General features: G+C 60.6%; 61 protein-coding genes and 1 pseudogene (1 of these 62 cut by a window edge). 44 read left to right on the top strand and 18 right to left on the bottom strand.

From position 1 onward, the window contains the following. The 5 genes from lpdA to VL202_RS16695 form a co-directional block, all read left to right on the top strand. A protein-coding gene (lpdA, locus tag VL202_RS16715; protein ID WP_325465212.1) for a dihydrolipoyl dehydrogenase crosses the window boundary here: on the top strand, positions 1-671 show its 3' portion. 721 nt of this gene lie to the left of the window's left edge; 671 of the gene's 1,392 nt are visible here — the last part of the coding sequence; its start codon lies off the left edge, out of view; its stop codon occupies positions 669-671. Next, positions 655-1,764 carry an enoyl-CoA hydratase/isomerase family protein gene (locus VL202_RS16710; protein ID WP_325465211.1) on the top strand — a complete coding sequence of 370 codons (1,110 nt, stop codon included), beginning with the start codon at positions 655-657 and terminating at the stop codon, positions 1,762-1,764. The genes lpdA and VL202_RS16710 overlap by 17 nt, the downstream gene beginning before the upstream one ends. After that, positions 1,761-2,651, top strand: coding sequence for a 3-hydroxyisobutyrate dehydrogenase (mmsB, locus tag VL202_RS16705; protein ID WP_325465210.1), 891 nt, complete (start codon positions 1,761-1,763; stop codon positions 2,649-2,651). Before VL202_RS16710 ends, mmsB begins: the two co-directional genes overlap by 4 nt. A gap of 32 nt (positions 2,652-2,683) precedes the next feature. Next, entirely contained in the window at positions 2,684-3,454 is a 771-nt protein-coding gene (locus VL202_RS16700; RefSeq protein WP_325465209.1) for an enoyl-CoA hydratase, read from the top strand. An 81-nt stretch (positions 3,455-3,535) separates the two neighbouring features. Further along, positions 3,536-4,318: an SDR family NAD(P)-dependent oxidoreductase gene (locus VL202_RS16695; RefSeq protein ID WP_325465208.1), complete on the top strand. Its 783-nt coding sequence runs from the start codon at positions 3,536-3,538 to the stop codon at positions 4,316-4,318. Between the two features lie 98 nt (positions 4,319-4,416). Here VL202_RS16695 and VL202_RS16690 read toward each other — a convergent pair whose 3' ends face one another. From VL202_RS16690 to VL202_RS16680, 3 genes are read right to left on the bottom strand one after another with little or no spacing between them, the layout of a single operon-like run. Further along, positions 4,417-5,061, bottom strand: coding sequence for an Isoquinoline 1-oxidoreductase subunit (locus VL202_RS16690; RefSeq protein ID WP_325465207.1), 645 nt, complete (start codon positions 5,059-5,061; stop codon positions 4,417-4,419). Between the two features lie 10 nt (positions 5,062-5,071). After that, on the bottom strand, positions 5,072-7,231 hold the full coding sequence (locus VL202_RS16685) for a xanthine dehydrogenase family protein molybdopterin-binding subunit (RefSeq protein ID WP_325465206.1): 2,160 nt from the start codon (positions 7,229-7,231) through the stop codon (positions 5,072-5,074). 3 nt (positions 7,232-7,234) lie between these two features. After that, the gene (locus VL202_RS16680) at positions 7,235-7,693 is read right to left on the bottom strand and encodes a (2Fe-2S)-binding protein (protein WP_325465205.1); all 459 of its coding nucleotides are present in this window, start codon (positions 7,691-7,693) and stop codon (positions 7,235-7,237) included. 305 nt (positions 7,694-7,998) lie between these two features. On the opposite strand from VL202_RS16680, the gene recX reads away from it, so the two are divergent. Both recX and VL202_RS16670 read left to right on the top strand, forming a co-directional pair. Beyond that, the gene (gene recX / locus VL202_RS16675) at positions 7,999-8,577 is read left to right on the top strand and encodes a recombination regulator RecX (RefSeq protein ID WP_325465204.1); all 579 of its coding nucleotides are present in this window, start codon (positions 7,999-8,001) and stop codon (positions 8,575-8,577) included. A 65-nt stretch (positions 8,578-8,642) separates the two neighbouring features. Next, positions 8,643-8,846 (top strand): hypothetical protein, encoded by a 204-nt coding sequence (locus tag VL202_RS16670; RefSeq protein WP_325465203.1) that lies wholly within the window; start codon positions 8,643-8,645, stop codon positions 8,844-8,846. A 14-nt stretch (positions 8,847-8,860) separates the two neighbouring features. On the opposite strand, the gene VL202_RS16665 is transcribed toward VL202_RS16670, so the two are convergent. The 3 genes from VL202_RS16665 to VL202_RS16655 all read right to left on the bottom strand — a co-directional run bounded on the left by VL202_RS16665 (position 8,861) and on the right by VL202_RS16655 (position 11,966). Then, on the bottom strand, positions 8,861-9,391 hold the full coding sequence (locus tag VL202_RS16665) for a hypothetical protein (protein ID WP_325465202.1): 531 nt from the start codon (positions 9,389-9,391) through the stop codon (positions 8,861-8,863). A 132-nt stretch (positions 9,392-9,523) separates the two neighbouring features. Beyond that, positions 9,524-10,693 carry an adenylate/guanylate cyclase domain-containing protein gene (locus tag VL202_RS16660; protein WP_325465237.1) on the bottom strand — a complete coding sequence of 390 codons (1,170 nt, stop codon included), beginning with the start codon at positions 10,691-10,693 and terminating at the stop codon, positions 9,524-9,526. A 232-nt stretch (positions 10,694-10,925) separates the two neighbouring features. Then, a complete protein-coding gene (locus tag VL202_RS16655) occupies positions 10,926-11,966 on the bottom strand; it encodes a glutamine synthetase beta-grasp domain-containing protein (protein WP_325465201.1) in 1,041 nt (346 codons plus the stop codon). Between the two features lie 495 nt (positions 11,967-12,461). Here VL202_RS16655 and VL202_RS16650 point away from each other — a divergent pair, with 495 nt between their 5' ends. After that, complete coding sequence (locus VL202_RS16650) at positions 12,462-12,653, top strand: DUF2735 domain-containing protein (RefSeq protein ID WP_325465200.1); 192 nt, start codon at positions 12,462-12,464, stop codon at positions 12,651-12,653. Between the two features lie 373 nt (positions 12,654-13,026). Next, positions 13,027-13,161, top strand: a complete 135-nt coding sequence (locus VL202_RS16645; protein ID WP_325465199.1) for a hypothetical protein — start codon at positions 13,027-13,029, stop codon at positions 13,159-13,161. A gap of 196 nt (positions 13,162-13,357) precedes the next feature. Here VL202_RS16645 and VL202_RS16640 read toward each other — a convergent pair whose 3' ends face one another. From VL202_RS16640 to VL202_RS16615, 6 genes are all read right to left on the bottom strand, one after another. Beyond that, positions 13,358-13,747 carry a DUF930 domain-containing protein gene (locus VL202_RS16640; protein ID WP_325465198.1) on the bottom strand — a complete coding sequence of 130 codons (390 nt, stop codon included), beginning with the start codon at positions 13,745-13,747 and terminating at the stop codon, positions 13,358-13,360. Between the two features lie 132 nt (positions 13,748-13,879). Beyond that, positions 13,880-14,341, bottom strand: a complete 462-nt coding sequence (locus tag VL202_RS16635; protein ID WP_325465197.1) for a YbaK/EbsC family protein — start codon at positions 14,339-14,341, stop codon at positions 13,880-13,882. 40 nt (positions 14,342-14,381) lie between these two features. Continuing rightward, entirely contained in the window at positions 14,382-14,570 is a 189-nt protein-coding gene (locus VL202_RS16630; RefSeq protein WP_325465196.1) for a hypothetical protein, read from the bottom strand. A gap of 166 nt (positions 14,571-14,736) precedes the next feature. Further along, on the bottom strand, positions 14,737-14,991 hold the full coding sequence (locus VL202_RS16625; RefSeq protein WP_325465195.1) for a GlsB/YeaQ/YmgE family stress response membrane protein: 255 nt from the start codon (positions 14,989-14,991) through the stop codon (positions 14,737-14,739). 328 nt (positions 14,992-15,319) lie between these two features. Next, positions 15,320-16,612 carry an L-rhamnose catabolism isomerase gene (gene rhaI, locus VL202_RS16620; RefSeq protein ID WP_325465194.1) on the bottom strand — a complete coding sequence of 431 codons (1,293 nt, stop codon included), beginning with the start codon at positions 16,610-16,612 and terminating at the stop codon, positions 15,320-15,322. Between the two features lie 12 nt (positions 16,613-16,624). Further along, a complete protein-coding gene (locus tag VL202_RS16615) occupies positions 16,625-18,724 on the bottom strand; it encodes a bifunctional rhamnulose-1-phosphate aldolase/short-chain dehydrogenase (RefSeq protein ID WP_325465193.1) in 2,100 nt (699 codons plus the stop codon). 203 nt (positions 18,725-18,927) lie between these two features. On the opposite strand from VL202_RS16615, the gene VL202_RS16610 reads away from it, so the two are divergent. The 20 genes from VL202_RS16610 (at position 18,928) to visR (ending at position 39,980) form a co-directional block, all read left to right on the top strand. Then, entirely contained in the window at positions 18,928-19,740 is an 813-nt protein-coding gene (locus VL202_RS16610; RefSeq protein WP_325465192.1) for a DeoR/GlpR family DNA-binding transcription regulator, read from the top strand. Positions 19,741-19,874: 134 nt separating this feature from the next. Then, complete coding sequence (gene rhaS / locus VL202_RS16605) at positions 19,875-20,864, top strand: rhamnose ABC transporter substrate-binding protein (RefSeq protein WP_325465191.1); 990 nt, start codon at positions 19,875-19,877, stop codon at positions 20,862-20,864. Between the two features lie 119 nt (positions 20,865-20,983). Further along, positions 20,984-22,531, top strand: a complete 1,548-nt coding sequence (locus tag VL202_RS16600; RefSeq protein ID WP_325465190.1) for a sugar ABC transporter ATP-binding protein — start codon at positions 20,984-20,986, stop codon at positions 22,529-22,531. After that, positions 22,528-23,508, top strand: coding sequence for an ABC transporter permease (locus VL202_RS16595; protein ID WP_325465189.1), 981 nt, complete (start codon positions 22,528-22,530; stop codon positions 23,506-23,508). Before VL202_RS16600 ends, VL202_RS16595 begins: the two co-directional genes overlap by 4 nt. Continuing rightward, a complete protein-coding gene (locus VL202_RS16590; protein WP_325465188.1) occupies positions 23,505-24,509 on the top strand; it encodes an ABC transporter permease in 1,005 nt (334 codons plus the stop codon). The genes VL202_RS16595 and VL202_RS16590 overlap by 4 nt, the downstream gene beginning before the upstream one ends. Positions 24,510-24,522: 13 nt before the next feature. Further along, positions 24,523-24,837, top strand: coding sequence for an L-rhamnose mutarotase (gene rhaM / locus VL202_RS16585; RefSeq protein ID WP_325465187.1), 315 nt, complete (start codon positions 24,523-24,525; stop codon positions 24,835-24,837). Between the two features lie 4 nt (positions 24,838-24,841). After that, positions 24,842-26,218 carry an FGGY-family carbohydrate kinase gene (locus tag VL202_RS16580; protein ID WP_325465186.1) on the top strand — a complete coding sequence of 459 codons (1,377 nt, stop codon included), beginning with the start codon at positions 24,842-24,844 and terminating at the stop codon, positions 26,216-26,218. Between the two features lie 775 nt (positions 26,219-26,993). Further along, a complete protein-coding gene (locus VL202_RS16575) occupies positions 26,994-28,613 on the top strand; it encodes a globin-coupled sensor protein (RefSeq protein WP_325465185.1) in 1,620 nt (539 codons plus the stop codon). Positions 28,614-28,746: 133 nt separating this feature from the next. Next, positions 28,747-29,040: an STAS domain-containing protein gene (locus VL202_RS16570; RefSeq protein ID WP_325465184.1), complete on the top strand. Its 294-nt coding sequence runs from the start codon at positions 28,747-28,749 to the stop codon at positions 29,038-29,040. A 3-nt stretch (positions 29,041-29,043) separates the two neighbouring features. Then, positions 29,044-29,409, top strand: coding sequence for a chemotaxis response regulator CheY1 (gene cheY1 / locus VL202_RS16565; protein ID WP_056329642.1), 366 nt, complete (start codon positions 29,044-29,046; stop codon positions 29,407-29,409). Positions 29,410-29,425: 16 nt separating this feature from the next. Next, positions 29,426-31,672: a chemotaxis protein CheA gene (locus VL202_RS16560; protein WP_325465183.1), complete on the top strand. Its 2,247-nt coding sequence runs from the start codon at positions 29,426-29,428 to the stop codon at positions 31,670-31,672. A gap of 4 nt (positions 31,673-31,676) precedes the next feature. Further along, positions 31,677-32,144: a chemotaxis protein CheW gene (locus VL202_RS16555; protein ID WP_325465182.1), complete on the top strand. Its 468-nt coding sequence runs from the start codon at positions 31,677-31,679 to the stop codon at positions 32,142-32,144. Beyond that, entirely contained in the window at positions 32,141-33,040 is a 900-nt protein-coding gene (cheR, locus tag VL202_RS16550; protein ID WP_325465181.1) for a protein-glutamate O-methyltransferase CheR, read from the top strand. The genes VL202_RS16555 and cheR overlap by 4 nt, the downstream gene beginning before the upstream one ends. Continuing rightward, positions 33,037-34,098, top strand: coding sequence for a chemotaxis response regulator protein-glutamate methylesterase (locus VL202_RS16545; protein ID WP_325465180.1), 1,062 nt, complete (start codon positions 33,037-33,039; stop codon positions 34,096-34,098). Before cheR ends, VL202_RS16545 begins: the two co-directional genes overlap by 4 nt. Beyond that, positions 34,099-34,488, top strand: coding sequence for a response regulator (locus VL202_RS16540; RefSeq protein WP_325465179.1), 390 nt, complete (start codon positions 34,099-34,101; stop codon positions 34,486-34,488). Beyond that, entirely contained in the window at positions 34,485-35,039 is a 555-nt protein-coding gene (cheD, locus tag VL202_RS16535) for a chemoreceptor glutamine deamidase CheD (RefSeq protein WP_325465178.1), read from the top strand. Before VL202_RS16540 ends, cheD begins: the two co-directional genes overlap by 4 nt. Positions 35,040-35,154: 115 nt before the next feature. Beyond that, positions 35,155-35,547: a chemotaxis protein CheT gene (gene cheT, locus VL202_RS16530; protein WP_325465177.1), complete on the top strand. Its 393-nt coding sequence runs from the start codon at positions 35,155-35,157 to the stop codon at positions 35,545-35,547. Between the two features lie 312 nt (positions 35,548-35,859). Beyond that, positions 35,860-37,551, top strand: coding sequence for a flagellar basal-body MS-ring/collar protein FliF (gene fliF, locus VL202_RS16525; RefSeq protein WP_325465176.1), 1,692 nt, complete (start codon positions 35,860-35,862; stop codon positions 37,549-37,551). Positions 37,552-38,478: 927 nt separating this feature from the next. Beyond that, entirely contained in the window at positions 38,479-39,219 is a 741-nt protein-coding gene (gene visN, locus VL202_RS16520; RefSeq protein WP_325465175.1) for a transcriptional regulator VisN, read from the top strand. An 11-nt stretch (positions 39,220-39,230) separates the two neighbouring features. Continuing rightward, on the top strand, positions 39,231-39,980 hold the full coding sequence (visR, locus tag VL202_RS16515; RefSeq protein WP_325465174.1) for a transcriptional regulator VisR: 750 nt from the start codon (positions 39,231-39,233) through the stop codon (positions 39,978-39,980). A 36-nt stretch (positions 39,981-40,016) separates the two neighbouring features. Here visR and VL202_RS16510 read toward each other — a convergent pair whose 3' ends face one another. The 6 genes from VL202_RS16510 to motA form a co-directional block, all read right to left on the bottom strand. Beyond that, entirely contained in the window at positions 40,017-40,463 is a 447-nt protein-coding gene (locus VL202_RS16510) for a hypothetical protein (RefSeq protein WP_325465236.1), read from the bottom strand. Then, complete coding sequence (gene flhB, locus VL202_RS16505; protein ID WP_325465173.1) at positions 40,463-41,545, bottom strand: flagellar biosynthesis protein FlhB; 1,083 nt, start codon at positions 41,543-41,545, stop codon at positions 40,463-40,465. The genes VL202_RS16510 and flhB overlap by 1 nt, the downstream gene beginning before the upstream one ends. Positions 41,546-41,749: 204 nt before the next feature. Next, positions 41,750-42,781: a flagellar motor switch protein FliG gene (gene fliG / locus VL202_RS16500; RefSeq protein WP_325465172.1), complete on the bottom strand. Its 1,032-nt coding sequence runs from the start codon at positions 42,779-42,781 to the stop codon at positions 41,750-41,752. Between the two features lie 28 nt (positions 42,782-42,809). Beyond that, positions 42,810-43,418: a flagellar motor switch protein FliN gene (gene fliN, locus VL202_RS16495; RefSeq protein ID WP_325465171.1), complete on the bottom strand. Its 609-nt coding sequence runs from the start codon at positions 43,416-43,418 to the stop codon at positions 42,810-42,812. 59 nt (positions 43,419-43,477) lie between these two features. Then, positions 43,478-44,425, bottom strand: coding sequence for a FliM/FliN family flagellar motor switch protein (locus VL202_RS16490; protein ID WP_325465170.1), 948 nt, complete (start codon positions 44,423-44,425; stop codon positions 43,478-43,480). 4 nt (positions 44,426-44,429) lie between these two features. After that, complete coding sequence (gene motA / locus VL202_RS16485) at positions 44,430-45,308, bottom strand: flagellar motor stator protein MotA (protein WP_325465169.1); 879 nt, start codon at positions 45,306-45,308, stop codon at positions 44,430-44,432. Positions 45,309-45,492: 184 nt separating this feature from the next. Between motA and VL202_RS16480 the strand changes: the two genes are divergently transcribed. The 15 genes and pseudogenes from VL202_RS16480 to VL202_RS16410 form a co-directional block, all read left to right on the top strand. Further along, complete coding sequence (locus tag VL202_RS16480; RefSeq protein WP_325465168.1) at positions 45,493-46,272, top strand: DUF1217 domain-containing protein; 780 nt, start codon at positions 45,493-45,495, stop codon at positions 46,270-46,272. Position 46,273: 1 nt separating this feature from the next. After that, a complete protein-coding gene (flgF, locus tag VL202_RS16475; RefSeq protein WP_325465167.1) occupies positions 46,274-46,999 on the top strand; it encodes a flagellar basal-body rod protein FlgF in 726 nt (241 codons plus the stop codon). A gap of 81 nt (positions 47,000-47,080) precedes the next feature. Then, positions 47,081-48,487 (top strand): flagellar protein export ATPase FliI, encoded by a 1,407-nt coding sequence (fliI, locus tag VL202_RS16470; protein ID WP_325465166.1) that lies wholly within the window; start codon positions 47,081-47,083, stop codon positions 48,485-48,487. Next, entirely contained in the window at positions 48,484-49,017 is a 534-nt protein-coding gene (locus tag VL202_RS16465) for a flagellar protein (RefSeq protein ID WP_325465235.1), read from the top strand. The genes fliI and VL202_RS16465 overlap by 4 nt, the downstream gene beginning before the upstream one ends. A gap of 244 nt (positions 49,018-49,261) precedes the next feature. Then, positions 49,262-49,642, top strand: a complete 381-nt coding sequence (gene flgB, locus VL202_RS16460; RefSeq protein ID WP_325465234.1) for a flagellar basal body rod protein FlgB — start codon at positions 49,262-49,264, stop codon at positions 49,640-49,642. 5 nt (positions 49,643-49,647) lie between these two features. Beyond that, positions 49,648-50,067, top strand: coding sequence for a flagellar basal body rod protein FlgC (gene flgC, locus VL202_RS16455; RefSeq protein ID WP_325465165.1), 420 nt, complete (start codon positions 49,648-49,650; stop codon positions 50,065-50,067). Next, positions 50,067-50,402: a flagellar hook-basal body complex protein FliE gene (locus tag VL202_RS16450; protein ID WP_325465164.1), complete on the top strand. Its 336-nt coding sequence runs from the start codon at positions 50,067-50,069 to the stop codon at positions 50,400-50,402. The genes flgC and VL202_RS16450 overlap by 1 nt, the downstream gene beginning before the upstream one ends. A gap of 12 nt (positions 50,403-50,414) precedes the next feature. Further along, on the top strand, positions 50,415-51,203 hold the full coding sequence (gene flgG, locus VL202_RS16445; protein ID WP_325465163.1) for a flagellar basal-body rod protein FlgG: 789 nt from the start codon (positions 50,415-50,417) through the stop codon (positions 51,201-51,203). 17 nt (positions 51,204-51,220) lie between these two features. Beyond that, entirely contained in the window at positions 51,221-51,742 is a 522-nt protein-coding gene (flgA, locus tag VL202_RS16440) for a flagellar basal body P-ring formation chaperone FlgA (protein ID WP_414692880.1), read from the top strand. Then, on the top strand, positions 51,739-52,854 hold the full coding sequence (locus VL202_RS16435; protein WP_325465162.1) for a flagellar basal body P-ring protein FlgI: 1,116 nt from the start codon (positions 51,739-51,741) through the stop codon (positions 52,852-52,854). The genes flgA and VL202_RS16435 overlap by 4 nt, the downstream gene beginning before the upstream one ends. Further along, positions 52,851-53,396, top strand: a complete 546-nt coding sequence (locus VL202_RS16430; protein WP_325465161.1) for a MotE family protein — start codon at positions 52,851-52,853, stop codon at positions 53,394-53,396. Before VL202_RS16435 ends, VL202_RS16430 begins: the two co-directional genes overlap by 4 nt. Then, positions 53,393-54,103: a flagellar basal body L-ring protein FlgH gene (flgH, locus tag VL202_RS16425; protein ID WP_325465160.1), complete on the top strand. Its 711-nt coding sequence runs from the start codon at positions 53,393-53,395 to the stop codon at positions 54,101-54,103. Before VL202_RS16430 ends, flgH begins: the two co-directional genes overlap by 4 nt. A gap of 51 nt (positions 54,104-54,154) precedes the next feature. Further along, a complete protein-coding gene (locus tag VL202_RS16420; RefSeq protein WP_325465159.1) occupies positions 54,155-54,697 on the top strand; it encodes a flagellar basal body-associated FliL family protein in 543 nt (180 codons plus the stop codon). A gap of 7 nt (positions 54,698-54,704) precedes the next feature. Then, on the top strand, positions 54,705-55,442 hold the full coding sequence (fliP, locus tag VL202_RS16415) for a flagellar type III secretion system pore protein FliP (protein ID WP_325465158.1): 738 nt from the start codon (positions 54,705-54,707) through the stop codon (positions 55,440-55,442). A gap of 320 nt (positions 55,443-55,762) precedes the next feature. Then, positions 55,763-56,299 (top strand): annotated as a pseudogene (locus VL202_RS16410) (flagellin); the annotation flags it as partial.

The raw sequence follows: 56,299 nt of genomic DNA, 5'->3' as shown, positions 1-56,299 counted from the left end.
AGGGGCTCTCCGGCGATGCACTGCTGGTCGAGACGGCGGAGAAGACGGAAGAACAGCTTGCCGCCGACAAGATCCTCGTCACCGTTGGCCGGAAACCGCGCACGGAAGGCTGGGGGCTGGCCGAACTGGACCTCGACCGCGCCGGCAAATTCCTGCGCGTCGACGACCGCTGCCGGACATCGATGCGCGGCATCTATGCGATCGGCGATATTACCGGCGAACCGATGCTGGCCCACCGCGCCATGGCGCAGGGCGAGATGGTCGCCGAAATCGTCGCGGCCAGGAAGCGCAGCTGGGACAAGCGCTGCATTCCGGCCGTCTGCTTCACCGATCCGGAAATCGTCACCGCCGGCCTGTCGCCAGACGAGGCGCGGGCTCAAGGATACGAGGTCCGCGTCGGGCAATTCCCCTTCAATGCCAATGGGCGCGCCATGACCATGTTGTCCGAAGAGGGCTTCGTGCGGATTGTCGCGCGCGCCGACAGCAATCTCGTCCTCGGTGTGCAGGCAGTCGGTGCCGGCGTTTCCGAACTGTCCAGCGCCTTTGCCCTGGCGATCGAGATGGGCGCCCGGCTCGAGGATGTCGCAGCCACCATCCATGCCCACCCGACCCGCGGTGAAGGCTTCCAGGAAGCCGCCATGAAGGCACTCGGCCATGCCCTCCATGTCTGATCCGCACCCCGCAGATTTCACGCCCGAAACTCTCATCGAGCGTCAGGGCGCGCTCGGCCGCATCCGGCTCAATCGCCCGAAAGCGCTGAACAGCCTGACTTTGGGCATGGTGCGCGATATCGAGACGGCGCTCGATGACTTCGAATACGACCCCACCATCACAGCTGTTCTCGTCACGGGCGAGGGGGAGCGCGGGCTTTGCGCCGGCGGCGATATCCGCGCCATCCATGACGGCGGAAAAGTCGGCTCCGACGCACCGGAAACCTTCTGGCGCGAGGAATACAGGCTCAACGCCCGGATCGGCCGCTATCCGAAGCCGTATATCGCCATCATGGATGGCATCGTCATGGGCGGCGGCGTCGGCATTTCCGTCTATGGCAGCCACCGGATCGTTACCGAACGCACCCGCTTCGCCATGCCGGAAACGGGCATCGGCTTCTTTCCCGATGTCGGTGCCTCCTGGTTCCTGACCCGGCAGGACAATGAGCTTGGCACCTATATCGCGCTGACCGGCGAGCCGCTTTCTGCGGCGGACACCATCCTCGCCGGTCTTGCTGACAGTTTCGTGCCGTCGGATCACCTGCCGGTTTTTATCAAGGCACTATCCGACCTTTCGTCGGGGAGTTCCACTGATGCCGTATCGGCGATGATCGCGGCCCATTCGGTGGCACCTGAAGAGGGCAAGCTGGCGCAGAACCGGCAGGCCATCGATCGCCTGTTTGCCTTCGATACCGTCGAGCAGATCCTTGAAGCCCTGCGAGAGGACGGCGGCGCCTTCGCTCGGCACTGCCTTGCCGTCCTGTCGGCCAAGTCGCCCCTCAGCCTCACTGTCACATTGCGCCTGCTGCGGCTTGGCCGGCAGTCCCCGAGTCTCAAGGCATGCCTGGAGCGCGAATTCGCGGCGACAGCGGCGGTTCTCGCCAGCCATGATTTCTACGAGGGCGTTCGGGCCGCCGTGATCGACAAGGATCGCAATCCGCAATGGCGCCCAGTGCGGCTTGCCGATGTGACGGAGAACGACGTCGCGGCCTATTTCCAGCCGGTCGCCCGGCCGATCTTCGCCGAAACCAGCAAGCAAGGAGCCATCCCATGACATCCATCGGTTTCATCGGCCTTGGCCATATGGGCGGCCCAATGGCGGCCAATCTGGTCAAGGCCGGGCATGCGGTGACGGGGTTCGATCTCGCCGAACCGTTGCTGGATCAGGCTCGCGAAAACGGGGTTGGTGCCTGCGCGTCATTGGCCGAAGCCGTCGCGGGTGTCGATATCGTCATCACCATGCTGCCCGCCGGCAAACATGTCCTGTCGGTCTGGCAGGAACTGGTCGCTACCGTGCCGTCGGGCACGCTGCTCATCGATTGTTCGACCATTGATATCGACAGCGCCCGCAAGGCGCATGAGATGGCAACCGCAAAGGGGTGCCCGTCGCTTGATGCGCCGGTCTCCGGCGGCACCGGCGGTGCTGCGGCGGGAACGCTGACCTTCATGATCGGTGGGGAGGAACAGGTCTTTACCGATGCCGCGCCGATCTTCCAGGCGATGGGCAAGAAGATCATTCACTGCGGCGGTGCAGCGGCGGGGCAGGCGGCGAAGATCTGCAACAACATGATCCTCGGCATCAGCATGATTGCCGTCGGCGAGGCGTTCGTTCTGGGCGAAAAGCTCGGGCTTTCGCACCAGGCGCTGTTCGACGTCGCCTCGGTGTCGTCGGGCCAGTGCTGGTCGCTCACCACCTATTGCCCGGTTCCCGGACCCGTTGCCACATCGCCGGCCAACAATGATTACAGACCGGGCTTTGCTGGTGCGCTGATGTTGAAAGACCTGAAGCTTTCGCAGGAAGCGGCCCAATCCGCTGGCGCGACCACGCCGCTCGGCGCCAGGGCGGCGGAGCTCTACCAACTGTTCAACGACCTCGGCCATGCCGACACCGATTTTTCCGGTATCATCCATCTCCTCAGGGAAAAATCCGCCGATCGCTGATTGTCCGTTCACTCTTCGCCAAGGACCAAGTCATGGAAAAACCAATCATCGTCGAACAGCAGGACCGCGTCGTCATCGTCACGCTAAACCGCCCTGCCGCTCGCAACGCGCTGAATTCCGAGATCATGAATGCGCTTGCCACTGAACTCGCGCCGCTCGACCGTGATCCCGGCGTCGGTTGCTTCGTGCTGACGGGGTCTGAAAAGGCATTTGCAGCGGGTGCCGATATCAAGGAAATGGCCGACAAGGGATTTACCGACATGTTCAGCGAAGACTTCTTCGCGGCATGGGATAAATTCGCCGCCTTCCGCACGCCAAAAATCGCTGCCGTGTCGGGCTATGCGCTGGGCGGCGGCTGCGAGCTGGCGATGATGTGCGATATGATCTTCGCATCGCAGACCGCGATGTTCGGCCAGCCCGAGATCAAGCTCGGCGTCATGCCCGGCATGGGCGGGTCGCAGCGGCTGACCAAGCTGGTCGGCAAGGCGAAGGCGATGGACATGATCCTGACCGGCCGGATGATGGACGCGACGGAGGCCGAGCGCTGCGGCCTCGTCGCCCGCATCCTGCCCGCCGACACGCTGATGGAGGAAACGCTGGCCGCCGCCCGGACCGTCGCCGGCTATGGCAAGCTCGCGACCATGGCGGCGCGCGAGGCGGTCGACCGGGCGCTGGAAAGCGGCTTGCGCGAGGGCATCCTGTTCGAGCGCCGGATTTTCCACGGCCTGTTTGCGACCGAAGACCAGAAGGAGGGCATGGCTGCTTTCGTCGAGAAGCGGCCGCCGCAATTCCGGGGTAAATAAGCGCGCCCATTTTCGAGTTGCCGGGAATGAACTTTTTGCCGCCTGATGAATTCCGCTTCCTCACAGGGAGAGCGGGATATCATGGAGTTTTCACAAAAAGTGGCACTGGTTACCGGCGGCGGTTCCGGCATCGGCAAAGCGTCCGCGCTTGCGCTGGCGCGAAAGGGTGCTGTTGTCGGCGTGCTCGGGCGGACGAAAGATGAGCTTGGCGAAACGGCAGACGAGATCATCGCCGCCGGCGGCAAGGCGATGACGCTCCTCGCTGATATTTCGCAGGCGGACCAGATGCGCCAGGCCGTCGATCGCCTGATCGGCGCGCATGGACGGCTTGATATCGTCGTCGCCAATGCCGGCATCAATGGTGTCTGGGCGCCGATCGATGACTTGAAGCCGGCGGAATGGGATGAGACGATCGCGGTCAACCTGCGCGGCACTTACCTGACGATCCATCTGACGGTGCCACATCTCAAGGCCGCCGGTGGCGGGTCGATCGTCGTCGTCTCGTCGATCAACGGAACCCGCACATTCACCACGCCGGGCGCGACCGCCTATTCTGCCACAAAGGCGGCGCAGGTGGCGATGGTCCAGCAGCTCGCGCTGGAACTGGCGCGGCATCATATCCGGGTGAATGCCGTCTGCCCCGGCGAGATCGAAACCAATATCGACGCCAATACCCAATTGCGCGGCGAAGAGGAAACCGCCATTCCCGTCGAATGGCCGGCGGGGCAGGTGCCGATTTCCGACGGCAAACCCGGCAAGGGCGCCGACGTGGCCGATGTCGTGGTCTTCCTCACTTCGGATCTTTCGCGTCATGTCACGGGAACGCCGATCTGGGTGGATGGCGGGCAGGGCCTGCTGCGCTGATGGCGCGACATGCCCGCAGCCAGCGGTGACGGTTCATTTGATGACGAAGGGCGCGGCCAATGCCGCGCCCTTCGCATGATGGTCGGATGATATTTCGGTCACTCGCAGGCAGCACCACTTTCGACCCAGGCGGCGATCAGTTCACCGAAAACCGCCTGCGAACCGGGAACGGGTTCGCGCCCGGCGCCCGGTTGCCAGCCCCAGCCGACGAGGCTGTCATGCGCCATGTGCTCGGTGATCTCGGCCAGCGTCTTGCCGCCGTTGCGTTCGGGATCCTTGATCTGACGACAGATTTCTCCGAGCGATTTGCCTTCCCATGCCATCTCGATCGGCGCCAGATGCCAGGCCGGGTCGCCGGGAATGCTTTTCAGCGTTTCGGCCTGGCCGATCACTTCGACATTCTCCTGCCCATGACAGGTGTTGCAGGTCATGCCCGGCATGCCCATGCCGCCATCGCCGCGCGTCACCGGCGGCTGGTGCTTGTGCATAGCCATGGTCTGCAGCGGTCGGTCCGTTGCCGGATGACAGTTGACGCAGCGTGGATGCTGGATGACCTTGCCGGCCTCCTCGAACAGCGCCCAGGAGCGCTGTTTTGCATCAGTGATCGACTGGAACTCCGCCGCCGGCTTCAGCGGTGCGGATTTTTCAGTTTCGGTGTCCTGCGCAACCGAGAACGTGGCCGCGAGGAGCGAGGCGGCGACACCAAGGCTGGCGACGCCGAGAGCGATGATACGGTTCTTCATGATGCAGCCCTCACGATGTCACGACACTGACGATCGGCAAGTGCCGGACCGGACTGCCGGTCAGACGCCGCCAGGCATTGGCGACGGCTGGCCCGACGGGCGGTACCCCCGGTTCCCCCACCCCGCTCGGCTTTTCCGTCGATGTGACGATGGCGACCTCGACCGCCGGCATCTCGTTGATGCGCAGCGAGCGGTAGTCGTGGAAGTTGGACTGCATGATCTTGCCACCCTTGCCGAGCGTCACAGCATCGAAGAGGACGGCGCCGAGGCCATAGCCGATGCCGCCTTCCATCTGCGCCTTGATGACGTTTGGATTGACCGCGATGCCGCAATCCACCGCGCACCAGACCTTGTGCACGCGCGGTGCTCCGTCGTCGCCAAGCGAGAGTTCGACGATCTGGGCGACATAGGTGCCGAAGCTCTTGACAACCGCGACACCGCGTGACCGCCCGTCGGGAACCTTCGATCCCCAATCGGCGATTTCCGCCACCTTCTTCAGGGTGCCGGTATGCCGGGGTTCGTTGGTCAGCAGCGCGAGGCGGCCCTCGACCGGATCCTTGCCAACCTTCTGCAGGAGTTCGTCGACGAAAGTCTCGACGGCAAACCCGGTATGGGTATGGCCGACCGAGCGCCACCAGAGCGGCGGGATGGCCAGTTTGGTATTGTGCGCGGTCACGCGCAGGTTGGGTATCGTATAGGGAAGGTTCGACGCGCCTTCGACCGAGGTCTCGTCGAGATCGGCCTTGCCCATGATCGACTGGCCGACGATGACCTGTTCCCAGGCTGTGATCTTGCCGTCCGCGTCGATCGCGCCGCGCATCTTGTGGGCATACATCGGGCGGTAGAAGCCGCCGCGAATGTCGTCCTCGCGCGTCCACATATGCTTCAGCGGCCGGCTGCCGTCGGTCGCCGCGAACACATCGGCGGCTTCCTGCATGTAGGGTGAGCCAAACTGCGCCTTGCGGCCGAAGCTGCCGCCGGTCAGCTGCGTGTTGACCCGCACCTTGGAGGGATCGAGCCCGACGGCCTTGGCGGCCGTCATCAGGTCCATGGCCGGGAATTGCGCGCCGTTGTAGATATCGAGCGACCCGTCCTCCGCCTTGATGAAGACCGCATCGAGAGGCTCCATCGGGGCATGGGCGAGGAAGGGAAAGACGAGTTCCGCCTCCAGCGTCTGCAAGCCTTCCTGCTTGAAGGCACTGTCGGTGTCCCCATTGTTGGTCGCCTCAAGGCCCTTTTCGGAAAACTGCTTGGCGTAATCCGCCGCCAATTCTTCGCTCGATCTTGTCTCGGCGTTGGACAGATCCCACTCGACCTTCAGGTTGGCCCGACCGCGCAAGGCCGCAAACGTGTTGTCGGCATAGACAGCGACGCCCTGCGGCACCTGCTTGACATCGACCACGCCTATGACCTTGCGTGTTTCGGCGTCGTCGAAGGATTTGACCGTCGCGCCGAAATGATCGGGATGGGCGACGACGGCGACCAGCATGTTGTCGGGAGTGATATCGAGCGTGTAGATCGCCGTGCCATTGGTCTTGCCGACCGTATCGAGCTTCGGCAGTTCCTGTCCGATCAGCACGAATTTCGACGGGTCCTTGAGCGCCGGATTTTCCGGCGGGGTCTGCGCCGCCGCCTTGACGGTCAAGGCGCCGAAGCCGCTCTCCTTGCCGGAACCGGCATGCTTGACGCGGCCCTTCTCGACGGTTATCTCGCCGGCCGGCACGCCCCACTCCTCGGCGGCGGCGGCCACCAGCATGGCACGCGCGGTGGCACCCGCCTTGCGCAATTGCTCGTAGGAATTGGCGATCGAGGTGGAGCCGCCGGTCCCCTGCAGGCCAAAGGCAAGATTGGCATAGACCTTGTCATCGGCGGGGGAATGGACCGCACGCATCTGCGCCCAGTCGGCGTCGAGTTCCTCGGCGACGAGCGTCGCCAGTCCCGTGAATGGTCCCTGGCCCATCTCGATATGCTTGGAGAGCACGGTGACGGTGTCGTCGGTGCCGATCTTGACGAAAGTGTTGAGCGCTGTCAGCGCATCTTCGCCGCCGGCCTTGATGCCGCTCGGAGCGGCAAGCGCGGCCATGTTGCGCGGGACAAGTGCCAGTCCAATGATAAGGCCGCTACCGGCGAGAAACGCACGGCGGGTGCTGGACATCTGTTGCAGTGTCATGGCTCAACCCTCCATCGCATCGGCGGCATTGTGGATCGCCTGCCGGATTCGATGGTAGGTCGCGCATCGACAGAGATTTCCGGTCATGGCGCCGTCGATATCGGCATCGCTCGGCTTCGGCGTGACCTGCAGAAGGGCGACCGCCGACATGATCTGCCCGGATTGACAGTAACCGCATTGCGGCACGTCGATTGCGACCCAGGCCGCCTGGACCGCCTTTGCCTCCGGCCCGTCAATACCCTCGATGGTAATGACCTCGGAACCATCGATCGTCGAGATCGGTGTGATGCAGGAGCGGCGCGTCATGCCATCCAGATGCACGGTGCAGGCGCCGCACTGGGCAACCCCGCAGCCATATTTGGTCCCGGTGAGTTTTTCGAAATCGCGGATCACCCAGAGCAGCGGCGTATCAGGATCTCCGTCGAAAGTGCGTTCTTTTCCATTCAATGTGAAAGTAACCACGATGCGCCCTCACGATTTTCCCGGCGCCGTATGCGGCCGCAGGGGATTTGAAAATTGGATTTCAACTGGATACCGATCAGAAACAGGTAGTTTCGCGGCGTGGTTTTTCCAGTGCCTGGCGGAGATAAATAAGCTGTTCCCCGGAAAGTGGCCGGTAACTTGGTTGGCGGCAGCGAAGGTTGTGTTCGTGTGTGCCTGTGGGCTTCTCGGATGCCGGCGTTTACAGATTGCGCTTGATCTGACGGGGCAGAGCGGTAGGACGGGATATGGTCCATAACCCACAAACCAGAGCATGATGTCAAACCATGACGGCTGATGGAGACAAGCCCGTATTTGCGGATGAGGAGGTGCGATCCGACGTCCCGACCAAGCGCATGATGTCCTGGGCGCGCAACTCGACGATCTATCGTCTGGGGCGCAGGATGATGACCGAAAAGGAACTCTTTGATGCGATCGCCCGCAAGGCGAAGGAGAAGTTCGAAGATATCACCCCGGCACAGGTGAAGGCGACCGCCACCTTTGCCGTCACGTTCGCGCATGAGGTTGGCGGTCTGGACGATGCCGCCTATGCCGGCATCAGGACGCGCAGTGCCGTGCGCAGCGGCAAGTCGAAGCGCGTCATCGCGCAGAAATTGGCGGTCAAGGGTATTGATGCCGAAATCGCGGCCGTCGCGCTGGAGGAAAGCAACGACCTGTTCGCCGCCGTCGTCTTTGCCCGCAAGCGCGGCTTCGGTCCGTTCCGGCGCGGCGATCTCGACGAAAAGCGGAAGATGAAGGAACTCTCGAGTTTTGCCCGGCAGGGATTTTCCTTCGAGACCGGCAAACGGGTCTTTGGCATGAGCCGCGACGAGGCCGAGCAACTAGTCCTGTCAGGACCCGATTAGCCGTTGCTCTTTTGGGAACATAGTCCGGACGTCCGTGTTTTGAAAAAGACACATGGAGATTCGACATGACCATACCTGCTGATCCAATCCCCGGCCCGGATATGCCCGGGGGCATTCCTGCCGTTCCGCCGCTGGAGCGACCGGTGCCGCCGATCGAGGAGCCGGAGCCCGACCGGCTGCCCGACGAAGCACCAATGCCCAATCCCGACGAAAACCCGGACCCGCCGCAGCATGTCGGTCCATTCGACGCAATGCGCGATCTGAGCTAGGTCGGCCGGCGAGGTCAGTGAGGACCGTACCAGATGCAGGTGCCGTCGGAGCCGGAGGCATCGTGCTGGGCGTGGCGGCGCATGTCGCGCCTTGCGGCCAAACGCATCGACGCCTCGAAAAGGCTGCCAAGCTGCGTGAGATCGGGGCCGATAAGACTGTAGGCAGCATCGAACCTGTCCAGATAGGCCTGTTGTTCCCGGGCGTTCATTTCGGGATCCGCGTGCGGCGAAGCGTCATCCGGGCGGATCGGGATCAACGACATGCGTGGACCGACATCCCGGTGAAACCGGGCAAGCATCAAGCCAGCCTTGGCCAGTTGCCGGCGGTAATCCGGACGCGACTCGGTGGCGATGACGAGGCGGAAGGCATTGACGAGCGTGCTCTTGGAGGCGGGCAGGATGTTGACGTCGAGAATATCGTTCCAGATTTCCTCGCGGCGGATGAAGGCAAGGAATTCATCGACGAGGACTTCAGCCTGGTCGAGAACCTCCGCGTCCGAAAGCGAGGCGTTGCTGGAAGTATCGAATGGATGGGCTTGCGCCATGCGGTCTGTCTCCGATGAACTCCTTCAACGCGTGTGATTCCATAAAGTTCAATGCGGCCGATGCGGCGTTTAAAGGATGCAGGCGGAAGGCTGTGAATTCAGCCGCGGCCATTATCGCAGGCCGCACCCGCTTCAGAATGCCAGCACTTCGATCGGTTCGCCCAGTCCGCGCAAGGGATGCAGGCCAAGATGCTCCATACCGGCCTGGCAGCCCGCCATTTCAACGAAAGCGCGCGACAGAAGAACCGGGCGCTTCAGTTCCTTGGTCAGGCTTTCAAGCCGCGAGGCGACGTTGACGGCCGGGCCGATGACCGTGAAGTCGAGACGGTTGCGCGAGCCGATATTGCCGTACATCACATCGCCGACATGGACGCCGATGCCATAGCCGAGCGGCTTGTGGCCCTTCTTGATATTGGCAGCGTTCAGCGCGGTCATCGCGACCTGCGCCTCGCGGATCGCATGGAGCAGATCGGCGCAGGCGGAGGGATTGTTGAGCGGGAAGATCGCCAGCAGGCCGTCGCCCATGAATTTCAGGATCTCTCCGCCATGCTTCTCGATCGGCTCCGACATGGCGTCGAAATAGCCGTTCAGCAGTTCGATGACATCGTCGCGCGGCCAGAGATCGGAAATTCCGGTAAAGTCGCGCAGGTCGCAGATCATGATGGCGGCGCCGACGGTGACGCCGCTGCCGCGCGTGGTGGCACCGGCCAGGATCTGTTCGCTGGCATGCGGGCCGACATAGGTCTCAAGCAAAGTGCGGGCGAGCCGGTTTTTCAGGCGGATTTCGCTGACAAGCGCGAAGGCCGGCAAGAGATCGGCGAGAAACCGCAGGTCATCATCGCTGAAGCCGCCGGGACGGTCGCTGGCAAACGTAATGATGTGCTTCTTGCCCAGCGTGTGCTTGAGTGGCCAGGCGATATAGTCGGTATGCCCTTCAAGGCGCAACTCATCGTAGAGCGGGTAGGCGGGCGACGGTCCGAAAACCGGTTCCAGGTGCTGGCGCACGACAGCGGCACCGCCATGAATATCGCTCGCCGGGCTGTGGCGGAATTGGGCCGTATCCTCGACGCCGTAACCGAACGTGCTGATTTCCGCCTGACGCAAGCCCTTCTTCCAGAGGATTTTGGCGCCCAGCCATTGCGGATGCAGCGTGCGGAAATGCAGCGTCCCGCGCGAGACAGGAACGCCGGCCTGCAGAAGCTTGCCGCACATCTCCACGAAGATATTGTCGATGAAGCGCTCGTCGTTGGTTTCCGTCATCAGCCAGTCGACCAGGCTGCTGCTGCTGTCGACCGACAGCATGTCGGGATCACGGAGGAGGCTGGAAGTGGTGTGGGGGGGAAATTGCATGGCTACACCGCGTTCTCTTCATCTGTCTGCGAGCCGTAAATCTAGTGACGGCGAGACCGGATTACCAGAGTGCAGTGAGCGGAAGTGAAGGCCGAAGGCGACTTTCGTGCACGACGACCGGGGCTGCTGTGCGTGGATAGAATCAGGGCGTCGATCGGGAGCAATCGACGCCATGAGATTTGACTTAAGCGGCGGCGGAAACGCTGCCTGCCGTCGGCACTTCGGCGATCGTCTTCAGGATCTGCGAAGCGATCTGGTAGGGGCAGCCCTGGCTGTTCGGGCGGCGATCTTCCAGGTAACCCTTGTAGTCGTTGCGGACGAACGAGTGCGGAACGCGGATCGAGGCGCCACGGTCGGCAACGCCGTAAGAGAACTTGTTCCACGGAGCGGTTTCGTGCTTGCCGGTCAGGCGCTTGTCATTGTCCGGGCCGTAAACGCCGATGTGGTCCATCAGGTTCTTGTCGAAGGCAGCCATCAGGGCTTCGAAATATTCCTTGCCGCCGACTTCGCGCATGTACCTGGTCGAGAAGTTGGCGTGCATGCCCGAGCCGTTCCAGTCGGTGTCGCCGAGCGGCTTGCAGTGATATTCGATGTCGATGCCGTACTTTTCCGTCAGGCGCTGCAAGAGGTAGCGAGCCATCCAGATTTCGTCGGCGGCGCGCTTCGAGCCCTTGCCGAAAATCTGGAATTCCCACTGGCCCTTGGCCACTTCGGCGTTGATGCCTTCATGGTTGATGCCGGCGGCGAGGCAGAGGTCGAGATGCTCTTCAACGATCTTGCGGGCGACATCGCCAACGTTCGAATAGCCGACGCCGGTGTAGTACGGGCCCTGCGGAGCGGGGTAGCCGGTTTCCGGGAAGCCGAGCGGACGGCCGTTCTTGTAGAAGAAGTATTCCTGTTCGAAGCCGAACCAGGTGCCTTCGTCGTCGAGGATAGTCGCGCGAGCATTGCTGGCGTGCGGCGTGACGCCATCGGGCATCATGACTTCGCACATCACGAGTACACCGTTCGTACGGGCCGGGTCGGGATAGACGGCGACCGGCTTCAGGACGCAATCGGACGAGCGGCCTTCGGCCTGCATCGTCGACGAACCGTCGAAACCCCACAGTGGAAGCTGTTCGAGCGTCGGGAACGCTTCGAATTCCTTGACCTGCGTCTTGCCGCGAAGATTCGGGACCGGGGTGTAACCGTCGAGCCAAATATACTCGAGCTTGAATTTCGTCATTTCTAACCTCTCATGGGTTGATGATGCGGGCCACCGAAAATCCGTATCGTGTCCCGCCGCCAACGGCTGCCATCTTCCATGCATGCGGCGTGCCAGTTTTTACATCCGCGAAGAAACGAGCGATTTTTCAGCCGTTGTGAGCGTGTTTCAGTCTGTGTGTGCGACGCAGGACAAGCTGATGGGGTGGAGATGCGAAGTCACTGGCAAATCTGGAGTTTTTTGGCCGCTTCGCTTCGTTTTTCTTCAATTTCGAAGTCATTTTTTGAAGAAAGGATGCCGTTTTGCGCAAATTTTGCGCAAAATCCGAGACAATGTGACCTGAGTGCAGGCGCACAAAATTTATCGCAAAAATCCCGTTTGCAAGCTCATGCCTAAAAAATAGCCTACTTTTTAGGCGTTGTGATTTTTTTTTAATCAATCCGCGTATTTCTCGCGCAAGTCTGCTATAGTCAAAAAATCGACCCGGTTGGGATCGATCTATAAGGAAAATGGCATATGGCAGTGACTTCAACTGGCGAGACCGCCACGATCTTTCAATTTCCCGCTGGTGGGCGGAAACTGGGCGGCCGTCGTTTCGAGAAGGCAGCAACGGTGTCCGACTTCCAGCCAAAGCCTGTCATGGTCGTTGACTATCACAGCTGGTACCACGACGAAGCCGTTCGCGAAGAACAGAAGCCCAAATCCTGATCTGACCGGCCGGACGGGTTGCTTCGTTGCAGCCTTGTCCATGGCATTTATAACGCATCTGCGCGTTGACTTTTTGTCTGCGCATTGCTGAGGTCGGCACCACGACTTCGGCGCCTGCAGTCAGGCTGCCCAGCCGTTCATGAGCGGCGTTTCCCCTCGACAATCTTCGATCCAAGCGTTCGCCGCCGCCACTGCATAATTCCTTAAATCGAAATTGATTTAAGGAATTATGCAGCAGATCTTAAGTGTTATAGCGACCTTTGCGCGTCATGCTTGACGCGCGGCGCTGTAACGATCTGCGTTGCGATCGCGTCGGTCCCACGCAAGCCAGCGGGCTCATCATCGTTAATGGAGCTTTAACGATGCGCGCGTCATGGGTGACGCATTCTTAATCAATCAGGCGCAAATTAGAGCAGAATCATCCATGCAAGGATCAAAAATCACCATTGGTCCGTTGTGTCATGGGAGGTTTGGCGCAATCGGCAAGGGTGTTGCCGAAGCGGGTTAAATTCACCGCCAGGCAGGTGGCGGAGCCGGATGGCTAAGGGTGTTTCTGTCGGAGCTAAGGATGTTCGACATGACTGACCATATCATGAAGACGCTCTTGAATATCATGGCCGCGCTTTCGCTCGGCTCAGCCATGATCCTGTTCGTCATTCTGTAACAGGGTAAGATAGAAGGCTCTCAGGCCCCAAGCGCCGGTATTACGGATAAAGATAGTGCGCGTCCCATTCCTTATGGGGAATCAGGTCGCCGATCTTGTACTTGAATGACAGCACCTCGATATGGTCCGGACCGGTGCTGCATTTGTATTTCAGCTTGTACCATTCTCCCTTGCTGCGAAAGACCGCGCCGGGCGCCCTGATCTGGTCAGCCTCGACGATAGGGTCCGCAAATGTGTAGGCGATCACCTTGTCCGGCTTGTAAGCCGTCTTGTCCGCGTTGATTTTCCACATGGCTTCGGTATCGCATCGCTGTTCGAGGCGGGTTTGCGGGTCCAGCTTTTTGAATTGCCGCACCAGCGACTGATCCATGGCCGCTGCCGAACCCGCAATCGCGGTCGCCAGCGCGGCCAAGTACACAAGCCTGTTCATTGCGTCGTAAACTCCTTCGTCATGACAGGATGGGAAGAGGCGAGGAATGACCGGTCAGAGGCGCCGCCACCATTTGACGTTAACTTCAAGGCAACCTTTGTGTTCATTAAAAGGCAGGCCCGCCCCTTGTCGCTAAATCTCGGAAACGTCGATCCATTCCGCCGAGGCGAGTGTGGCCATCCGCTCCGGATTGATCCTGACGGCCGCATGCGGCGCGCCGGCGGCCGGCACGACCTCGTCGAAGGCCCTGAGCGAAATGTCGCAATAAATCCTGTGCGGCTTGACCAACCCGAACGGACAGACCCCGCCGACCGGGTGACCCGTCTCTGCCTCGACCTCGTCAAAGCCGAGCATACGCGCCTTCGTGGCGAAGCGCGCCTTGTATTTCTTGTTGTCGAGGCGGGCATCGCCGCGCGTGACGATCAGGATGACATCGTCGGCGACCCGCAGCGCCAGCGTCTTGGCGATCTGCGCCGGTTCGACGCCATGGCCTTCCGCCGCAAGTGCAACCGTCGCGGTGCTTTGCGTGAGTTCGATCACATCGATATCGGGCGCGTGTTCGGCAAAGAAAGTCTTGACGGAAGAAAGGCTCATGAGGTCTCGCGGAATCGGGATGTGGTTGACCGGATTTGTCTCAGTCGTCGTTCGACGCGTCAAGGTTTTCCGGGCGGATCCCTTCCTGATCATGCGGCAGGTAGCCGTGGCTGGTAAACCAGTTGACCAGAATGGCGGCGATCGCCTGTTCGCGCGTGTCTATTTCCGGGTGATCGTTGATGAAGGAATTGAGGGCTTGCTCGATCCGCGGATCGTGGAGGTCAGTCATGATATCTCCCATGAAAAGCAGGGGTGCCCGCCTGTTGAGCGGGCGACAGCGCCGTGCGTCCCATATGACGCATTCAGGTTCGCTGTCGCACTTTATACCTGCTGCATCATTCATCCTTAAACCGATTCCGGTTTAGGCAACGATGCAGCAGTCTGGATGATCTGCGTCAGGCGCGTTTGACGATCCTGATCAGCACCAGCAGGATGACGGCGCCAAGCGTGGCGTGGATGATCGCCCAGAGAATGCCGCCGCCGACGCCGAAGCCGAGACGGGGAAAGAGCGCGCCGGCGATGAAGGCGCCGATGATGCCGATGACGATATTGCCCAGCAGGCCGAAGCCGAAGCCGGAAACGATGACACCGGCAAGCCAGCCGGCAATGGCGCCGATGAGAATAAAGACGAGAATGCTTTCGATACCCATGGATGGTTCCTTTCCGTTGTATCTCCAAGCAAGATAGAGCGGGAAAGTGAAACCGTCAGGGGGTGTTTTTTGCCGAGGACGAAATTTCGTAATGAAATGATGAAAACTTCGCGAGGTATGCCGGACATCTCTGGCAGTCGTCCGCAAATCTGTCTTTCGCCATGGTCGGGCTCGACCCGACCATCCATCAGCCTCTCCGTTCGCTGAAGAGCCCATGGATCCTCGGCTTGAAGGCCGAGGATGACGTGGAGTATGGGGCTGCATTGCCAAAACCAAAGGCCCGTGATCGCTCGCAGGGCCTTTTCCGAAGCTGGCTTGGACGGTGACCTCAGACGATACCGCCGCCGCCGCTCTTCGATGCCGGGCGTTCGCCCGAGACCTTGCCGCGGTACCCGCTCGCCCGGTAAGCCGCGATCGGTGCTATCGCGCCGCCGGCCTCGAAGCGCGACATCGCGAGGATGGGCTCGACATGGGTGCGGAACGCGGCTTTGAGCGTTTCCGTCGCCATCAGGGCGTCATTGCCATCCTGATATTGTTCCAGCGCCTTGCGATCGACCAGCAGGGCCTGCGCATAGGCGCGGCTGACTTCGGTTGCCGAGTTCATCAGGCTTTCGATCGGGTCGGTGACATTGTGGCTCTGGTCGAGCATGTGCATCGGCGCGAAACCGTCCGCTTGCCGTGTCTCCGCATCGACCAGTTCATTGAAGACGAGGAACAGGCGGTAGGGATCGATGGAGCCCGTATCCAGATCGTCGTCGCCATATTTGGAATCGTTGAAATGGAAGCCGCCGAGCTTCTTGAACTGGATCAAGCGGGCAACGATCATCTCGATATTGACGTTCGGCGCATGATGGCCGAGATCGACGAGGCAATGCGCCTTGGGACCGAGTTCCTGGGCGATCAGATAGTTGGTTCCCCAGTCCTGTACCACGGTCGAATAGAAGGCCGGCTCGAACATCTTGTGCTCGGAAAAGATCTTCCAGTCGTCCGGCAGGCCCTTGTAGATCGCCTTCATCGCATCGAGGTATCGCTCGAAGCTCCTGGTGAAATTGCTCTGGCCGGGAAAGTTGGAGCCGTCGCCGATCCAGACGGTGAGCGCGTTGGAGCCCAGAACCTTGCCGATCTCGATACATTCGAGATTGTGGTCGATAGCCTGCTGGCGCGTTGCAGCATTCGCATGGCTGAGCGAGCCGAACTTATAGGAATGCGCCTGATCCGGTGCATCCGAGAAGGTGTTGGAGTTCATCGTGTCGAAGCCGAGACCAAGCGCGTTGCCTTTTTCCCTCAGGCCCTTGAGGTCATCGACCTTGTCCCACGGGATATGCAGCGAGACGGTCGGCGTCGCCTTGGTCAGCTGTTGGATGACCGAGCAATCCTCGATCTTGTCGAAAATGTTGCGCGGCTCGCCGGTGCCGGGAAAACGGGCAAAACGCGTGCCGCCGGTGCCGACGCCCCAGGATGGAACGGCGACACCGTAAGCCGATACTTTTGCCTTGACGGCAGCGATATCGATGCCCCGGCGCGCAAGTTGCGCGCCAAGATGGTCGTAGTCGACCTTGAGGTCAGCAATGCGCTTGGCATTGTCTGCGTCGATGACGTCTCGTGTGATCATCAGTGTCATGTCAGCCTCCTATCAGCGCGTGAACGACTGGGCATTGCCCGCGTCGACATTGATGATATTGCCGGTCGATTTGGCCGACATGTCGGAGGCGAGGAAGTAGATCGCCTCGGCAATGTCTTCCGGGAAGACGCTGAGCTTCAGCATCGAGCGCTCGCGGTACATCGCCTCCAGCCCTTCCATGTCGGTCTTGTAGACGGCAGCACGCTGTTCCTTCCACTCGCCGGACCAGATTTTCGAGCCGCGCAGGACGGCATCCGGGTTGACGACGTTGACGCGGATCTGGGCGCTGGCGCCTTCGAGCGCCAGGCAACGGGCAAGATGGATCTCGGCAGCCTTGGCGGTGCAATAGGCCGATGCGCCCGGCGAGGCGGCAAGGCCGTTCTTGGAGGCGACGAAGACGACGTTGCCGCCGGCCTTCTGGTTGCGGAAAATGCGGAAGGCTTCGCGCGAAACAAGGAAGTAGCCCGTCGCCAGGATGTCCATGTTCTTGTTCCACAGCGCCAGCGACGTGTCTTCGATCGGCGCGGAGGAGGCAAGGCCGGCGTTTGAGACGAGAATGTCGAGCCCGCCGAATTCGAGCAGCGTATCGGCAAAGCTCTTCTCGACGGCAACTTCGTCGGTGACGTTCATGGCGACGGCGCGAACGAAGTCATTGCCGTAGCGGCCGCCGAGTTCACTGAGTGCCGAGGCCAAAGCTGTCTCGTCGATATCGGCGAGAACCACGCAGGCACCGTCCTGCATCAGACGGTGGGCGGTTGCCTTGCCGATACCGCCGGCGCCGCCGGTGACGAGTGCGATCTTGCCAGCCAGCATCTTCGGCTTGGGCATGCGCTGCAGCTTGGCTTCCTCGAGCAGCCAGTATTCGATGTCGAAGGCTTCCTGTTCCGGCAGTCCGACATAGGTCGAGACGCCGGACGCGCCGCGCATGACGTTGATGGCGTTGACGTAGAACTCGCCGGAAATGCGGGCGGTGGCCTTGTCCTTGGCAAAGGTGATCATGCCGACGCCGGGGATGAGGTAAACAACCGCATTCGGGTCGCGCATCGCCGGGCTGTTGTCATGGCTGCAGCGCTCGTAATAGGCGGCGTAACCGGCACGGTATTCGGCAATCGCGGCTTCAAGGCCGGCCAGCGTCTTGTCGATATCCGGGTTGGCCGGGTCGAAATCGATCACCAGCGGGCGGATCTTGGTGCGCAGGAAATGGTCGGGGCACGAGGTGCCGAGTGCGGCCAGCGGCTCAAGGTTCTTCGAGGTGACGAAGTCGAGCACGGCCTGGCTGTCGTCGAAATGGCCGAGCTTGCGTTCGTCGGCGCTGATCATGCCGCGAATGACTGGCATCAGTTTTTGCGCGACCGCGCGGCGTTCTTCCGGCGCCAGAACCGGCTTCACCGCGCCACCGAAGGCCGGCGCCGTATTCGTCTCTTCAAACCAGGCAATCGCCTTGTTGATGATCTCGATCGTCGTCTCGTAGGCTTGTCTGGCCGTGTCGCCCCAGGTGAACAGGCCGTGGCTTTCCAGGATCAGGCCGCGCGCATTCGGGTTTTCAGCGCAGAATTTCGACAGCCACAGGCCAAGCTCGAAACCGGGACGCTTCCAGGGCAGCCAGCCAATATCATCTCCGAAGATCTGCTGGGTCAACTCGCGGCTGTTCTTGGAGGCTGCAATGGCGATGATCGCATCGGGATGCATGTGGTCGACATGCTTCTTCGGCACATAAGCATGAAGCGGCGTGTCGATGGATGCGGCGCGTGGGTTGAGGTTGAAGGTGCAATGGGGCAGGTAGCCGACCATTTCATCTTCGTGTTCGAGACCACGATAGAGACCCTTCAGCGCTTCCAGCTTCTCCATATAGAGTGTCGAAAAGCCGTCCATCTTGATTGTGCCGACGTCGCCGCCGGAACCCTTGACCCACAAAACCTCGACCGTGCCGCCGCCGAGCGGGTCTTTTTCCATCACCTTGGCGGAGGTGTTGCCGCCGCCATAGTTGGTGATGCGCTTGTCGGAACCGAGCAGGTTGGAGCGGTACAGGAGCCGCTCCGGTTCGCTCATTGTGGCCGCCTTGCTGTCATCCCACAGATTGGCAAGGCGCGAGCCTTGTTGCTTGTCGAGCATCTGCATTTCCTCCCGGTCATTTCTGCGCGGCCCCATGACGGCGTGAGCGCATTCGTTGCCGTCAGATCACATAAAATCCGCGCCGGTGTCAATCATAAACGATCAAATTCAATCATACTGCACTGCACAATGGAAAAACATGACTGAATGTGATTGACAATGCGTGGTCGTGATGGAAGCATAGACCTCGTTGGAGGAGCGCAATGCACGAGAAAGAGCGACACAGGATCATTCTGTCAGCTGTCCAGGACAAGCCGGTCATCACCGTGCCCGAACTGGTCGATCTGACGGATAGTTCCGAAGCGACGATCCGCAGGGATATCGCGGCGCTGCACGTGCAGAAGCGTCTCCGCCGGGTGCGTGGCGGAGCCGAAGCGATCAATCCGCCGCAATTCGTCGGCCTGGCCGGCCGCCCCTTCAGTGTCAATGAAGGCCTGCATGCCCGCCAGAAGCAGGCGATCGCCAAGGAGGCCGTTGCGCTCTGTCAGGACGGCGAGCCGATCATCATCAATGGCGGCACGACGACATTCCAGATGGTGCATTTCCTCGCCAATCGCCGCATGCAGGTGTTCACCAATTCCTTCCCGATCGCCGAGCACCTGCTCAAGCATTCGAAGAACACGGTGATGCTGTCCGGCGGCACGATCTACCGCGAGCAGAACATCATCCTGAGCCCGTTCGACAATGACGTGACGCGCAATTTCTATGCGCGCCGCATGTTCATGGGCGCGCAGGGGCTTGGACCGCTCGGCCTGATGGAGGGTGATCCACTGCTCATCCAGGCCGAACAGAAGCTGATCGACCAGGCCGACGAGCTGGTCGTGCTGATCGACTCGTCGAAATTTCACAAGCGCTCCAGCCTCATTCTGTGCGGGCTGAAGCGCATCACCACAGTGATCACGGATTCAGGCATCGAGGACAGGCACGTCCAGATGCTCGAAGATGCAGGCGTCGGTTTGGTCATCGCCAATACGAAGCCGGACATCATGAGGGAAAATGCTTCCTCATCGGCTTGATGCCGACGGGGAAGGGGGAGTTCAACGGCTGTTTCCGACGGCGCTTGGCCAAAGGGGCACCAATGAAATTGACGGACAGAGCCGGACAAGGCGGGCCATCGTGGCGCGCGCGGCTCGATTGGGAGGAGAACGTAATGAAATTTCTGAAGACTTTGGCCCTGACAACCGCTCTGGCGGCAACCATGATGGCCGCGCCGGCAATGGCGCAGGAAAAGATCGCCCTCGTGGTGAAATCGCTCGGCAACGGCTTCTTCGATGCCGCCGCCAAGGGCGCTGAAAATGCCGCCAAGGAAATCGGCGGCGTGGAAGTCATCTATACCGGCCCGACCTCGGCAACCGCCGAAGGCCAGATCGAGATCATCAACTCGCTGATCGCCCAGAACGTCAACGCCATCGCCATCTCATCCAATGATCCGGACGCTCTCGTTCCGGTTCTGAAAAAGGCCATGGATCGCGGTATCAAGGTCATCTCCTGGGATTCCGGCGTTGCTGCGGAAGGCCGTCAGATGCACCTCAACCCGTCCGACACCAACCTGATCGGCGAAACCATCATCAAGCTCGCCGCTGACTACCTGCCGGAAGGCGGCGACGTTGCCATTCTGTCGGCGTCCTCGACGGCGACCAACCAGAACGCCTGGATCGATGCAGCCAAGAAGATCCTTCCGGAGAAATTCCCGAAGATCAACCTGGTTTCAGTCGTCTACGGTGACGACGACTCGGTCAAGAGCACCAACGAAGCCAAGGGCCTGATCTCGTCCTATCCGAACCTCAAGGCGATCATCGCTCCGACCACCGTCGGCGTTGTTGCCGCTGCCCAGGTCGTGACCGATGGCAACCTCATCGGCAAGGTCAACGTCACCGGTCTCGCTCTGCCGTCCGAGTTCAAGCAGTTCATCGACAACGGTTCCTCGCAGGCCGTTGCCCTGTGGAACCCGATCGACCTCGGCTACTCCGCCGTCTACCTCAGCCACCAGTTGATCGGCGGCACCGAAGCCAAGCCGGGCGCGAAGTTCTCGATCGGCAAGGTTGGCGAAATCACCCTCGACGATACGAACTCGGCCGCCATGGCCGCCCCGTTCACGTTCGACAAGTCGAACATCGAGGAATTCTCGAAGATCTATTGATCCTGCGCAGTTGGCCGGTGGCGTTTTCGCCGCCGGCCTCACCCGCGGAAGCGGCCCACGGATTGCCTTGCGCGCCTTTGCCTGGCGATTGCCGTAACCGATTGAAACGAAGCTGACCCATGACATTGTCCCAACCCAAGTCCGAGACCGTGCCCGGTCGCTCGACGCCGAAGATCACGCTGTCCGGCATCACCAAGACCTTTCCCGGGGTTCGCGCGCTGCACAAGGTCGCGCTTGAGCTTTACCCTGGCCAGGTGACAGCCCTGATCGGTGAAAACGGTGCCGGCAAGTCCACGCTGGTCAAGACCATGACCGGCATCTACCAGCCCGATGCAGGCGAGATCCGTATCCATGGCGAGTTGGTGACGCTGTCTTCCCCGCATGCCGCCTTCAAGCTCGGCATCACCGCGATCCATCAGGAAACGGTGCTTTTCGACGAACTGAGCGTCGCGGAAAACATCTATCTCGGCCATGCGCCGAAGACCCGGTTCAAGACGCTCGACTGGGGCGTGATGCGCGAGCGCTCGCTGAAGCTGCTGCAGGAGATCGGCGCCGGCCATATCGCACCCGATGCCCGGCTCAAGGATCTGAGCATCGCCAACAAGCATCTGGTCGCCGTGGCGCGCGCGCTGTCGATCGAGGCCGACGTGGTGATCATGGACGAGCCGACGGCCGCTCTCTCTTATAAAGAGATACAAGACCTGTTCGAACTGATGGAGCTTCTGAAGAAGAGCGGCAAGGCGATCCTGTTCATCTCGCACAAGTTTGACGAAATCTACCGTATCGCCGATCGCTACACCGTGTTTCGCGATGGTGAAATGGTCGGCAGCGGCCTGATCGCCGATACCAATCAGGATACGATCGTGCGCATGATGGTCGGCCGCTCCGTCGAGCACGTCTTCCCCAAGCAGGAAGCCACGCTTGGCGACACCGTGCTGACCGTCTCCGGCTATTGCCACCCGACAGAATTCGCCGACATCAACTTCACCCTGCGCAAGGGCGAAATCCTCGGCTTCTACGGCCTGGTCGGCGCCGGCCGCAGCGAGTTGATGCAGGCGTTGATCGGCATTACCAGGCCGTCCAAGGGCGCTGTCAGGATCGGCGACGATATCGCCGTCATTCGCAGCCCGGCGGCGGCGATCGAGAACGGTATCGTCTATGTGCCGGAAGAGCGCGGCAAGCAGGGCGTCGTGGTCGACATGCCGATCGTCCAGAACATCTCGCTTCCCTCGCTTCGCCGGACCTCGAAAAGCGGCTTCCTGCGCCTGGCCGAGGAATTCGCGCTGGCGCGCGAATACGCGACGCGGCTCGATCTGCGCGCCGCCTCGCTCAGCCAGAATGCCGGTACACTGTCGGGTGGCAACCAGCAGAAGGTGGTCATCGCCAAGTGGCTGGCGACCAAGCCGCGCGTCATCATTCTTGACGAACCGACCAAGGGCATCGATATCGGCTCCAAGGCCGCCGTCCATGCCTTCATGAGCGAGCTTGCCGCCCAAGGGCTCGCCGTCATCATGGTTTCGTCGGAGCTTCCTGAAGTGATGGGAATGAGCGATCGCATCATCGTTATGCGCGAAGGCCGCATCGCCACCACCATCGAAAAGAATAGTGGCTTCGACGCGGAGACACTTGTCCGCGCTGCCGCAGGCATTGGGGAGAAAGCGGCATGAAAACCGTCATCCGATCCCGCGAATTCTGGCTGGCCGCCATCGTCGCGGCCATGGTCGTCGCAACAAATTTCCGCGCGCCGGGCTTTGCCTCCCCGGACAAGCTCGCCGGTATCTTCAACGATACGGCGATGCTGATGATCCTGGCGCTCGGCCAGATGGCGGTCATCCTCACCCGCTCGATCGACCTGTCCATGGCGTCCAATCTGGCGCTGACCGGCATGATCGTGGCGCTGATTAATGCGGCCTTCCCGGTCATCCCGATCCCGGTTCTGATGCTCTTGTCCTGCCTGTGCGGCCTTGTCCTCGGCGCCTTCAACGGCATGTTGATTTGGCTCCTGAACATCCCGGCGATCGTCGTGACGCTGGGCACGCTCACCATTTACCGCGGCATCATCTTCCTCATCGCCGGTGGACAGTGGGTCAACGCCGACAAGCTGAGCCCGGCTTTTGTGCAATATACCCGCATGGAGTTCCTCGGCCTGCCGGCTCTGTCCTGGTACGCCATCGTCGTGGCCGTGGCATTCTTCATCCTGATGACGCGCACCGCGCTCGGCCGCGCCATCTATGCTGTCGGCGTCAACCCAACGGCGTCGGTCTATGCCGGCATCGATGTCGGCCGCATCAAGTTCGCAACCTTCCTGATTTCCGGTCTGCTCTCCGGCTTCTGCGGCTACCTCTGGGTTTCCCGCTATGTCATCGGCTCGGTCGAGGTCGCCAAGGGCTATGAGCTTACGATCATCGCAGCCTGCGTGATCGGCGGGATTTCCATTTCCGGCGGGGTCGGCACGGTTGCCGGTGCGCTCCTTGGCGCCCTGTTTCTCGGCGTCATCAATTCGGCATTGCCGGTCATCAACGTCTCGCCCTTCTGGCAGATGGCGATTTCCGGAGCCGCCATCATCCTGGCCGTCGTCTTGAACGCCCGGGGCGAACAGCGCGGCAGCCGGCTTATTCTTCGTGAAGCAGAGGCCAGGTCATGACAGACACAGCGCATGAAGCGCGGCATATCCCCGATCGTCTCGACAGCCCCGCGCGTGCGGCCCTGTTGTCCTGGCCGATGCTGCTGCTGATCGTCGGGATCGTCCTGTTCATCCTCAACTCGCTCGCCTCGCCCTATTTCCTGTCGCCCTGGTCGCTGTCGGATGCAACCTTCAACTTCACCGAAAAGGCGATCATCGCGCTCGCCATGGCGTTGTTGATCATCGCCGGTGAAATCGATCTCTCTGTCGCCTCGATCATCGCGCTTGCCTCGACCGCGATGGGCGTTGCCCTGCAGTTTGGCGTCGGTGTGCCGGGCCTCGTGACGATCGGCATCCTGACCGGCCTGATCTGCGGCCTCTTCAACGGCTTTCTCGTCACCGGCCTTGGCCTGCCGTCGATCGTCGTGACAATCGGCACGATGAGCTTTTTTCGTGGCATTTCCTATATCATCCTCGGTGACCAGGCGTTCAAAGGCTATCCCCCGGGCTTCGATTATTTCGGCCAGGGTTATGTCTGGTGGGTGGTGTCCTTCGAGTTCGCGCTCTTTCTGGTCTTCGCGCTTCTCTATTATGTGCTGCTGCACCACACCAACTTCGGCCGTCAGGTTTTCACCATCGGCAATAACCCCGTTGCGGCGCGATTCTCCGGTGTCCGGGTCGAGCGCGTCAAGTTCATCCTTTTCTGCCTGACGGGCCTGATGTCCGGCATCGCGGCTGTGTTGCTGACCTCGCGCCTTGCCTCCACCCGCCCGTCGATCGCGGTCGGCTGGGAACTGGAAGTGGTGACCATGGTCGTTCTCGGCGGTGTCTCGATCCTCGGCGGTTCCGGAACCATCCAGGGCGTCGTCATCGCTGCCTTCATCATGGGCCTCGTCACCTTCGGCCTCGGCCTCCTCAACGTGCCCGGCATCGTCATGTCGATCGTCATCGGCGCGCTGCTGATCTGCGTCATCGCACTGCCGATCATCTGGTCCCGTGTCCGACGCCGGGCAGCGCGTTAAAGGAAAACGCTCCATGGAAAAATACGCTTTCCGCATGCGGCTCAATCCCGGTATGACGGAGGAATACAAGGCTCGCCATGATGCGATCTGGCCGGAACTGTCGCAGCTTCTGACCGATGCCGGCGTATCCGATTACTCTATTCATCTCGATGAGGAGACCAGCCTCCTGTTTGGCGTCCTCTGGCGCCGCGACGATCACACGATGGCGGACCTGTCATCGCATCCGGTGATGCAGAAATGGTGGGCCTATATGGCCGATATCATGGAAACGAAGGCGGACAACGAGCCCGTCGCCGTGCCCTTGGCCACCGTCTTCCATATGAAGTGACCCCATGAAAACCATCGCTGTCATCGACATCGGCAAGACGAATGCCAAGGTCGCGCTTGTCGATCTCGATCGCTTCGAGGAGACCGCTGTGCGCAAGACCGCCAACTGCGTGTCGCCTGACGGGCTATATCCGCATTTCGATGTCGAGCGGCTGTGGCGGTTCATCGCCGAGAGCCTCGCCGCGCTGAATGCGGAAACGCCGGTCGATGCAATATCCGTGACCACCCATGGCGCGACGGCGGTGCTGCTTGATGCGAACGGCGATCTCGCTTTGCCGCTGCTGGACTATGAATTTACCGGGCCGGATAGGCTTTCGGCGGAGTACGACAAGGTGCGGCCGCCTTTCGCGGAGACCGGCGCGGCCCGCCTGCCGATGGGGCTCAATATCGGCGCGCAAATCTATTGGCAGGAACGGACCTACCCGAAGCAATTCGCTGATGTCGCGACCATCCTGACCTATGCGCAATACTGGTCCTATCGCCTCAGCGGCGTGCTCGCCAACGAACTGACCTCGCTCGGATGCCATACCGACCTGTGGAACCCCTATACCGGCGATTTTTCCACCATGGTCGACGCGCGCGGGTGGCGGTCTTTGTTCGCGCCGGTTTGCCGGGCAAGTGATCTGCTGGGCGGCCTGACGGCGCAGGCGGCCAAGGACACCGGATTGCCCCAGGGCCTGCCGGTCTTCTGCGGCATCCATGATTCCAACTCCTCGCTTTTGCCGCATGTCTTGACGCGGCCGGCACCGTTCTCCGTCGTTTCCACCGGAACCTGGGTGGTGATCATGGCGATGGGGGCGAGGAAGGTGGCGCTGGACGAGGCGCGCGATACGCTGATCAATGTCAATGCGCTCGGCGATCCCGTGCCCTCGGCGCGGTTCATGGGCGGACGCGCCTTCTCGACGCTGATGCAGGACCTGCCGGTCACGGCATCGGATGAGGCCGAAGCCGTTGTCGCGGATCGGCAATGGATGCTTTTCCCCTCGCTGCCGGAGGGTTCCGGACCTTTCCCGCATGCCAAGGCGCGCTGGTCCTGCGACGAGGCATCGCTGACATCATCGGAACGTCTCGCCGTTGTGTCCTTTCATCTGGCGCTGATGACGGCGACCTGCCTCGACCTGATCGGGGCTCAGGGGGAAATTGTCGTCGAGGGACCGTTTGCGGGAAACCAGGCCTATCTGCGCATGCTGGCCGCCGCCACGGGCCGGCCGGTGCTGACCGGCAGCCAGAGCGCCACCGGCACCAGCCTCGGTGCCGCCTGCCTGGCCGATGGCAGCCGGGCGCAGGTTCATACGACGCGATTCAGCGCCGACCCACCCGCGGGATACAGGGCCTATGCGGAGGCATGGTTCGCCGAGGCGAACCGTTCAGACCGCGTCTGAGTAAAAATCGGGAAGAGATGTGTTGGCGCGCAGCAACGCCGGCAAGTGAAGTCGTGTCTGACGGGATGGACTTTAAAAAATCCGCGCGTTCAAAGACTTGCGATCATCCTCGATATTCAGGAGGATAGAGATCGCTGCCATCGTGAGGGTGGCGATAAGCACGGCGCTCAGTCCCAGAACAATCATTGCTCGTCCCTTCTACGTCATCGTCATGATGCCGTTTCAACATGACCGGCTATGCTTGCGCATGGCTTGCTCCGGTCAGAATAGGCATTAGTTAATAAACTGCCCTCAACAGTGCAACTCCCAAGTTTTACCATTGAGAACCTGTTGTTTCTCTGTCTGGCGCAAACGCCCGGCCAGCATCGGGTTGCTGCGATATAGGTCCAATAATAGTGAAAGAAGATAGGGGCTACCAACCGTTAACCTTCAAGCAAGGAATTAACCATAAACATGGTCTCACACGTCGGAGTGGGAAATTCTGTTTCCTGACATGGCATGACGCCGCACCGCCGAACCGGTCTTGATCCGGTATGCACTTCACCAAATTGACAATGAGAATGAAGCGGCCGTGTGCCGTGGCTGGCGGCATGGCTGCCGTCTCCACAGGCACGTGCAGGCGGGGATGCCGGGCGTCGGTCTTGATCGGTTGGTGAAGGGTAGGGAGCCGCAGGCCGCAAGGTGGGCGGACATGCAGAAGCAGTTTGAATTTCTTTGAGAATACTTGTGAGAGCCGATCGGTTTTCAAGAATTGCGTAGCAGACCGGGGAATAGCGTGAGGCAGGAAAAGTCGCCAGATCAGACCAGGAAGGCTCAGGCAGGCAGCCTGCTCGAGCGCTTGCGTTTTGCTGGCCTCGACGCGGACCAGACCGATGTCCTGCGCAAGAACCGCCAGTCGCTCGGCGCCCAGGTCGAACTGGCATTGCGCGACCTGTTCCAGCGCCTCCAGACATTTCCCGATGCCGCGCGCCATTTCACCAGCGATCGCCAGATCGATCGGTTGCACGACCTCAAGGCGTCACATTGGAGTGTCCTGACGGATGCCCGTTTCGACAGCCTCTATGCCGAGCGCGTCAAGGTTCTCTCCGATACCGAAAGCAAGATGGGTCTCGATCCGCGCTGGCAGATCGCCGGTCACGCGGTCGTCCTGGAGCGCCTGATCTGCTCGATGATCCAGGAATGTTGGCCGAAGTCGGTTCTGCCGCTCGGCAAATCGCGCAGGCAGGAGCTTGCGGATCTCGTCGCCGCACTGGTGCGCACCGTTTTCGTCGATACCGAGATTTCCGTTTCGCTGCGCTTCAACGAGCAGCGTCACAGCCATCAGCGCGCCCTTGCCGAACAGCGCAAGGCGGGCGAAGCCGAGGCACTGGCGATCTTCGGCGATGTCACCCAGGCATTGGGCCGGGGCGACCTGTCCGTCCGCGCACCGACCGACGGGGCCGCCGCCTATCAGCCGCTGGCGCAGGATCTGAACGACGCGCTCGACGGCATGCAGCGCCAGGTCGTCAGCCTGTCGGATCGGGCGGCCATCATGGAAACCTCGTCGCAGCAGCTCACCGGCCAGACCGGCCAGTTCTCGGCAAAGGCACGCGAACAGTCAGACGCCCTCGGTGATACCGTTGCCTCGCTCGCCACGATCGTTGAACGCGTCAGGCAGAATGCTGTCCAGACACACGCGGCCGAAAAAAATGTAGCGGCCACCCGTCAGTCCGCCGAACGCAGCGGCGAGATCGCCGGACAGGCGATTTCCGCCATGGCTGATATCGAGGCTTCGGCTGAAAAGATCGGCCAGATCATCGGCGTCATCGACGAGATCGCCTTCCAGACCAATCTCCTGGCGTTGAACGCCGGCATCGAAGCCGCACGCGCTGGTGAAAGCGGACGCGGATTTGCCGTCGTCGCCCAGGAAGTGCGGGCGCTTGCACAGCGTTCCGGCGATGCGGCGCGTGAGATCAAGCAGCTGGTATCCAGCACGAAGTCGCAGGTCGAGGCTGGCGTCGAGCGCGTCGGCCGCACCCAGGACGCGATCAGCAGCATCGTCGAACAGGTTCGTGGAATTAACGACGCGATCGCCGGCATCGCGGTCGAAACCGCCGGGCAGGTCACGAGCCTCGAAGCGGCGACGTCGGACCTTGGCCGTATCGGTGTCGAGATTGCAGCAAGCGCCGGTCAGGCTGCCGACGCCAGGGAAACCTGCGACGACCTGCAGACGGTTATTCTCGAACTCGGCCAGACGATCCGCCAGTTCCATGTCCTGCGGCAGTCGGCACAGGCTTCGACGCCAGCCAAGGCGCGGATCGGGATCGCGCAACGCGACGAAGAAGCCGACGAGGCCGTGGACGGGGTCGACGATGGATACGGTCTTCAGGACCGCCTTGCCGGATGGGGGCGCTGATGCAGAGCTGCCACAAGCACAATCCGCCGTCCTCGGCGATTTTCGAAGTTCAGCGTGTCCGGTTCGTTCCGCGCGCGGAAAGCCAGTCGAACCATCTGTGTAAATTACTCCCAGTTAGACAAGGAAAGTAGAGATGGCAACCAAGAAGGCCGCTCAGAAAAGTTTAAGCCTCGCGCCGGTCCTCGACCTGAACGAAGCCAATGCGCTGCACGGCAAGCTGATGGGTTTGCGCGGGAACGCGATTGTCATCGATGCCTCCTCGGTCGAGCGGATCGGCGCGCTGTGCGTTCAGGTCCTGATGGCCGGAGCGAAAAGCTGGGAAGAGGATAAACAGTCGTTCACCTTCGCGAAGGTGTCGGACGCATTCACGAAAACGACACAGCTCATCGGGGTGAATATCGATCACCTGATGGCAAAGGAGATTTGAGACATGAAAAAGAAAGTTCTCACAGTCGACGATTCCAGAACCATCCGGAACATGCTTCTCGTCACACTGAACAATGCCGGGTTCGAAACGATCCAGGCGGAAGACGGCATCGAGGGTCTGGAAGTTCTGGAAGACGCCAATCCGGACGTCATCGTCACCGACATCAACATGCCCCGTCTCGATGGTTTCGGCTTCATCGAGGGCGTGCGTCGCAACGAGAAGTTCCGGGCCATCCCGATCCTCGTCCTGACGACGGAAAGCGATGCTGAAAAGAAGAACCGTGCCCGCCAGGCTGGCGCGACCGGCTGGATCGTCAAGCCTTTCGATCCGACCAAACTGATCGATGCCATCGAGCGCGTAACCGCTTAAAGCCAGGATTGCCCCCATGGATATGAACGAAATCAAAGAGATTTTCTTCCAGGAATGCGAGGAGCAACTCGCTGAACTGGAATCCGGTCTCCTGAGGCTCAATGATGGCGACCGTGACCCGGAAACGGTGAACGCGGTTTTCCGTGCGGTCCACTCCATCAAGGGTGGTGCCGGAGCTTTCGGGCTGGATGATCTTGTCTCCTTCGCGCACGTGTTTGAGACCACGCTTGATTGCGTTCGTTCCAACAAGCTGGAACCGACCCAGGAAGTCCTGAAGGTCATGCTGAAATCGGCCGACGTCCTGGCCGACCTGACGAATGTTGCCCGCGATGGCGGCAGCGTCGATCAGGCCCGCTCGGTACAGCTGATCCGCGAACTGGAGGCACTCGCCAAGGGCGAAGCGCCGCCCGCCGCAGCACCCGTCGTCGCGGCCCCGGCGGCCAATGATGAAGGTTTCATGCCGGTCGCATTCTCCTTCGACGACTTTGGCGGCGAGGACGAAGCGGCAAGCGACCTTCCGTCCTACGACATCGTCTTCAAGCCGAAATCGGAACTCTACACCAAGGGCAACGAAGCGACGCTCCTGCTGCGCGACCTCTCGCGTCTTGGCGAGATGAGCATCCATTGCAATATGGACAGCCTGCCGGGCCTCGACCAGATGGACCCGGAAACCGCCTATTTCTCCTGGAAGATCTCGATCAAGACCGACAAGGGCGAAGACGCCATCCGTGCGGTGTTCGAATTCGCCGAGTGGGATTGCGATCTCGACGTGACGGCTCTCTACGCCGGTGAAGCGGGTGCCGGCAATGACGACGAGCTGCCGATGCAGCCGGTTCCGTTCGATCTTTCCGCGCTCGATGGCGAGCCGGACGCACCGATCGGCGTGGTCGAGGAAGAAGAACGGCTCGCTGCTGCCCAGCAAGCAGCGGTCGCCGCCGCCGAGACGGCCAGCAATGTGCTGCAGATGACCGGCAATGCCGCCCGTGCGTCCGCCGGCGACAAGGGTGCCGCCGCTGCCGCCGCCCAGAACAATGCCCAGCAGGCCTCTTCCGCGGCTGCCCCGACGATCCGCGTCGATCTCGACCGCGTCGATCGCCTGATCAACCTCGTCGGCGAGCTTGTCATCAACCAGGCCATGCTGTCGCAAAGCGTCATCGAGAATGACTCGAACGGCGTCTCCTCGATCAACATGGGTCTGGAAGAACTGCAGCAGCTTACCCGCGAGATCCAGGACTCGGTCATGGCCATCCGCGCGCAGCCGGTGAAGCCGGTCTTCCAGCGCATGGCCCGTACCGTCCGCGAAATCGCCGACATTACCGGCAAGTCGGTTCGTCTCGTCACGGAAGGTGAAAACACCGAAGTCGACAAGACGGTCATCGACAAGCTGGCCGAGCCGCTGACCCACATGATCCGCAACGCGGTCGACCACGGCCTGGAAATGCCCGAGAAGCGCCTTGCCGCCGGCAAGCCCGCCGAAGGCACGGTCAAGCTGACCGCGAAGCATCGTTCCGGCCGTATCGTCATCGAACTGTCCGACGACGGCGCCGGCATCAACCGCGAGAAGGTCCGCCAGAAGGCGATCGACAACGACCTGATCGCCGCCGATGCCAACCTGTCGGACGAGGAAATCGACAACCTGATCTTCCACGCCGGCTTCTCCACCGCCGACAAGGTGTCCGACCTTTCCGGTCGCGGCGTCGGCATGGACGTCGTCAAGCGCTCGATCCAGGCGCTGGGCGGCCGTATCAACATCTCGTCGAAGCCGGGCCATGGCTCCGTCTTCAGCATGAGCCTGCCGCTGACGCTCGCCGTCCTCGACGGCATGGTGGTCACGGTTGCCGGCCAGACATTGGTCGTGCCGCTGACGGCAATCGTCGAAACCCTGCAGCCGGATGCCGCGTCGATCCATTCCTTTGGTGCGACGCAGCGCCTGATCTCGATCCGCAACTCCTTCTGCCCGCTGGTCGATGTCGGTCGCATCCTGAACTTCCGCGCCACCCAGGCCAATCCGGTCGAAGGCGTAGCCCTTCTGGTCGAATCCGAAGGCGGCGGCCAGCGCGCGCTGATGGTCGATGCCATCCAGGGCCAGCGCCAGGTGGTCATCAAGAGCCTGGAAGCCAATTATACGCACGTGCCCGGCATTGCCGCCGCCACCATTCTCGGTGATGGCCGCGTCGCTCTCATCCTGGACGTAGATGCTGTTGTCGCAGCATCGCGTGGCCAGTCCCTGCAACAAGAATCATTACTCGCTGTTGCAGGATAGGCTTATGACGTCTCTCGCAAAAACTCTGACCAAGGCGGGGCGCGAACTCATCGCATTCCGGATTGGTGATCAGGAATTCTGCGTCAACGTAATGTCGGTGCGGGAAATTCGGGGCTGGACCAAGGCAACCCCGATGCCGCATGCGCCAGGGTATGTGCTTGGCGTGATCAATCTGCGCGGGGTCGTGCTGCCGATCATCGATCTGTCGGCGCGTCTGGGCATGAAACCGACGGAGCCGACCGTGCGCCACGTCATCATCGTCACCCAGGTCATGGACAAGGTCGTCGGGCTTCTCGTCGAGGCGGTGTCCGACATCCTGACGATTAACGAAGAAGACATCCAGCCGACGCCGGACATGACGTCTGAATTCGAGCGGACCTTTGCCCGCGGTGTCCTGGCGATCGACAAGCGCATGATCTGCCTGATCGAACTGGAAGCAGTCTTCCCTCATTCTGAAAGTGAAGCTGCATGAGCATGCCGGCCGCCTTTGACAGCAGATTGCCCCCCGATGAGTGCCTGGCGAGCGGCGAATATCCGCTGACGCGCCGCGACCTCGCGGAAATCGCTGCGATGATCTATGCCGATGCCGGCATCTATCTTAACGAATCGAAGGCCTCGCTGGTCTATTCGCGGCTTTCGAAGCATATCCGCAATCTCGGCCTGAAGGGTTTTCGCGAATATTGCCAGCTGGTCTCCTCGCCGGCCGGTGCCGCCGAACGCCGCGACATGCTCTCGCACCTGACCACCAATTTTACGCGCTTCTTCCGCGAGAACCATCATTTCGAGCACCTGAAGACCGATGTGCTGCCGGAGCTCCTGGCGCGGGCCAAGGCCGGTGGCCGCGTGCGCATCTGGTCGGCAGCCTGCTCGGACGGGCAGGAGCCCTATTCGATCGCGCTCACCGTGCTGTCGATGATGCCGAACGTTACCGATTACGACTTCAAGATTCTGGCGACCGATATCGACCCGAAGATTTTGGCGCTCGCCCGGGCTGGCGCCTATGACGCGACCGCGCTCGAGACCGTTACCCCGGCCATGCGCAAGCAGTGGTTCTCCGAGGTCAACGTCAATGGCCGTCAGAAGTGGCAGGTCGATGACCGCGTCAAGAAACTGATCACCTTCAACGAGCTGAATCTGATGGCGCAGTGGCCGTTCAAGGGCCAGGTCGACGTGATCTTCTGCCGCAACGTCGTCATCTATTTCGACGAGCCGACGCAGCAGAAAATCTGGACCCGGTTCGCCGGTATGCTCAATCCCAAGGGCACGCTTTATATCGGCCATTCCGAGCGGGTTTCCGGTGATGCCAAGTCGGTCTTCGACAATATCGGTATCACCACCTACCGCTATACCGGCAAGGGAGGGCGTTGATGACCGCGGCCCGCGTTCTTGTCGTCGACGACAGCGCCACCATGCGTGGCCTGATCACGGCAATCCTCAGCAGCGACCCCGAAGTCCAGGTCGTCGGCCAGGCTGCCGATGCCATGCAGGCGCGCCAGGCGATCAAGGACCTCGATCCGGACGTCATCACGCTCGATATCGAAATGCCCAACATGAACGGGCTGGAATTTCTTGAGAAGATCATGCGGCTACGGCCGATGCCGGTCATCATGGTGTCGACGCTGACGCACAAGGGGGCTGAAGCCTCGATCGCGGCGCTTGAAATCGGCGCGTTCGATTGCGTCGGAAAGCCCTTGCCGGGTGATCCGCGTCCGTTCAGCGACCTCGCGGACAAGGTGAAGGCGGCCGCACGGTCGCAGCGCAAATTCATCATCTCCGGCAACAAGGCCGCAACCCCGAGCGCCGCCAACACCAATACCGGTGCTGCGGACTACCGGGCCGGCCGCAAGATCGTTGCCATCGGTTCGTCCACCGGCGGTGTCGAGGCGCTGATCGCCGTCCTGCAGAAATTCCCTGCCAATTGCCCGCCCACGCTGATTACGCAGCACATGCCGCATACCTTTACCAAGAGCTTTGCCGAACGCCTGAACCGCCTCTGCGCCCCGACCGTGCAAGAGGCGACGGATGGTGCCCGTCTGGAGATCGGCAAGATTTATCTGGCGCCGGGTGGCGAACGCCACCTCCAGGTCGTCAATCCTTCTTCGCCCAGCTGCCGTCTGCTGGACCGCGAACCCGTCAACGGCCATCGCCCCTCGGTGGATGTGCTGTTCGACTCGGTCGCGGAACTGGCCGGCCGGAATGCAGTCGGAGTGATCCTGACCGGAATGGGCCGTGACGGCGCATCCGGTCTCCTGAAAATGCGCCACGCAGGTGCCCGCACATTCGGTCAGAATGAAAAAACCTGCATCGTGTATGGAATGCCGAGGGTTGCCTGGGAACTGGGCGCCGTCGAAACACAACTACCCCTCAGCTCAATCGGGGAAGAAGTATTGAAAAGCACCGCCGCCCGAAGAGAAGGAAGCGAATAAATGTCCCTAGCGGAAAAAATCAAAGTTCTGATCGTTGACGATCAGGTTACCAGCCGCCTGTTGCTGGGCGATGCCCTGCAGCAGCTCGGCTTCAAGCAGATCACCGTCGCAGGCGATGGCGAACAGGGTGCAAAGATCATGGCGGCGCAGCCGCATCACCTGGTGATCTCGGATTTCAACATGCCGAAGATGGACGGCCTCGGTCTCCTCGCGGCCGTGCGCAGCAATCCGGCCACCAAGAAGGCCGCCTTCATCATGCTGACTGCACAGGGCGACCGCGCACTCGTGACCAAGGCAGCAGCACTCGGTGCCAACAACGTGCTGGCCAAGCCCTTCACCATCGAAAAAATGAAGGCAGCGATCGAAGCTGTGTTCGGGGCATTGAAATGATCACTGAGACTGCGATCAAGCGTGTGCATGTCATCCAGGGTGAATGGAAAGTGGTCAATGATCCTGACGTCGTTTTGTCGACCATTCTCGGCTCCTGCGTGGCTGCGTGCATGCGTGATCCGATCGCAGGTGTTGGTGGAATGAACCACTTTCTTTTGCCGGGCTCGGCGGATGCGATTTCATCAGGGGGAGATGCGACGCGTTATGGCGTGCATCTGATGGAATTGCTGATCAACGGGCTTCTGAAGAAGGGCGCCCGTCGTGAGCGGTTGGAGGCGAAGATTTTCGGTGGTGCGAAGACGATTGCCCGCTTCTCCAATGTCGGCGAACAGAATGCCCTGTTCGCCCGGCAGTTCCTGATGGACGAAGGCATTCAGGTTGTCGGCGAAAGCACGGGCGGCGACCACGGTCGCAAGCTCGAATACTGGCCGCTCAGCGGCCGTGCCCGGCAATATGCATTGACGGGTGTCGAGACGCAGAAGGCTGTTGCCCAGGAGCAGCGTCCGCGTCCGGCTCCGAAGCCGGCCGACAATGCGATCGAGTTTTTCTAGCGCTTGGGTTGCTTTCCGGGTTCAGTGCCCGGGCAGCGACTTTGGCAGAGTATTGAGTACCAGCCGTTCGACAGGGGCGTTCGAACAGCAATTGTTGCCAGCGTGAGGACAGATAATGCTGACTGAACTGAAGAGCCATATGCCTCACGTCGACGAGGCGCTCCCCGATGTGATGATGCGCATCGTGTCCGAGCTGTACGACGTCGCTTATCTCATCGAGCGGATCGAACCCATGCTCAGCGATGTTCGCGGCGAAGCGGTCCTGGAAGCTGCCGATCGCATGAAGGTTCTGCAGGGGATCGATCTCGCCGTCCAGAAAACGCGCGGTCTTGCCGAGTTCATCGACACGGTGACGACGGCTATTCCGCAGTCCTGGATGGTCGATGTGACCACCGCGCTCAACCTGGTGAAGCTTGCCGACATGCAGAAGTCGCTCGGCAACGGCATGCTGCGCCATGGCCATTCCCAGCCGCTGACGGAAACAGCCGGAGATTTCGAGGCATTCTGAACGCTTAAGCCGCTGGTCCACCAACGTTTTACCGAACGCCGCCTCAGGAAGTCTCCGGGGTGGCTTTCGTGTTTTGAGCGTCCTGCCGGCGTCCAATCCTTTCCGTATCTCCGCCGAAAATGGCTTCCCAAGACACGTTCGCGCAAGTTTCGTTTTCTAGTGTGCCAATCGGGACTGGTAGATTTGCGCGTGATTTGACGAAGCCACAGGCGCCGGATCGACCCAGAAACCCGAATGTTTGGATCTGCGCATGTTAACTCCCACGGGCGATGTTGCCCGAACGGAACATGCGCCACTGGGTGCGGAAACAGAATGAATCTGTTGGATCAACTTTCGACGGTCACGAAAAATCTGGCCAATCTCGGACAGGGCAAGCTCATCGCGCTGGTATCGGCCGGAGTTATCGCGGTCGGGATTGTTCTCGCCGCCGGGCTCTACGTCAACAAACCAGCCTATGAATCACTCTATGTCGGGCTCGAGACCACGGACCTCAATCAGGTCAGCGTCGCACTGGCAGAAGCGAACATGGCATTCGAGGTCGGCACGGACGGCACAAGCATTCAGGTCCCGGTCGGCATGACCGGCAAGGCCCGCCTTCTGCTCGCCGACAAGGGCCTGCCCAACAGCGCCAATGCCGGTTACGAGTTGTTCGACAATGTCGGATCGCTGGGGCTGACCTCCTTCATGCAGGAAGTGACCCGCGTTCGTGCCCTCGAAGGCGAAATTGCCCGCACCATCCAGCAGATTTCCGGAATTTCCGCCGCACGCGTCCATATCGTCATGGCCGATCGCGGCAGCTTCAGAAAGACGGAACAGAAGCCGACCGCATCTGTCATGATCCGCGGCAATGCCAGTGTCGGTCGCTCCTCCGCCGCATCGATCCGCCATCTGGTGGCATCGTCTGTTCCGGGCCTGAGCATCGACGACGTGACGATCCTGGATTCGGCCGGTCAGCTCCTGGCCTCCGGCGACGATCCGTCCAGCAGCGCGATGAACCAGTCGCTCGGCATCGTCCAGAACGTCCAGAACGAAATCGAAAGCAATATCGACAAGGCGCTCGCACCCTTTCTCGGCATGGACAACTTCCGCGCCAGCGTCACCGCGCAGCTGAACACCGATACCCAGCAGATCCAGGAAACGGTCTTCGATCCGGAATCCCGCGTCGAGCGTTCGACCCGCGTCACCAAGGAAGAGCAGAAGTCCAGCCAGCAGCAGGCCGACAATGCCGCCACGGTGCAGCAGAATGTCCCGCAGGCCGCTCCGCAGGGCGCGACGTCCGGTCCGCAGTCGAACGACCAGACCGAAAAGAAGGAAGAGCAGACCAACTACGAGATCAACTCGAAGACGGTCGCGACCGTCAAGAGCAGCTACACGGTCGAAAAGCTCTCCGTCGCCGTCGTCGTCAACCGCGGCCGTGTCGCCGCCATGGTTGGCGAAGGTGCCGACCAGGCGAAGATCGACTCCTATATCCAGGACATGCAGAAGATCGTTTCCTCGGCCGTCGGCCTCGACCCCGCTCGCGGCGACGTCATCACGCTGACCGCCATGGATTTCGTCAACACCCAGCTCCTCGACGAGCCGGTCGCAGGCCCGGGCGTCATGGAAACGCTGACCCGCAACCTCAGTGGCATCATCAATGCGCTTGCCTTCGTCGCGGTCGCCTTCGTGGTGGTCTGGATGGGCATGCGTCCCCTGGCCCGCTCCATGGGGCTCGGCGTCGGTGGCGGCACGGCTCTCATCGAGAACGAATCCGTCGGCCTCGAACTGCCGGACTTCTCCCCTGCCGCGACCGGCAGCGCCGGGGGCGCACTCATGGAAGGCTTTGGTTCCGATTTCGGCTTCGACAGCACCGACGACCTTCTCAGCCTGGGCGATGAGAGCGAAGGTGGCTTCAACCGCAAGGTCAAGGAAGGCCCGGAGCGCAGGCTCTCCCGCATGGTGGAGATCAGCGAGGAACGCGCCGCCAAGATTCTCCGCAAGTGGGTCGCCGACAAGGCCGCCTGAGCCGGGCCGGAAATTTCCGCCTGGACCAACCGAACAGATGACCCGCTCCGGCGGGTTTTCTTTTGGCCGCTCAAGTAAGATGCGGATTCAATTGAAGATTGGACCCTGTCAACGTCGTCTGCTGGCCGTCGCCATGCTCGGTTGTGGTCATCGATCCGGGTAGCGTGCCTCGCCGCTGACTACCCCTGAAATAGACCCGACTTCGCATTCTGTATTCAGCCATGGCCAAACGGGCCAGGAAGAACCGCAGTCGGCTCGAATGACGTAACGGCGTGCTTGCGGGATTCGTTATATTTAACAGATCGTTAATTTTTTCCTGGGGACAGTGGCGCTTTGCCTTAATCGTTGCCGCCGTCGGCAACGGTATAGATTCAACGCCTCAGTTTTGATTCCGTCAAAGCCAACTATTACAAAGACAATATTAAAAGGTTAACTGCAATATTTGCCAAAAGTGAAAATTCTTTCCATCAAAGATGTTGATGCAATTTCGCAACAGCGCTCGAAAACAAATAATAAAATGAAAACTTGACAAATGGGGCAGATCGAAAAAGCGGTGATTTGCACCGTGAATTTTCCATCATTGCGCGCCATTCTCGCAACCACCTTCATCCGTCGCGGCGGGTGAAAATCGACCATCCATTTTAAAGTTGATTTTATATCAATCACTTACTTATGCTGCTTCGTAACTTGGCGAATGCAACCTCCGGCTTTCAGTGCAATTTCACGAATCGATTCACGGATTCTGCGGAAAGTAAATCCCGAGATGAAGGCAGTAGTTTTTCGTAGGGAGCGATGTACATTTTATGTAGTGATTCGCGTACTGATTTGCGTGTGTCCGGGATGGCGGAACGCCCAGACACGGTTGCCGGCGGCGGCGGCGGAAAACGCTTCAATGGGCACGGGCGAATTCATCACGGGGGTAATGTCATGGATGCTCTACATACGGAGATTGCGATCTGGCCTGTGCCGGTCGCGACGGCGCGCGGTATTGGACGAACCTTTTCCAAGGAACAGCTGATCCGCAAGCTCGGTGAATTTGCCGATCGTGGTAACCTCAACAAGGGGCTTGCTGCCCTGACGGACTATGTGGGCGCGACCCACTATCTCCTGGCGCGCTACGACCTGTCGCAGGACGAGGGTCTCGACTTCGTCGTCTGCTCCGACTGGCCGTTCGACGTCGTCAAGCGGCTCGGCAAGGTCATGTCCCAGCTCCATTCGAAGACGAACGAGATGGAGAAATGCCTGTCGGTCATGCAGCCGGTCTTCATTACGCTGCCCGACGACATCGACGTCAGCCGCGGCATCAGCCGCGAATATTGTGCCATCACCTTCAATGTCGGCCGCACGCGTCTCTCGCTGATGCTTCTCTTTCCCCAGGATGTGATCCTGTCGCAGGAAAGCCTCCGTGATGTCGGCCTGCTTACCGGCTACTTCGCCAGCTTCACCACCGGGCGCAGCGTGCGCTGTGACCGCGACTTCGAACTGACCGAGCGCGAGCTCGAATGCCTGTTCTGGATCGGCGAAGGCAAGACCAGCGACGAGATTGCCGTCATTCTCGGGATCTCCCGCAACACGATCAACAATTACATCACCAGTGTCATGCGCAAGACAGCCACGAAGACCCGTTCCGAGGCCATCGCCTACGCCGTTCGCAACAATCTCGTCTAGGAAGACCGGCCATGACCTATTTCCTTCCAAATTCACGCACGCCGGACGATGGCAAGTCGGGGCGGCAGCAGGCGGCCCGCGCATCACGCGCGGCGACGCTCGTGGCCCGGCTCCAGGCGATGCAGAAGCAGATCAACGCCAAGCACTTTGCCGTCCTGCGCCTGAACGGAAACAACCTGCCATCGGCGCGCAAGCTGACCTGCGTCATCGACAACTGGGGCGTCATGGCCGAGACTGCCGCGCACGAGCTGGTCACGACCTATGGCGCCGATATGCTGGCGCATCTGGATTCCTCGCTGCTGCCGGTGATGTGGAACGGTACGGGCGAACACCAGGCGGCCGAGGCTGCCGATTTTTCCCGCTTCGTCCATCGGTTCACCCCGCGCGTCTTGCCCTATTCGGCCATCGCCTTTCCGGTCCGGCTCGGTGCGCAGGGCAATGGCTACGTCATCTTCACCGGCAGCTATATCGACCTGACGAGTGAGGTCATCATCGATCTGCACGGTCGCAGCTGCCATATCATGACCGACCTTCTTGCCGCCGACGAGCGCCGCATGGCACCCTCCGAAACACTCAGCGATCGCGAAATCGGCTGCCTGCAGATGGCCGGCGACGGTTGCATCAGCGAAGAAATCGCCGAAAAAATGGGTTTGTCGGTCCATACCGTCAATGCCTATCTCGGCGCAGCAACGACCAAGCTGGATTCGGTCAACAGAATCCAGGCGATCGCCAAGGCCATTCGTCTCGGTTATATCAGCTGATTGGATTTTCCGGCCGTCATGGCCGGGGTCGCGACCTCAACTCGCGAGCGCGGTCGGATAGGATCTGACGAATTTCGCGGCATTCAGGCTGTCTGCCAGGAAGGCCGTATTCTCATCGGGGTCGGTGGAAGGCGTCTGGAAGGCGATGTAGTTGATCTCGAGTCCGGCGGTATCCTTGCCGAGAGCGAGCTGGGCATAGACCGTGACGCCATCCGGCTTCAATTCGAGGTCCAGCGTGATTTCCGGCACGGAGTCCCAGTCCAGCTTGTAATTACCGCCGATGCCGAAATTCACCGTGCCGGGCAGAAAATAGAGTTCGGCAGCGGACGAGACCAGGTCGGTCAGGCTCGCATGCGATTCGAACCGCAGCATCGCGATGAAATCGGCTGCATCGATCAACCGCAATTCCGTCGCCACCGGACGGATCGCTTCGGCTACAATTTTCTCGCGTTGTTCGGAATATTCGCATTTTTTCATCGGGATTACGTCATCCGTTTCGTGTTCGGCTGTGTTGCGTAGACCCGGTGAATGAGTTCAGCGACTGCTTTGTAAAACACCGGTGGAATCACACTATCCACCGAGACTTGCGCAAACATTGAGCGTGCGAGAGGCGCATCCTCAAAAACCGGGATGCCGTTTTCCTCCGCCATTTCACGAATTTTGAGCGCCACGAGGTCCTGTCCCTTGGCGACAACCACCGGCGCGTCGCCCTCTTCGCGGAGGTAACGCAACGCAACGGCATAGTGGGTCGGGTTTGCGATCACCAGCGTGGCGCGCGGAACCGAGGTGATCATACGCCGGCGCGCCCGGTCGCGGGCGATCGAACGCAGCCGTGCCTTGACGATCGGGTCGCCCTGGGATTGCTTCAGCTCTTCCTTGACCTCCTGCTTCGTCATCCGAAGCTCGGTATGCCAGTGGTGGCGCGTCCAGAAGAAGTCGGCGATGGCGATGATGGCGGTGGCGATCAGGATGACGATCATGATCTGGTTGAGATCATCCGCCATGGTCGAAAAGATCGTCAGCGGGTCGGAGAACATCGATTCGAGCGATGCGTAATAGTCGTTCCAAAGCGTGAGGGCGATGACGATCGAGACGATCAGGATCTTGAAAAGCGCCTTGGCGAACTCGACGAGGCCCTGGATGCCATAGATGCGTGTGAACCCCGAAACGGGTGAAATCCGGTTCATCTTCGGCGCGATGCGGTCGAGTACCGGCGAGGGCAGGTTTTGTAGTACCGACGAACCGATACCGAAGACGATCAGCAGGGTGAAGAACGGGATGAGCAGGGCGCCCGTCTTCGAAAACACGTACGTGATCAGCGCAACCACGTCCGTCGACGTCTCGATGCGCCAGGCTTCCGGCTGCTCGAAAATGTCCTTGAGTGCCTCGGCGACGGTCGCGGCACCCTGCGGCAGGAAGAAGACGATGAAGATGTAGATGGCGGCAACCGAGGCGAACATCGTCACTTCGCGTGAGAACGGCGTATTGCCCTTCTCGATCGCGTCGGCGATCTTTTTCTCGGACGCGGCTTCTGTTTTACTGTCCTTGTCCTGATCGTCCGACATCGGATGAAGACCTCATGCCCTGCGTCTTTGATGCGGAGACGAATCAATATCCCTGGTCAGTGCGACGGGCATCGTTCGCTCCACGACGGCGTTCGCCATCGAAACCGTTGTGAGCCGAGGCCTTGGGGCATGCAAGGGGCGAAAGCGCCGAAAAGCCGGCGCTTCACAGAAACTCGCAGGGGTTGGGGAACGCGGAAGCGTCGATCAGGCCGCGGCTGCAGTCTTTTCCTTCAGTTCGATCTGGCCGCTGGCGGCGAGACGGATGGCTTCCTGGGTGATCGAGCGGCGGGCAATCGCGATGTCGCGCGGATTGATGCCGGCATCGCCGGAGGCGAGATCCGATTCGATCATGCGGCGCAGGCGCGCGCCGATCGAGGCGAGGACCGCCTCGCGCAGGTCCATGCCGGAGCCGCGTAGCGCCATGGTGATGATGTCGCCGGACACGTCGTTGAACAGTTGGACGCGGCTGCGCTGCGGCATGGTGAGCACGTCGTCGAACAGGAAGATCTTCGGACGGACCTTCTTGACCGAATCGGTGTTGATCGATTCGAGCGAGGCCAGCAGCGTATCGACCTGGGTTTTCTCCAGTTCGTTCATGACCTCGGCGATCTTGATCGAGCCGGTCGAATTGCGGTCGGCCTCAAGTTCGCGCATCATTTCGATGACGCGTGTCTCGATGATCTGGGCAGCCTTCGGGCTGACATCCTTCATGTTGACGGCGCGGTTGATGATATCGGCGCGATCGGTTTCCGGCAGTTGCAGCAGAACTTTCGCGCCAAAAGTCGACGGCATCATCGACAGGACATAGGCGATCGTCTGGGGATGTTCCTTGCCGAGGCTCTGGGCGACGGCGGCCGGATCGGAATCCTGCAGGCGATCCCAGATATTGGCTTCATAGGAGGTAAAGGCGGTACGGCGGCCGAGCAGGCCGTCGACTTCATCCGGCGTCAGGCCTTCTTCGAGAATGCCTTCGATCGCCTTGGCGTTGTCCATCAGGCCAGCGCCTTCGGTAAACAGGTCCTCGAACTCGTTCACCAGGATTTCAAGCTCGTCGGGCGGGATCGAGCGGAGCGACTGCGCCGAGGCGATAATGCCCTGCAACTCGCTCTGTGTGAAGAATTTCAACAGCTTGCCGGCAATAGGCTTGCCCATTGCAAGGAGAACAGCCGCAGCCTTGTCCATTTGGGAGAGGGGCTTGGAAACCGCCGTACTTTCAAAACTGTCAAAATCCATCATGGATTGATCCTCTTGACCCTAACCGGGTTCAAACTTTACTGGCACCCTTGATTTCGATGAGCTTAACACCGAAACGTGTTTCGTCTTCCTCGAGAACAGTGATTTCGCCGCGACCGATGACACGGCCGTTGACGACGATTTCCACCGGTTCGCCGATCCGTCGATCAAGCGCGATCGTTGCGCCTTCCGTCAGATTCATAAGTCCGGAAACTTGCATGCGGCTGGAGCCAAGGACGATCTGGACATCGATCGGGATGTCCATGATCAGGTCCATGTTCGCCGACATGCCGCTGCCCGGTTCGCTCGACGCCTGTTCCTTGAAACTGCCGCCATCGAAATCGCTGCCGCCAAACGAGCCCGCATCGAACGACGAGGCGGAACCGCCGTCGAGATCGCCGAAGCTGCCGCCGCCGAAGCTGCCGAGGTCATTGTCTGTGCTCTCGAACGGGCTACCGAAATCCGATGTTTCGCCGGGCGTCGACGATGCGTCGAAATCCATACCGAAGTCGGTTTGCGGCAGCGTTCCGGTGGTGTCGCTCTGCAGGACGCCACGCAGATCGTCGATCGCCTGATCAAGCTCGACGTCGCCGGCGTTCAGGATCGTCTGGTCGTCAATTGGTGCTTTCTTCGTAGCCATGTGCAAACTATTCCAGTTGAAACTTGCCCCAACCATGTTGCCGGGTAAGGCAGGGACTTTTAACTCATGAGGTGACGGAGAATGTCGCTCTCCGAGCCTTGGGTATCCTTGATCCGGACCGTGTATTTGGCGCCGGAGCGTCCGAATTCGCAGGTGTACATGTCGCGGCCGTTGGCATTGACCTCGACGCGCACGTCCTTGATATCCTGGAAGGGGATGACGTCGCCCGGCTGCAGACGGCTGATCGTATCGAGCGTCAGGCTTTGCAGGTTGACGCGCGCCTCCAGCGTGACCATCGAGCGGCGGACCTGCTGCTCGAGCTGTTCGCTCCAGGCTGTCTTGGCCTTGCGGGCCTGCCCGACACCCTTCGGGAAAACGATGTTGGTCTTCAGCAGAACCTGTTGCGGCACGATGATCGAGAAGGTCGACAGAACCGGACCGAGACCCATGGTGACGTTGACGCAGACCGCGTAGACATCGGCGACTTCCGGATCGACTGCCGGGCGCTGGCTGGCATTGTAGGGACGGCTCAAGGCCGGCTCGAAACCGCCAGGTGCGTCGACTGCCGATTTCAGCACTTCAGCGATCTTCTCGAAGACCATCGTCGCGACATCAAGCTCGATATTGGAGAGGTTGCGGGGCTTCGGCTCTTCGACCGCGGTCGGCGGAGCGCCGAGCAGGATCTCCATCAGGGTGATGATGATCGGGCTGTCGCAGCTCAGGATGAAATCGGGACACCAGTTGCGCAGGATGGTGTCGCTCAGCGCCACGCCATTGCCCAGCTTGGCGATCAGTTCGTTCTTCAGCCCCGTGTCGAAACCGCCATAACCGATCTCGATGTCGAGGCCGGTCTCGTTCTGGAAGATGTCCGGCAGGAATTCGGTGAAGACCTGTCCGAGATCGGCGCAGAGCTTGCCGATCGTCTTGTTGTCCCCGAGCGCGCCCGTCATGCGGGCGAGCAGCTTGCGGTCGAAATTGTAGACGTTGTTTTCCAAAGCCGAGGTCATCCGATCAAGCCGCCTTGCTTTCGCTGCTGCCGCCCGGATTCATCATTTCCTGCTCGACGGCATCGATCGACGGACGCTCGTAGGCGGAGATGGTCTTGCGACCGTATTCGAGCGCGACCTGGGGAACCGAGCCGTTCATGTAGGCAAGCAGCGTCTGCTTGACGATGATGTAGAGGCGGTTCTGTTTCTCGCGGACAGCTTTGACGTTGGCGATGAGCGGCGCCGCGACGCAATAGGACAGGAAAATGCCGAGCATGGTGCCGACGAGAGCGGCGGCGATCTTGCCGCCGAGAACTTCCGGCGCTTCCGAGATGGCACCCATGGCCTTGATGACGCCGAGAACGGCCGCGACGATACCGATGGCCGGGAAAGCATCGCTCATGGTGGTGAGCGAATGGTAAACCTTCATCTTGTCGTGGGTGATCGTGTTGATTTCCTCGTCCATCAGCGCCTCGATCTCGTGGCTGCGGGCATTGCCGATGATGATCAGGCGGACGTAGTCGCAGATGAAGGCCGTCAGTTCCCTGTTCTTCAGAACAGTCGGCGCCGACTGGAAGATCGAGGATTCATCGGGGTTGTCGATGTGGCTTTCGATCTCGTTGCGCGATTTGGTGCGCAGGTCTCGCATCAGGCTGTAGAGCACGCCAAGCGTGTCGAGATAGTTGCGCTCCTTGGGAACCTTATAGGCGAAGGCCTCGCCGAGCGCCTTGCCGGTGTCCTTCAGCACCTTCATCGAGTTCGCCATGACATAACCGCCGAGACCGGCGCCGCCGATGATGACGAGCTCGAACGGCTGGTTCAGAATTTCCATATGGCCGCCCATGGCGATGAAGCCGCCAAGAATACAGCCGATGGTCAAGACCAGACCGATGATGATGTTCATGTCGATACCTGCCGCGATGATGGATTTTCGACGGTATGGTTAGGCGTTGAGCCTTGCGTGAGGCTGGCTGTTGATCCCGATGACCGCCTCTGCGTGCAAACAGGTTCGCGCAAGCAAACTGCTGCAATTTCCGCATGATCGGCGCGAATGGGCGCTTTTTCCAATGGATGAACGGGGAAACGTCGTGACGACGACCTATACCAGCTACCAGATGATAGCAGGCAACCTGTCCAAGTCGCTCGAACGGGTTTCCGAGCAGCCGGATGTCGCCCGCGAGACCGAATATTATCTGAAGAACATCGGCAACGTCAAAACGATCGACGATTTCTTCGCCGACACGCGGCTTTATAATTACGCGATGAAGGCCCATGGCCTCGAAGACATGGGTTATGCCAAGGCCTTCATGCGCAAGGTGCTGACCGAAGGCATCGACACGGACGACGCCTTCGCCAAGCAACTCACCGACAGCCGCTACACCGACCTGGTCGAATCCCTGAACTTTGCCCGTCAGGGTTCGGCGGCAACGTCCTTCGAGAAAGCGCAGAAGGGCGTGGCGGACAAATATGCGCGCCAGACGCTCGAGCAGAATGCCGGCCAGGAAAATTCCGGTGTTCGACTGGCGCTCTATTTCGAACGCATGGCGCCCACGATCACCAATGCCTATGGCCTGCTCGCTGACAATGCGCTGGCGCAGGTCACGCGCACGCTGTTGCAGATGCCCGACGAATTCGCCGCTTCCGATATCGACAAGCAGGCCGAAACGATCGAGAAACACATCAATATCAAGGAATTCAAGGATCCGGCCAAGCTGGCGAAGCTGCTCGAGCGCTTCACGGCGCTGTGGGAAATCAACAATTCCTCCGACCCTTATGATCCTCTTGCGGTCTTCGGCTCGTCGAGCGGCTACGGCATTTCCTCCGATCTGCTTCTTTCCATCAATACGCTGAAACTCGGGGGACGCTGATATGCAAACCGGTCTCTATGTTGCTGTCTCCTCCCAGATGGCGCTTGAAAAACGCATGAACACGCTGGCCGACAACGTCGCCAATTCGACGACCGTCGGCTTTCGTTCGACCGAGGTGAAATTCAATCAGCTTCTGGGCGACACGCAGCCGACGAAAGTGTCCTTCGTGTCCGAAGGCCAGGAATTCCTCAACACCAACAATGGCGGTCTGACCCGTACCGGCAACCAGCTCGATTTCGCCGTCAAGGGCGAAGCCTGGTTCCAGATCGATACGCCCGGCGGCACCGCGCTGACGCGTGACGGCCGCTTCACGCTGACGGAAAACGGCGATCTCGTCACGCTCAAGGGATATCCGGTTCTCGACGCCGGCGGCGGTCCGATCCAGCTCAATAACCAGGCGGGCGATATCAAGGTCGGCGCCGACGGTGCCATCCAGCAGAATGGCACCCAGGTCGCGGCACTCGGTCTCTACGAAGCCAATTTCGCCAACGGTTTTTCGCGCTACGACAACAGTTCCGTCATTCCGAATTCCCAGGCAGAACCGGTCATCGATCGTTTCGATGTCGGCGTGATGCAGGGCTATGTCGAGGAGTCCAACGTCAATCCCGTCCAGGAAATGTCGCAGCTGATCATGGTGTCGCGCGCGTTCGAAAACATTACGGCGCTGATGCGTGACAGCGAAGGCTCGCTCGACGAGGCGATCAAGACGCTGGGCGGCAGCAAGTAAACAGTTACCGATCTTGAAAAATGACGGAAGCCAGCCCGGTGAGCCTCCTGAAGGCAGGGCGGGAAGACGGCAGGAGCCGGAATGCAGAACGAGACGATCCAGATCCACAATTCATCGACATCGCTGGCAGCGCTTGCCGGCCTTGTCGGTCGTTACTCCAATCCGGAATTCTCGATCGCGCCGGGCGGCCACGTCCAGTCGATTTCGGCAGGCTATTACACGGTGAGCGGTCTCTCCCGGCATGTTCGGCTCGGGGACTTCGTCGCACACAAGAGTTCGACCGGCATCCATCTCGGTGAAGTCGTCAAGGTGGAGCAGGAAACCGTGGTGGTCTGCCCGATCGAGCCGGGCGATCCGATCGGCATCCACGACACGGTCATCCGCAAGGGCGCCTTCCGCATCGCGCCGACGGCGTCCTGGTGCGGCCGCACCATCAATTCGCTGGGCGAGCCGATCGATGGCGGCGGCCCGCTGCTGCAAGGCGATGTCCGCCGGCCGATTTCCAACACCGCGCCGCCATCAATGACCCGTAAGCGCGTCGAGCACGGGTTTCGCACCGGCGTGCGCGCGATCGACATCTTCTCGCCGCTCTGCCTTGGCCAGCGTCTCGGCGTCTTCGCCGGTTCCGGCGTCGGCAAGTCCACGCTTCTGTCCATGCTTGCCCGCGCCGACGCCTTCGACAAGGTCGTCATCGCGCTGGTCGGCGAACGTGGCCGTGAAGTGCGCGAGTTCATCGAGGACACGCTCGGCGAAAACCTGGCGAAATCGGTTGCCGTCGTCGCCACCAGCGATGAAAGCCCGATGCTGCGCAAGATGGCGCCGCTGACGGCGGTGACGATCGCCGAACATTACCGCGACCAGGGCGACAACGTCCTCCTGATCGTCGACAGCGTCACCCGTTTCGCCCATGCCATCCGTGAAGTTGCGACCGCCTCCGGCGAGCCCCCGATCGCCCGCGGCTATCCGGCCTCCGTCTTCACCGAACTGCCGCGCCTTTTGGAGCGCGCCGGCCCTGGCGCCGAAGGGGCGGGGACGATCACGGCGATCATCTCCATTCTCGTCGATGGCGACAATCACAACGACCCGATCGCCGACTCCACCCGCGGTATTCTCGACGGCCATATCGTCATGGACCGCAGCCTGGCTGAAGAGGGACGTTATCCGCCGGTCAATCCGCTCGCTTCCGTTTCTCGTCTCGCCCGCAAGGCGTGGACGCCTGACCAGGAAAAGCTGGTTTCGCGGCTGAAGTCGTTGATCCACCGTTTCGAGGAAACCCGCGACCTGCGCCTGATCGGCGGTTACCGGCCGGGCAGCGATGCGGATCTGGACATGGCGATCAAGCAGGTACCGGTGATCTACGACATTCTCAAGCAGACGCCCGGCGAACGGCCGGCCTTTGACGCGTTCACCGATCTGGCGAATGCGCTGAAGGCGGCCGCCGGCATGGGCAATCAGGGAACCGTGCAGAACACGCGCGCGAGGGGATAACGGTGACAGATTACGACGCCGACGAAGTCGTGCCGCAGCGCAAGCGGACGGAACGCACGCCGATCATCGACAAGGCACTGGGCGCGACCGGCATCGCGCTGGCCGCACTTGCCACTTTCTTTCCCTGGTACGCCTTTCTGCATCAGGACAAATTCTCGATGCCGACGCTCTGGCAGGGAAATACGAGGGGAATGCCGACGGGCCACGGCGGACAGGCTTCGCCGATCGCCGCGCTGAGCCGGGATCCCGACGCGCAGGCTGCCCTCGACCGGTTGACCACGGCAACGGTGCCCGGAGGGCTCAGGAAGGCAGGCGTCGAGGATGACCGCGAACAGCCGTTTCCGTCGGGCAGCGGCTTTCGCCTGATGCATGTGGCCAATGGCCGTGCGCTGATCGAAGACAGCAGCGGCATGTATATTGTCAAGATCGGTTCGACCTTGCCGGACAACAGTCGCCTCGCAACATTGGAACAGCGCGACGGGCGCTGGGTGATGATCACCTCCAAGGGCGAAATTTATCGGGCTGAATGACCGCGCGATCCTGATCGCCGGCAGCCCTGTTCGCGCATGCGCCCCATGGCCATGCGCGGCAGCATGGTTCATGATGCGCCACGTTATTTCCCGTTCCCGATTTTCCGGTTCCCGGACGCCAATGCAAGGCAGGTGAACTCTGTTATCGCAGCAATGATAACTGTTGCCGTCAAAGCGCCACCCGCATCAGTCCCACGCAAGATTGCTTCCCTAGGTTCGGGGGCAACAAGCATGGAGTCGCATGATGCAACCTATACAGCTTTTTGATCTCGCGTCCCGGCAGGCGCAATGGCTGGCAATTCGCCAGAACGTCGTGGCCGGGAACATCGCCAACGCCAATACGCCGCACTACGCCGCCAAGGACGTCAAGCCGTTCCAGAGCGTCATGCAGCAAACCGGCGTTCAGATGGCGGCGACCAACCCGGCCCATTTCACCGAAGGCCCCATGGCTGCCCAGGTGACGGAAACCAGCATGATCAACGATGCGCAGGTCGAACAGTCGGGCAACAGCGTCCAGCTGGAAAGCGAACTGATGAAAACCGGTCAGATCAAGCGCGACTACGAGCTCAATGCCGGGCTCGTGAAAGCGTTTCACCGGATGATGCTCATGACGGTACGGAAATAACGGTCATGGATCCTCTGGTTTCAGCTCTCAAGGTATCGGCCTCCGGTCTCGAAGCGGAATCGACGCGCCTGCGCGTCGTTTCGGAAAACATCGCCAACGCGCGCTCGACAGGCGATGCGCCCGGTGCGGACCCCTATCGTCGCAAGACGGTCAGCTTCGCAGCCGAAATCGATCGCATCAGCGGCGCATCGACCGTCGAGGTCCAGCGCCTCGGCACCGACGATTCCAATTTCACGATCGAGTTCGATCCGGGCAATCCGGCGGCGGACGACAAGGGCATGGTCAAGCTGCCGAATGTCAACGTTCTCATCGAAATGGCCGACATGCGGGAAGCGAACCGCTCCTACGAGGCCAATCTCCAGACCACGCGCCAGGCCCGTGATCTGATTTCCGCAACCATCGACCTTCTGAAGGCTTCGCAATAATGATCAATGCAATCCAGACCATCGGCGCGGCGATTTCCACCGTCAAGGACGTCGCATCCTCATCGAGCACCGGATCGGCGCAGAGCATTTTCGGCGGCGCGGCGGCAACCGGCCAGTCCCAGAGCTTTGCCGATGTCATGGGCAGCATGGCCAGCGACATGGTCGGCAGCCTGCAGAAGTCGGAGATGGCTTCGATCCAGGGCATCCGCGGCGAGGCCAACACCCGTGAAGTCGTCGACGCCGTCATGAATGCCGAGCAGTCACTGCAAACCGCCATCGCTATCCGCGACAAGGTTGTCAGCGCCTATCTCGAAATCGCACGTATGCCGATCTAAAGGACAGATATAATGAAGGCTCTCTCGATCGCCGCGACAGGCATGAATGCCCAGCAGCTCAACCTGGAAGTGATCGCGAACAACATCGCGAACATCAACACCACCGGTTACAAGCGCGCGCGGGCGGAGTTCTCCGATCTCCTGTACCAGACCGAACGCGCCCAGGGCGTGCCGAACCGGGCAAACCAGGCCATCGTTCCGGAAGGCGCGATCGTCGGTCTCGGCGTGCAGACATCGGCGGTGCGCAATCTGCATCTGCAGGGCAGTCTGATCTCCACCGGAAACGATCTCGACCTCGCGCTCGTCGGGCGTGGTTGGTTCCAGATCGAGACCCCGGATGGCGAGACGGCCTATAGCCGCGCCGGCGCCTTCAACACCAATGATACCGGCCAGCTCGTCACCATCGACGGTTACACGGTTGCTCCGGCCATCACGGTTCCGCCGAATGCGAGCGAGATCACCGTTTCCACGTCCGGCGAAGTGTTCGCCAAGATCGACGGCAGCTCGATCCCGACCTCGATCGGCCAGTTGACGATCGCCAACTTCGTCAACGAAGCCGGCCTCGAGCCGCAGGGCGACAACCTTTTCAAGGAAACGCCCGCATCCGGCAATCCCGTCATCGGCACGCCGGCGGATCCGGGTTACGCCCAGATCAAGCAGAAGTATCTCGAAGCGTCGAACGTCGATCCGGTGAAGGAAATCACGGACCTGATCTCCGCGCAGCGCGCCTATGAAATGAACTCGAAGATTATCCAGGCCGCCGACGAAATGGCCGCCACGGTCAGCAAGAACCTGAGATAAAAGGGGGAATGGCAAACATGACGTTTCGCCGGACTGAAAAAGCATCGATCACGACTGGCGTCTCCACCCGCGGAGGCTTTCTTCTGCGGGCGCTGGCGGTCACCGGTTCCATTTGCGCATGCCTGATGTCCGCGGATGCGGCCCTTGCCGAAAAACGCATGGCGGTCATTCCCACGCAGACAATCTATCCCGGCGAACTCATCACGGCCAGCCAGCTGGAAGCCGTCGAGGTGACCAACCCGGCATTGACAGGCGATTACGCGACATCCGTCGACCAGGTCACCGGCAAGGTGACCAGCCGAACGCTTCTCGCCGGTCGCGTCATCCTCGTTTCCGGACTGCGCGATCCCTATGCCGTCGAGCGAGGCAAGGCGGTGCGGATCGTCTTTACCAACGGACCCCTTACCATTACCGCCGGCGGTGCGCCGCTGGAGAATGCCGCGGTCGGTGATCTCATCCGGGTTCGCAACACCGATTCCGGCGTCATCGTTTCCGGAACGGTGATGGAAGACGGTACAATTCACGTGGTGGCAAAATGATCTTTCGTTTCGGCAAATGGTGCCTCGCATGCCTGGCGGTGCTCGCGATGACGATCACGCCGGCACAAGCGGCATCGCGCATCAAGGATATCGCCTCGCTGCAGTCGGGCCGTGAAAACCAGCTGATCGGCTATGGTCTCGTGGTCGGCCTGCAGGGAAGCGGCGACAGCCTGCGTTCCTCGCCGTTCACCGAGCAGTCGCTGCGCGCCATGCTGCAGAATCTCGGCATCTCGACGCAGGGTGGCGAATCCCGCTCGAAGAACATCGCGGCCGTGCTGGTCACCGCCAACCTGCCGCCGTTTGCCAGCCCCGGCAGCCGCATCGATGTGACCGTCGGTTCGCTCGGTGACAGCACCTCACTGCGCGGCGGCACGCTGGTCATGACCTCGCTCTCCGGCGCCGATGGCCAGATCTACGCGGTCGCGCAAGGCTCGGTCGTGGTCACCGGCTTCAGCGCGCAGGGCGACGCCGCATCGGTAACACAGGGCATCACCACGTCGGGCCGGGTTCCGAATGGTGCCATCATCGAGCGCGAACTGCCGGCCAAGTTCAAGGACGCCTTCAACCTGGTCCTGCAATTGCGCAATCCAGATTTCTCGACGGCTGTCGGCATGGCGGCGGCGATCAACAAATATGGCAAGACACAGTTTGGCGGAAGCATCGCCGAGGCGCGCGATTCCCAGTCGGTCGTCATCGACAAGCCCAAGATGGCCGACCTTTCCAGGCTGATGGCCGATATCGAGAACCTGGTCGTCGAAACCGACGTGCCGGCCCGTGTCGTGATCAACGAGCGGACAGGGACCATCGTCATCGGCCAGGATGTTCGTATCAACGAAGTCGCCGTCAGCTATGGCACGCTTACGGTCCAGGTTTCCGAAACGCCGACCGTTGTCCAGCCCGAGCCCTTCTCGCGCGGCGAAACCGCCATCGAGCCGAACACGACGATCGAGGCATCGCAGGACGGCGGCACGGTCGCCATCCTCAACGGGTCCAACCTGCGTTCGCTAGTCGCCGGCTTGAACAGCATCGGCGTGAAGCCGGACGGCATCATTTCCATTCTCCAGGGCATCAAGACAGCCGGTGCCCTCCAGGCGGAGCTCGTACTGCAATGACCGCACACAGCCTCCTTGGCCATTCCGGCAGCCTGCGTCGTCGCCTCGTGATGATCGCTGCCGCCGGCACCATGCTGATAATGCCTGGCGCATTCGCGCAGGAAGTGGCTGCACCCGCGACGGCCGTTCCGGCAAACGGCGACGAGATCCAACAGTTCTGCACCAATATCGCCGACGCCGCCCGCGATCAGCGTTACCTCCTGCAGAAGAAGAACCTGGAAGAGCTGCAGGCCGAAGTCGATGTCCGCATCGCCAAGCTCGAAGAGCGGCGGGCGGAATACGAGGACTGGCTGAAGCGCCGCAACGATTTCCTCAAGCAGGCAGAACTCGGCCTGGTCGATATCTACAAGACTATGAAGGCCGACGCGGCCGCGGGGCAGCTCGAACTGGTCAATCCCGGCATTGCGGCCGCTATCGTCATGAAGCTGCCGCCACGCCAGTCGAGCCTGATCCTGAGCGAGATGACCAGCGAAAAGGCGGCGGTTCTCACGAATATCATTTCCAGCGCCAGCGATTCACAGACATCAAAGGAACCGTCATGAAATATCCTCTCCCGGTTCTTCTCGCAGCGAGCATCCTGTCGGGATGCTCGAACCAGACATTCAACGAGATCGGCAGGGCGCCGTCTATGAGTCCCATCGGCAGCGGCCTGCAATATGCCCAGACGCCGCAGATGGCCATGTATCCGAAGGAGCCGCGTCAGGTGGCGAACGGCTATTCGCTGTGGAGCGACAACCAGGCGGCTTTGTTCAAGGACGCCCGCGCGCTCAAGGTCGGTGACATCCTGACCGTCGATATCCGCATCGACGACAAGGCCACGTTCGACAACAATACCGAACGCAGCCGCACCAATGACAGCGGCTTCAACATCGGCGCGAACGGGAATTCCCAGACAAGTGATTTCGGCTGGAAGGGCGGCCTCGATTACGGCTCGAAAACGAAGACGAAGGGCGAGGGCACCACGGAACGGTCCGAAAAGCTGGTCCTGCTCGTTGCGGCCGTCGTTACCGGCGTCCTGGAAAACGGCAACCTGCTGATCAGCGGTTCGCAGGAAGTCCGGGTCAACCACGAGATCCGCATCCTCAACGTCGCCGGCATCGTTCGCCCCTACGACGTCGACGCGAAGAACATGATTTCCTACGACAAGATCGCCGAAGCGCGCATCTCCTATGGTGGTCGCGGCCGCTTGAGCGAAGTGCAGCAGCCGCCGTGGGGTCAGCAGGTCATGGATATCGTCTCGCCGATCTGACGCCACGATACCGCCGCGCGCGTCGCGGCTTACTCTTGATGGATTTGGAAGATGGAAGAAGAGACAACACAGGCACCGAGGAAATCGTCGCTGATCATCCTGATCGGCGCGCTCGCCGTGCTGACGTTGGTTGCCGGCGGCGGCGGCTGGGTCGTCGGCGGCATGCTGGCGCCCAAGCCGGTCACCGAGCAAGAAGCCAGGCTGATCGAGGCGGCGAAAGCCGCGATCGCCAGCAAGGAAGCCGCGGAAAAACCGGCGGGCGAACCCGGCGCCAAGAAGGATGAGGGACTGCCGCTGATCGCCACCGAGGCGAACGGCGTCGTCCAGCTCGACCCGATCACCACCAACCTTGCCTATCCGTCCGAGAACTGGGTCCGGCTCGAGGTCGCGCTGCTGTTCAAGGGTGCGCCCGACGTCTCCGTCGCAACGCAGATCCATCAGGATATCGCCGCCTATATGAAGACGGTGTCGCTGCAGCAGATCCAGGGACCGCGCGGCTTCCAGTATCTCAAGGATGATATCGAGGAGCGGGTTGACCTTCGCTCCGAAGGGCGCGTAACCAATGTGATCTTCAGGACCTTCGTCATCCAATGATTCGCACATGATCCGTACAGTCGCATTCATAGCAGCCATGGTGGCGATGTCGGGTATCGCGGGAGCGCAGGGCTTTCCGAGCGATATCCTGAACACGCCCGTCGATGGCTCGGTGGCGTCCTGGATCATCCGTACCTTCGGCCTTTTGACCGTCCTGTCGGTGGCGCCGGGCATCCTCATCATGGTGACGAGCTTTCCGCGCTTCGTCATCGCATTCGCCATCCTGCGCTCGGGCATGGGACTGGCCACCACGCCCTCCAACATGATCATGGTCAGCCTGGCGCTGTTCATGACCTTCTACGTCATGGCGCCGACCTTCGACCGCGCCTGGCAGGAGGGCGTCAATCCTCTGCTGCAGAACCAGATCAACGAGACCGAGGCGATGACGCGCATCTCGGAACCGTTCCGGGAGTTCATGCTCGCCAATACGCGCGACAAGGATTTGCAGCTGTTCGTCGATATCGCCCAGGAAAAGGGCCAGACCGTTGTCGTCGACAACAAGGTCGATCTGCGCGCCGTCGTGCCGGCCTTCATGATTTCGGAGATCAGGCGCGGCTTCGAGATCGGCTTCCTGATCATGCTGCCCTTCCTGGTCATCGATCTGATCGTTGCCACCATCACCATGGCCATGGGCATGATGATGCTGCCGCCCACGTCGATTTCGCTGCCGTTCAAGATCCTGTTCTTCGTCCTGATCGATGGCTGGAACCTGCTCGTCGGCAGCCTGGTCAGATCCTTCAACTGATCTGCCGTTCTTGGTTAATGAATGGTCAATTTTCAGGCCGGTGCTCGCCGGCCCGGGTTTTATTATCTATTTGATTTAATAAGATAAAATTTTCTCCACATCGATTTGATGCGCTATATCAGTATTTAAGCGAACCCTGATGTTTGCTTGGCATTTAAACATATCGAAAGCTTTGGCTGCGACATTACCCTCACATGACGGATTTGGACTTCCTGACCAACAGGGAGCCGAGTGGCATGATGCCGAACCGCCATCACCGGTAAGTATTTCAGTCCGGTATGTCCCCAATCTTGTATTTTGTATCTAGAGGGACAACCCCAATGACAAGCATCCTGACAAACTCTTCTGCAATGGCAGCACTCTCGACGCTGCGCTCCATCAGTTCCGACATGGAAACGACCCAGGGTCGTATCTCCTCGGGTCTGCGCGTTGGCGACGCTTCCGACAACGCTGCCTACTGGTCGATCGCAACGACCATGAAGTCAGACAACAAGGCTCTTTCCACGGTTCAGGACGCACTCGGCCTTGGCGCTGCCAAGACGGATACGGCTTACACCGGTCTGAACGCCGCGATCGACGTTGTTTCCGAAATCAAGGCCAAGCTGGTTGCCGCCCGCGAACCGGGCGTTGACAAGCTGAAGATCAACAAGGAAATCACCGAGCTCAAGAACCAGCTAGTTTCGACGGCAACTTCGGCTTCCTTCTCGGGCGAAAACTGGCTCTATCGCGACGCCGGCTCGGCTGCCCTGGGCACCAAGGAAATGGTCGGTTCGTTCACCCGTTCGGCTTCCGGCGACGTCGCTGTCGGCGTTCTGGAGTTCGACGCTTCGACCTCGGTCCTGATCGACACCGTCGAT

Origin of the sequence: Pararhizobium sp. (assembly GCF_035497515.1) — a bacterium.
Lineage (GTDB): Bacteria > Pseudomonadota > Alphaproteobacteria > Rhizobiales > Rhizobiaceae > Pararhizobium.
Note: the sequence above shows the minus strand (reverse complement) of the source record. Positions and strands in the feature narration are given on the sequence as shown.

Bases quoted from the DNA above. Each gene is read 5' to 3' on its own strand.
- fliI (WP_325465166.1), top strand. From the start codon at position 47,081: ATGCAGAACGAGACGATCCAGATCCACAATTCATCGACATCGCTGGCA.
- VL202_RS16645 (WP_325465199.1), top strand. From the start codon at position 13,027: ATGGGTGACGCATTCTTAATCAATCAGGCGCAAATTAGAGCAGAATCA.
- VL202_RS16420 (WP_325465159.1), top strand. From the start codon at position 54,155: ATGGAAGAAGAGACAACACAGGCACCGAGGAAATCGTCGCTGATCATC.
- VL202_RS16555 (WP_325465182.1), top strand. From the start codon at position 31,677: ATGACGTCTCTCGCAAAAACTCTGACCAAGGCGGGGCGCGAACTCATC.
- rhaS (WP_325465191.1), top strand. From the start codon at position 19,875: ATGAAATTTCTGAAGACTTTGGCCCTGACAACCGCTCTGGCGGCAACC.
- fliN (WP_325465171.1), bottom strand. From the start codon at position 43,418: ATGGCTACGAAGAAAGCACCAATTGACGACCAGACGATCCTGAACGCC.
- VL202_RS16610 (WP_325465192.1), top strand. From the start codon at position 18,928: ATGCACGAGAAAGAGCGACACAGGATCATTCTGTCAGCTGTCCAGGAC.
- mmsB (WP_325465210.1), top strand. From the start codon at position 1,761: ATGACATCCATCGGTTTCATCGGCCTTGGCCATATGGGCGGCCCAATG.
- fliG (WP_325465172.1), bottom strand. From the start codon at position 42,781: ATGATGGATTTTGACAGTTTTGAAAGTACGGCGGTTTCCAAGCCCCTC.
- VL202_RS16655 (WP_325465201.1), bottom strand. From the start codon at position 11,966: ATGACGAAATTCAAGCTCGAGTATATTTGGCTCGACGGTTACACCCCG.
- recX (WP_325465204.1), top strand. From the start codon at position 7,999: ATGACGGCTGATGGAGACAAGCCCGTATTTGCGGATGAGGAGGTGCGA.
- VL202_RS16580 (WP_325465186.1), top strand. From the start codon at position 24,842: ATGAAAACCATCGCTGTCATCGACATCGGCAAGACGAATGCCAAGGTC.
- VL202_RS16685 (WP_325465206.1), bottom strand. From the start codon at position 7,231: ATGACACTGCAACAGATGTCCAGCACCCGCCGTGCGTTTCTCGCCGGT.
- flgC (WP_325465165.1), top strand. From the start codon at position 49,648: ATGGATCCTCTGGTTTCAGCTCTCAAGGTATCGGCCTCCGGTCTCGAA.
- VL202_RS16615 (WP_325465193.1), bottom strand. From the start codon at position 18,724: ATGCTCGACAAGCAACAAGGCTCGCGCCTTGCCAATCTGTGGGATGAC.
- VL202_RS16430 (WP_325465161.1), top strand. From the start codon at position 52,851: ATGACCGCACACAGCCTCCTTGGCCATTCCGGCAGCCTGCGTCGTCGC.
- VL202_RS16695 (WP_325465208.1), top strand. From the start codon at position 3,536: ATGGAGTTTTCACAAAAAGTGGCACTGGTTACCGGCGGCGGTTCCGGC.
- flhB (WP_325465173.1), bottom strand. From the start codon at position 41,545: ATGTCGGACGATCAGGACAAGGACAGTAAAACAGAAGCCGCGTCCGAG.
- flgB (WP_325465234.1), top strand. From the start codon at position 49,262: ATGCAACCTATACAGCTTTTTGATCTCGCGTCCCGGCAGGCGCAATGG.
- VL202_RS16660 (WP_325465237.1), bottom strand. From the start codon at position 10,693: ATGCTGTCGGTCGACAGCAGCAGCAGCCTGGTCGACTGGCTGATGACG.
- VL202_RS16600 (WP_325465190.1), top strand. From the start codon at position 20,984: ATGACATTGTCCCAACCCAAGTCCGAGACCGTGCCCGGTCGCTCGACG.
- VL202_RS16560 (WP_325465183.1), top strand. From the start codon at position 29,426: ATGGATATGAACGAAATCAAAGAGATTTTCTTCCAGGAATGCGAGGAG.
- fliF (WP_325465176.1), top strand. From the start codon at position 35,860: ATGAATCTGTTGGATCAACTTTCGACGGTCACGAAAAATCTGGCCAAT.
- VL202_RS16450 (WP_325465164.1), top strand. From the start codon at position 50,067: ATGATCAATGCAATCCAGACCATCGGCGCGGCGATTTCCACCGTCAAG.
- visR (WP_325465174.1), top strand. From the start codon at position 39,231: ATGACCTATTTCCTTCCAAATTCACGCACGCCGGACGATGGCAAGTCG.
- VL202_RS16670 (WP_325465203.1), top strand. From the start codon at position 8,643: ATGACCATACCTGCTGATCCAATCCCCGGCCCGGATATGCCCGGGGGC.
- fliP (WP_325465158.1), top strand. From the start codon at position 54,705: ATGATCCGTACAGTCGCATTCATAGCAGCCATGGTGGCGATGTCGGGT.
- flgA (WP_414692880.1), top strand. From the start codon at position 51,221: ATGACGTTTCGCCGGACTGAAAAAGCATCGATCACGACTGGCGTCTCC.
- VL202_RS16700 (WP_325465209.1), top strand. From the start codon at position 2,684: ATGGAAAAACCAATCATCGTCGAACAGCAGGACCGCGTCGTCATCGTC.
- VL202_RS16650 (WP_325465200.1), top strand. From the start codon at position 12,462: ATGGCAGTGACTTCAACTGGCGAGACCGCCACGATCTTTCAATTTCCC.
- VL202_RS16665 (WP_325465202.1), bottom strand. From the start codon at position 9,391: ATGGCGCAAGCCCATCCATTCGATACTTCCAGCAACGCCTCGCTTTCG.
- VL202_RS16540 (WP_325465179.1), top strand. From the start codon at position 34,099: ATGTCCCTAGCGGAAAAAATCAAAGTTCTGATCGTTGACGATCAGGTT.
- VL202_RS16490 (WP_325465170.1), bottom strand. From the start codon at position 44,425: ATGACCTCGGCTTTGGAAAACAACGTCTACAATTTCGACCGCAAGCTG.
- VL202_RS16635 (WP_325465197.1), bottom strand. From the start codon at position 14,341: ATGAGCCTTTCTTCCGTCAAGACTTTCTTTGCCGAACACGCGCCCGAT.
- flgF (WP_325465167.1), top strand. From the start codon at position 46,274: ATGCAAACCGGTCTCTATGTTGCTGTCTCCTCCCAGATGGCGCTTGAA.
- cheR (WP_325465181.1), top strand. From the start codon at position 32,141: ATGAGCATGCCGGCCGCCTTTGACAGCAGATTGCCCCCCGATGAGTGC.
- VL202_RS16570 (WP_325465184.1), top strand. From the start codon at position 28,747: ATGGCAACCAAGAAGGCCGCTCAGAAAAGTTTAAGCCTCGCGCCGGTC.
- cheY1 (WP_056329642.1), top strand. From the start codon at position 29,044: ATGAAAAAGAAAGTTCTCACAGTCGACGATTCCAGAACCATCCGGAAC.
- motA (WP_325465169.1), bottom strand. From the start codon at position 45,308: ATGAACATCATCATCGGTCTGGTCTTGACCATCGGCTGTATTCTTGGC.
- cheD (WP_325465178.1), top strand. From the start codon at position 34,485: ATGATCACTGAGACTGCGATCAAGCGTGTGCATGTCATCCAGGGTGAA.
- VL202_RS16435 (WP_325465162.1), top strand. From the start codon at position 51,739: ATGATCTTTCGTTTCGGCAAATGGTGCCTCGCATGCCTGGCGGTGCTC.
- VL202_RS16710 (WP_325465211.1), top strand. From the start codon at position 655: ATGCCCTCCATGTCTGATCCGCACCCCGCAGATTTCACGCCCGAAACT.
- visN (WP_325465175.1), top strand. From the start codon at position 38,479: ATGGATGCTCTACATACGGAGATTGCGATCTGGCCTGTGCCGGTCGCG.
- cheT (WP_325465177.1), top strand. From the start codon at position 35,155: ATGCTGACTGAACTGAAGAGCCATATGCCTCACGTCGACGAGGCGCTC.
- flgH (WP_325465160.1), top strand. From the start codon at position 53,393: ATGAAATATCCTCTCCCGGTTCTTCTCGCAGCGAGCATCCTGTCGGGA.
- VL202_RS16590 (WP_325465188.1), top strand. From the start codon at position 23,505: ATGACAGACACAGCGCATGAAGCGCGGCATATCCCCGATCGTCTCGAC.
- rhaI (WP_325465194.1), bottom strand. From the start codon at position 16,612: ATGACACTGATGATCACACGAGACGTCATCGACGCAGACAATGCCAAG.
- rhaM (WP_325465187.1), top strand. From the start codon at position 24,523: ATGGAAAAATACGCTTTCCGCATGCGGCTCAATCCCGGTATGACGGAG.
- VL202_RS16640 (WP_325465198.1), bottom strand. From the start codon at position 13,747: ATGAACAGGCTTGTGTACTTGGCCGCGCTGGCGACCGCGATTGCGGGT.
- flgG (WP_325465163.1), top strand. From the start codon at position 50,415: ATGAAGGCTCTCTCGATCGCCGCGACAGGCATGAATGCCCAGCAGCTC.
- VL202_RS16595 (WP_325465189.1), top strand. From the start codon at position 22,528: ATGAAAACCGTCATCCGATCCCGCGAATTCTGGCTGGCCGCCATCGTC.
- VL202_RS16690 (WP_325465207.1), bottom strand. From the start codon at position 5,061: ATGAAGAACCGTATCATCGCTCTCGGCGTCGCCAGCCTTGGTGTCGCC.
- VL202_RS16630 (WP_325465196.1), bottom strand. From the start codon at position 14,570: ATGACTGACCTCCACGATCCGCGGATCGAGCAAGCCCTCAATTCCTTC.
- VL202_RS16625 (WP_325465195.1), bottom strand. From the start codon at position 14,991: ATGGGTATCGAAAGCATTCTCGTCTTTATTCTCATCGGCGCCATTGCC.